The sequence below is a fragment of the Rhizobacter sp. Root404 genome, from assembly GCF_001425865.1.
Taxonomy (GTDB): Bacteria; Pseudomonadota; Gammaproteobacteria; order Burkholderiales; family Burkholderiaceae_C; genus LMDS01.
In genome coordinates, this window is the sequence record NZ_LMDS01000005.1 from 840,382 (window position 1) to 895,583 (window position 55,202).

Genomic DNA, 55,202 nt, shown 5'->3' on the forward strand with positions numbered 1-55,202 from the left:
GCGTGAGGTCCTCCAGCTTCCCCGCAATCAGGCTCTTGACCTCACCCTCGCGCTGCCAGGTGCCGTGCACGAGCAGCAACCGAGACCGCAGCAACTCCTTGCGCTGCGCGTCGCGGAGCGACTTCCAGCAGATGACCTGGACTACCCCGGTCTCATCTTCGAGCGAGATGAAGACCGTCCCGTTGGCCGTGTCCGGCTGCTGCCGCAAGGTCACGATGCCCGCGTAGTGCACCAACTGGCCGCTGCGAGCCGCATCGAGGTCTTCTGCCGTCTTGAGGTGTCGTCCCGCGAGATGCGGCCGCAGCAACCCCATCGGATGCGTCCGCAGCGTGAGGCCGAGCGACACGTAGTCGAAGACCACCTCCTCCCCCTCCGGCGCCGACGGCAGCTCAAGGACCTCTTCATCGAACGGTGCATCCCGCAGCAGCTCCGGCGTCGAGCGCAGCGCGGCCGCGTCCCAGACCTGCTGGCGTCGATGGCCCGACAGCGACATCAGCGCGTCCGCCGCTGCCAGCAGCTTCATCTCGTGCAGCTCCACCTCCGCGCGCCTGGCCATGTCCTCGGCGTTATCAAAGACCCGAACCCGGCGCGCCGCGACGATGCGCTCGGCCGACTCCCACTTAAGTCCGGCAATCATCCGCAGCCCCAGCCGCACGGCCGGCGGATGCGGCAGGTCCTCCAGCGTGCAATCGACGTCGCTCTCCATGACGTCCGGACGACGCACCTCCACGCCATGCCGCTTGGCATCCTGGACCAGCTGCGACGGCGAGTAGAACCCCATCGGCTGCGAGTTCAGTAGTGCCGCCAGGAACTCTGCCGGGTGATGCCGCTTTATCCAGCAGCTCGCGTAGACGAGGAGGGCGAACGACGCCGCGTGGCTCTCCGGGAAGCCGTACTCGCTGAAGCCGTGAATCTGCTTGAAGATGCCTTCGGCGAATTCCTTCTCGTACCCGCGCGATGTCATCCCGTCGACGATTTTCGAGTGGTACTTCTCCAGCCCGCCTTTCCTCTTCCAAGCGGCCATGGCCCGGCGCAGCTGGTCCGCCTCCCCAGGCGTGAAGCCGGCAGCGATGATGGAGATTTGCATGACCTGCTCTTGGAAGACGGGCACGCCCAGCGTCCGACCCAGCGCCTCTTTCAGGTCCTCCTTCGGGTAGGTCACTGGCTCCTTGCCCTGACGCCGATTCAGGTAGGGGTGGACCATCCCGCCCACGATGGGGCCGGGCCGCACGATGGCAACCTCGATGACCAGGTCGTAGAAGCAGCGCGGCTTCATGCGCGGCAGCATCGACATCTGGGCGCGGCTCTCGATTTGGAAGACACCGACCGTGTCGGCCTTGCAGACCATGTCGTAAGTCTGCGGGTCCTCGGCGGGGATGTCCTGCATCTCGAACTGGTAGCCCTTGCGCGCTCCGATGAACTCGAGCGACTTGCGGATGGCGGTGAGCATGCCGAGCGCGAGGCAATCGACCTTCAGCAGGCCCATCACATCGAGGTCGTCCTTGTCCCACTGGATGACGGTGCGGTCCTCCATGGAGGCGTTCTCGATGGGCACCATGCGCGAGAGCGGCCCCTTGGTCAGCACGAAGCCACCGGTATGCTGGCTCAGGTGCCTAGGGAAGCCGAGCAGTTGCTCGGTGAGATGAAGCAGCTGGCGCACCTGCAGGTCGTCGATGGACAGACCGACCTCAGTGAGCCGTTCCGCCTTGACCTCGCGCCCATCCCACCACTGGTGCCCCTTGGCGATGGCGTCGACGGTCTCCAGCGAGTACCCGAGCGCCTTGCCGACATCGCGGATGGCCGACTTCGGGCGGTAGCTGGTCACGACACCGGTGATGGCAGCGCGGTCACGGCCATACTTGCGGTACAGGTACTGAAGCACCTCCTCGCGCCGCTCGTGCTCGAAGTCGATGTCGATGTCGGGCGGCTCCTTGCGCTCCTTGGAGATGAAGCGCTCGAACAGCACCGACATCCGCGCGGGGTCCACTTCGGTCACGCCGATGCAGTAGCAGACGACGCTGTTGGCCGCGCTCCCCCGCCCTTGGCAGAGGATGTGGCGCGAGCGCGCGAAGGCGACGATGTCGGCGACGGTCAGGAAGTAGTGCTCGTACTTCAAATCCTTGATGAGCTCGAGCTCGTGCTCGATTTGAAGCTGGACCTTCGCAGGCATGCCCTGCGGCCAGCGACGGCCCGCACCTTCGTAGGTAATTTGCCGAAGGTACGAGCTCGACGTGTGGCCGGTGGGCACCACCTCGTCCGGATACTGGTACCGCAGGTCCTCGAGCGAGAACACGCAGCGTGCGGCGACGACCAGCGTTTCGGCGAGCAGGTCCTCGGGGAACGTCTGAGCCAGGCGAAGTCGCGTGCGCAGATGCCGCTCGGCGTTCGGCTGCAGGTCCAGGCCGCACTCGGTGAGCGGCTTGCCGATGCGCGTGGCGGTGAGCACATCCTGAAGAGGCTTTCGTGAGCGGACATGGAAGTGCACGTCGCCGGCGGCCACCAGCGGGATGGCGGTGGAGCCGCTGACTTGGCGCAACCGGTGCAGCCACATCTCGTCGTCGAGCACCCGAATCTGTTCGACCCCAAGCCAGCAGCGGCCGATGAAGTGGTCGAGCAGCCACTTGGCCGCGGTCTGCAGTTGCTCGACCTCGGCCATCCGCTGGGGCGACATGATGACCACGCACTCCTCGAGCTCCGAACCGGTGATGTCAGCGATGTCGAGGTCGTACGTGCCCTTCTCGGAGCTGCGCCGCAGCTTGGTAATGAACTGGCACAGATTGCCGTAGCCGAACAGGTTGCAGGCGAGGACGGTGAGCGTGAAGCGCGTGGTGCTGGAGGACGTCGCGACTCCCCAGTCGACCTGGAACTGGGCGCCAACAAGGAGCTTGAAGTCCTGCTCCTTGGCAGCGACGTGGGCACGCACGATGCCGGCCAGGCTGCATTCGTCGGCGACGGCCAGCGCGCTGTAGCCGAGTTGCTTCGCGCGCTCGACGAGTTCTTCAGGTTGGCTGGCACCGCGCAGGAACGTGAAGTTTGAGACGCAGCGCAGTTCTGCGTACTCGGGAATGTTCATGGGGCAGCAGCTCGGGAATTCCGCTTAGAGCTGTATAAATATACAGTATTCGCACGCCCCAGATTGAGCCTTGAACGAACCCCCTAGCGCCGCAGCAGCCTTCGCACCAGCGGCACGGTGCACATCACAGTCACCGAAGCGCCCAGCGCCAGCGGGAGCATGGAACCAGTCTCGCCGGTGGCCCACGCGCCGGCGAACGTGGCGCACAAGCCAGTGAGACAGGTCGAACGAAAAGTGGCCGTGTAGGGTGGGCTTTAGGTAGGCCGCAGCAGTAGTGCTTTTAAGGCGACTGACCACCATTTAGCTATCAGACTGACGTTGTCGCCTGCGTCAGTCGACGCGCTGTAGGTTGCCGGTCTCGGCCAGGTGGTCGATGAGGGCGGTATACGCGAGCGGTGCGGCTAAAAAAGTCGCAGCATACGTACCGCGGCCCGGCTTGTCGCTAGTCCAAGAGGTAGTACTCGCCCTCTGTAAGGGCACCTCGGGAAGCAGTTTTCAAATCTGTCGTCGACGTCGCACGCAGCACGCCACGAATGCCCTTGAACTTGCCAGTTCCTCCAGTGATGACGGACGTCTGAGTAACTCTGATGGTTGGTTTGCCGTCATCGCCGGGAGCCGCGTGCAGCATGATGTTCGCCTCCATAAAAATCTTATCGCCGTTCTCCAGCGTGCTCACAATGTACCCTGCGGTCACCCCGCTGCCGTTGCGCAGGTCCGAGTGCAGGACGGTGTTTGCTTCCTTCACGCGCACGCCGGCGTAAGAGGGAGCAGGGCCGGGGTTGGGGTAGACGGTTTGCAGGGACGAGACTCGCACGATGTGCCCCGGCATATCGCCGACCTCAATGTTGTGCGTCTCCTTGTAGACGCTCGAAATGTCGGGCGGATTCTGGAAGCTGTACTTGAACTTTTCTTGCGCCACCGCGGCGGGAGCAATGGTCACAACGAGGACACTGACAATCGCATTGAGCGCGGAACATAGGAGACGTGTGGAACGTTGCATGGTGTGCTCTCCTTTGTAGTACGTTCGCTATTAACGCGCCGAGAGGACGGCTTCGGAGTCAATAACATCACTACGACATGGCGCGAAGGGCATCTTCCGCCTGGATTTCCATGAAAAGCAACCGCTGCAATACGAGTGACAGGCGTCTCTCCCTAGAACTATGAGTTCTTCGCAGGAAAAGCCCGGCGCTCGCGATTACGCAACCTTGGTCGAACTGCTGGAGTTACACGCTTCCGGGCAGCGAACAGGGATGGCTGGCCGGCAAAGCCCAAGCGATTTGTAGATAGGCCGCGCGGTGCTCCAGGCCATTTCTAGCGCTCGTGCGCCTCTGAAAACGCCGGCGTACGCTGACGGCATGTCCCTGTCGAAGAACTCATCGTCTTCGCTGAAAAAGGTCGGTCCGATGCCGCTGCGGGAAAGCGCGTACCGCTATCTTTTCTACGGCTGGCTCTTCCGCGATGCCGACACTGGCACTGAGCTGGAACGCGCTAGCGCGTTGCGTCACAACCGACACCAGGCCAGGTGGCTGCCCGTCTACCTTCTGCGCTGGAGCGTTATTGGCGGTGTCTTTGTTGGGATGGAGACGCATGCACGCCCGCTGAATTCAGTCCCCGTTTTGTCCGCGGCATTGGCTGTTGGCCTCATCTTTGTAGTCATGTACCTAATATTGACGACTATCTTTTGGGCGTTTTTACGCGGTTCGCGAGGTCAAGCGAGCAACGACTGAGGACCGAGGCCGCGGTCTACCTTAACGACTGTTGAAGGCTGCGTCCTCCGGCGCGCTGGTGAACCGGGATAAGCGCCCTGGTGAAGCGGGCGCGCGCAGCCGCGTGGGGCAACCCGCTCGCTGGCGGCTTTCAACTGCCTGACCAGCGGTCCAGCTCGTCCGCCTTGGCAACCAGCCACCATCAGGTCGATGTCGCGCACCCCCTGGCGTGAAACATCCCTCACGTTTCATCTAGCGAGAACCTGCCTGCTTGACCCGGCGCAATCAACGCCAACTGTAGGTCAGCTTCCCGAGGGCGCCGAGTTCTGATTGGCAAGCCCGATGAGCAGCGCGAGTCCAAGTCCTCCGAGGACTGCGCCTGTGTAGAAGGTTGAGGCCGCGCCGAAACGGTCCCACATGCCACCAGCGAGCACGCTGGCCACCAGCATGGCCAGGCCGCTGACCAGGTTGAACACTCCGTAAGCCGTACCCCTCAGGTCCGCGGGTGCGGTGTCCGCGACCATTGTCGCCAGCAGCCCTTGAGTTATGCCCATATGCACGCCCCACAGGGCGACGCCACCGAACAAGGCGTACCAACTCGTGCTGCTGGCGAGGGTGAGGTCGGCGGCAACCAGAACGGCCATGCCGGCGCCCAGGAGCATGCGGTGACTCATCGCATCTGACAGGGCACCGAACGGATAGGCCGATGCGGCGTAGATGAGATTCATAGCCACCATGACCAGCGGCACCAGCGCCATCGGCACCCCGGCTTGCTGCGCTCGGAGCACGAGAAAGGCTTCACTGAAGCGCGCCAACGTGAAGACCGCGCCCAATGCGACGACCCACCAATACGTCGTCGGGAGTCGCGCAATGTTCTGCCGTTGGATGGGGTTGATTCGCCTCTCCGACTCGCTACGCGGTGGCTCGCGAAGCCCGACCGCCAGTAGCGCGACGCCCATGCACGCTGGCACCGTCGCAACCCAGAAGACTGCCCGGAAGTCGTTGGCCCATGCAAACATCAGAACCACCGCAATGAGCGGTCCCGTGAACGCGCCAACCGTGTCCAGCGACTGACGCAAGCCGAATGCCGCCCCTCTCACATGCGCGGGCGTGATGTCCGCCACCAGCGCGTCGCGTGGTGCCCCGCGAATCCCTTTGCCCACTCTGTCCAACAGGCGAGCGGAGACGATGAGACCGAGGCCACTTGAGAGCGCGAAGAGCGGTTTGCTGACAGCGCCCAGCGCATAGCCCAAGACGGCCAGCCCCTTGCGCTTACCAATGTAGTCGCTGAGCACACCTGAGAACACCTTGACGACAAGTGCCGTCGACTCCGCCAGTCCTTCGATGAGACCAACAGCCAGCACGCTGGTGCCGAGCGTCGAGACCATGAACATTGGCAGCAGGCTGTGAATCATCTCGGATGAGATGTCCATCAACATGCTGACAAATCCAAGAATCCACACTCCGGCTGGAATCTGTCGGAGGGAGCGGGACGAGGTTGGCGAGAACATGCCGCAGATTGTCATCGCGCTCGAGCTTCACCTGCCGCGTCCCTGACCTGACCTAACTGCGAGTGACTTGCCAGCGAACTCCGAGCAGTATCGAACCAAGTCGTCGATTTCCGTCGATTTGTCGAATACGGCCCGCGCGCCCAGCTGGTCGCACCATCGACGAACTTCGGCCGTTGCCGCATTGCTCAGAACAACGAAGTGGACGTCAGGCCGAAGCTTGACTGCCTTCTGAAGAACCATGAGGCCGTTGCCTCGCTTCAAGAAGATGTCCACGACTGCAACATCGCAGTGGTTCCCATCGCGGACCAACCAGTCCAGCGCTTCGGTTTCATCCTCGGCTACATCGACGACGATGACGGGCGCCAACTCTTCCAGAAGTTCGGTCACCTGCGACCGGAGTAGTGGGCTGTCTTCAACCAAGAACGCACTTAACTTTCTAGCGGTCATGTAGTCAGGAGCAACGCCGCATTGACGAGAGATGTCGTCTCAGCGCAATTAAATTGTGCCCCCTGATGGTGCCAAAGCGCCCGAAATCGGGTGTTGTTCCGAATTGGAACGCGGCGCCGTCTGATACGCTTACGGGACGATGCAGAGCCCTATTTCCCGACTTGAGCGTGATTCGCCACCTTCAACGTCCGACATCGAGGCCGAGCGGAAGGAAGCCGTCGCTGAAGCGATTTCTACTGACCTCGCTCCGGCCAGCGCCATAGCGGTCCTCGCCAAGGCTGAGACGCCGCCAGACGCGCTGGATGCGGCCTTGAAGCCTGTTGCAGCAGGAGTGACGGGAGCCGATGACGATACCAAGGTCAGGGTTCAGCTGATGTTCCCGGACGGCTCGTTGCTGCCTGTTGAACTGGACCGAGACGCTGGAGAAGCGCTGGCAGCCGGGCTGACAGAGGCCCTGAGTGAACTGCCGCAGCGGTCCGGGGAAACGAGCGGCGAAGCCCAATAGAGCCTGGCGTTAAAGGGGCGCGCTCGAGCGCCCGAGTCCCCTGCTTAATGGGTCGACTCCAAACACGAATCTCTGGTCGGCCACGAAGGTCAGATGACCGGCGCACTTGTACTTCTTCATCGCGTCGATTACCGGCTGACGATAGGCCGCTGGCCCCGACAAAATCTTCACGGATTCGACCTCACCGTCGACGAAGTGCGCCCGCGCTTTCACGATTGCGGTCTTCCCTGGGCGCGTCAAATCCGGATTCAGGTCCGGTGAGACCATTTCGCAATCTTTACCCTTGAAGCCAGGCGCAGCGTGGGTTATCCCGCGCGAGTTCGAAGGCGCCACGCTCCCGCACCCAACTGTTGCGAGCGAGGTCGCAAAAACGAGAGCCGCCAGGGCCAAACGCCCACCAAGACGCCCCTCGAGTTCAGGCCACTCTTGACATCGACCGAGGGTCGACTGTTCACGAGTCAACATCTGAACCTCCGGACAATGTGCGGCCAGGGGACGCTCAATCGTGCTCGGGGTTGGAGGGCCACGTGAGTTCGCCTCGGATAACTGACTCCACTGCAGAGAATGGTTCGCCTGCGCCAAACCTCTCGAACGCAAGGGTCGCCGCAGCCTTGGCTCGGGTGGAATCACAGCGGGTCTGGAACTTGAACAGACTGGCAAAGCATGTGCACCAGACCAGCTGACGCTGGCTTGCAATCCCGACGTTCACGACCGAGTTCATGGGAATATTTTACCAATTGACGCCTGGGTTGAACGCGAGATTGCGGCTTAAGGAAGCGTCAGCTAGTTCCTACATGATGAGAGTACGAGGTGACTGTTACACCACCGTGAGTACATCGTTTGAGACTGGTCAGCATCTCATCGAATAGCCCTCTTCTCCCGCACGCGATTGGCACGTCACGGACGTAAAAGAAGACTTGGTCAAGCTCCAGGTCTAGGTGAGGTGACTCATGGCAGAAAAAACTGATGACCGCAGAAGGTGGTGCTCGACATTCGCCGCCCTCCTGGTAGACGAGGCGAAAGTCTCGATGTCGGACGCACTTTTCCTGGCGGAGCAGGCTCGCGTGTGCCGTCCAGGCTTGCCGCCATCGTATGCACTGCGACTTGTGATGACGAATCCTCGTTCAGGGCTGATGCGAGTCGCCGCTGGGCGCCGGTGGGCGGCTTCCGCGTGCGCGGTGGAATCCGGAGAGGACGACACCGTCGCCGGTTGGTGAAAGGCGGCCCAAACCGGCACCGAATCAAATGGACTACTCAACCATCAAGTTGATTCATCAGTCTGCGGTCGCTCTGTCTTTGCCGGGCTTCTTTGCGAGAGGAACCGCATCCTTCGCGGGGGCCGCGTGGTTGCAACATCGAATGGCGAAAACCCTTCCGCAAGTTGTCGACACGGTCTTGCTTGTAGCCGCAGTCACTCTCGCTTGGCTGGCTCGTCTGAACCCCGCAGAGGTTCCTTGGCTCCTCGCCAAGCTCATTGGCTTGGTCATGTACATCGCTCTCGGCGTGGTCGCGTTGAAGCCGACCTATGGCCCTGCCACCCGTGCCCTGGCGTTCGCAGGTGCGCTCGCGACAGCCGCGTGGATTGTCTCCGTCGCTATCACGAAGACTCCGCGGGGCCTATTTCCCCTAATGACTGGTTGAGCGCCTGTGTCCGGCATCAGCCGGCGATGAGCGACGTCGGACTCGGCTTTCAACGACTCGGGTGGCTCTCCCTCGCGAATTGGCAGCTGACTGCTCCACGATGCTCAAACGATATACCTAGGAGAGTCGTGATGACACAGTCGGAAGAGCGCACAAGCGAACGCGAACGGATAGACGTGGACATACCTGGCGACGTGGAGAAATGGTCGGAAGCATTTGGTGTCTCCATTCCTCAGCTGATTTCGGCCATTGCCGCAGTAGGAGACCGGCCGACCCGAGTGCAGTCATATTTGCAGGCTCTGGCGTAGAAAACAGTTAGAAGGTGGCCAGGCACGCCCGGGGAATGAGGGCTCAATAGGTGGGGTGCAACACCCCTTCCTGTTTGATTGCGTGGTTACTTATGAGGCCGCGCATGACTTGGGTTTGGCGCATGTTCAGAGGAGAACTGCTCGCCAAGGGTAAACCCGCAAAAGTGCGCTTCTAAGCTCGTGATGCGCTCACAAATCTGCTGGCGAGCAGTGATGCCGTCGGTTAGAGTTTCTTGACCGATTGCGCTAGTGAGGACCAGGTGTGCAAGACCGAGGTAGACATCGCTCTTGACGTAGCGGCCATAGGCCGCATCGCCTGCATACCCGAGCTGCTGAGGGTCGCGTGCAGGACCACGAACATGGGCTTCGCCGGAGTGGCTCGTGTCACGGGAGAGTCCTGGACTGCTTGCGCAGTCGAGGACAACATTGACCTGGGCTTGCGACCCGGTGGACAGCTCGACATTCACACTACTTTGTGCCTCGAAGCGCGCAACCTTCGCGCACCGGTTGTCATTGACCACGCGAGCGTCGACCCGGTCTACGCGACCCACCACACGCCACGCATCTATGGCATCGAGAGCTACATATCGGTGCCCATTGTTCTGGCAGACGACAGTTACTTCGGCAACCTCTTTGCGATTGACCGGTTTCCTGCCCGACCTTCGCGACCCGAAATCGTTTCCATGTTCAAGCTATTTGCCAGCTTAATAGCAATGCATTTGAACGAAGAACGAGCTCGACATGCCCACGCTCAGGCGCTGCTCGATGAAATGGCGACGGGAGAGATGCGCGAGCATTTCATCGCCATGCTGGGTCACGATTTGCGAACGCCGCTCTCGGCCGTTTCTTCAACGGCGCACTTGTTGCGCCGCACGAGCAGCGACCCACAGGTGGTCGAGCTAGCAGAGCGGATTCAATCAAGCTCAACCCGAATGGCCACCCTCATTGACAACGTCCTCGACCTGGCCAAAGGCAAGCTCGGTGGCGGGATAGCGATTCACGCCGCGAATGTCGAAGACCTGGGACAGGCTATTCGTGACGTCGTGTCGGAAGTTCAATGTGCTCACCCTTCGCGGCACATTGAAGCCTCTATAAATATCGACGTTGGCGTTCGGTGCGACCGTAGTCGTATACAGCAACTCGTCTCGAATTTGCTGTCAAACGCAGTGGCCTACGGCGCCAGCGATGCACCAGTGGTACTTTCAGCAGAAGCCGTCGGCGACGAGGTGACCATCACGGTGAGAAACACAGGCGAGCCAATTTCAGTCGAAGACCAAGCAAAGGTCTTTCAGCCGTTCTGGCGCGGCGGCTCAGGAAATGGCGGCGGGTTGGGGCTCGGGCTTTTCATCTGCTCGGAAATCGTCAAGGCTCACGTGGGCTCCCTTGAAGTAACTTCGTCAGCCGAGACGGGCACCATCTTCCGAGCGCGGCTTCCTGGAATTCCTGGGTCGCACGTTCCCGCTACGAACGCTTCTCGTGAGGAAGCCACAGGGTCATAGACCAGAGCCCCATTGGCGTGCAGCGGCTAAGCCGCATCCGCACGAATGCTGCCCCATAACATCGCCACTCCCTCGTCTGAATGTCGCGTCTAGGTATTGCCCTCAACGAGCAGCAAGCGCTACTTCTCCTCCTGCTTTCGTGCAGCGACTGTCCCTCCGATGGCGAGCGCGCGTATTCCCCCACGCACTTGCGTCGCGCATTGATTGCACATACGGCGGTTCTAAGAGGGCTCAGAGCTGCTCCCTCATTACCCCGACCAATTTCGGAGCAGCTAGTCGCGCCGATGGCGGACGTCACCGACTGCATTGCTTCGATGGTTTTGGAAAATCAGGCTCTGGCCGACACCCGCACCACTCTCCTACCTGCGCTGAGTGCGCTGTTCGCAGTGGAACGCACCTTACTTGGCGACGCGACGATTCAGTTGGACGCGGATACGCTCGACCACCTCGGCAATGTTGCCGAATCTGAGTTCGAAGATTCCTACGGTCACGGCGAGTTGGCGGTCGAAAGACGAAACTGGTAGCTCCCTTGGCATTCGCCTGCTTCACAGACATCGGGCCTCCGTGAGGCAGTTGCTTTCAGGACAGGGCCGCGACTGCCATTGCCACCGTAGCAACAGCCATGGCGGCCGTCGCCGCCCACCCAAGAAATCGCCACACGCTTGGCATCTTCATATTTCCCACAATCTTTTCATGGGAGGCCGCCACCATGACTGCAACCATGATGGGGACCGATATGACGGCGTTGATGACAGCCGCCCAGTAGAGGGTGCGAATTGGGTTCAAGCCTGACGCGCTTATGGCCATGCCCACGACCATCGCGCCCGCCAAAATGGCATAGAAGGACGTTGCTGCAGCTGGAGGCTGGTCCAGCCCTTTGCGCACCTTGAGCAGACTTGCTATTGCGTACGCAGCGGACCCGGACAGGACAGGCAAGGCGAGAAGCCCCGTGCCGACGACGCCGGCCGCAAAGAGCAGAAACGCAAACTTTCCAGCGACTGGTTCCAACGCCTTGGCCGCTTCTGAGGTCGTTTCGATGTGACTGACGCCGCTCACATGGAGTGTGGCCGCCGTTGCCACAATCATGAAGAAAGCGATGAGGTTGGAGAAGCCCATACCGACAACGGTATCCACGCGTAGCCGCCTCAGTTGACGTTTGGCTTGCTTCGGCGCAATCCGCAGCGGCTTGTCTGCTTCGACTCTGTTGATTTCCTCGACTTCCTGGGCAGCTTGCCAAAAGAAGAGGTAAGGGCTGATGGTCGTTCCTAATATCGCGACGACCGTCGTGGCGTAGTCCTTTTCCCAGTGCAGCTTCGGCCATACGGTGGCTCGCAGAGCAGTTTCCCAGTGCACGTGAGCTGTGAGTCCCACGCCCACATATGCGAGTAGGGAAAGCGTCAACCACTTGAGGACCGATACGTAGCGCTCGTAGGGAACAAACACCTGCAGCAGGAGAGAGACGATGCCGAACGCGCATGCGAAGACAGTTCGGTTTCCGCCGATGAGCATGTTCGCCGCGTCGCCCATCGCGTTGAGGTCGGCGCCAAGATTGATGACGTTGGCCACGACTAATAGCACCACCAGCGCCGAGACCAACCACCGCGGGCAGATGCGTGCAAAGTTTTCCGTCAGCCCCTTTCCACTGATGCGTCCAATGCGTGCGCTGGCCAGTTGAATGCCGACCATCAGGGGGTACGTGAACAGGACTGTCCACGCAACGTCAAAGCCGTATTGCGCTCCGCCTTGTGAGTACGTAGCGATGCCACTCGGGTCATCATCTGCAGCGCCGGTAATCAGGCCCGGCCCGAGCTTTTTCCACCACGGAGGGTCCGGGACGGGACCTGGTCCAGCGGCGTCTCCTTGGCTTGACGAACGGTTAGGTCTGTCCGGCATTTCGCTGATGCGCAATGGAAGCCACGTACAACGACAAGACCTCAGCATCGACTGGCTTGACGAAGTGATTGTCAATACCCGCGGTAGCGCTTTGCTGCAAGTCGCTCTCCTGTCCGTAGCCCGACAGCGCCACGATACGTACGTCTGCGCCTCCAGGCATCTGCCGCATTTGCCGCGCGACGTCGTGGCCGGTCATCATCGGAAGTCCGATGTCGAGGATGACCAAATCCGGGAAGCCCCCGCGAACTTTCTCCAGCGCAGCTGGCCCGTCATGCGCAATGCTCACTTCGTGGCCATCCAATTCGAGGATGTTTGCGACCACCTGTGCGGCATCGACGTTGTCATCGACCACTAGGACGCGCACGGAAGCGGAGCCGGGCGCGCCTGTGGTTGATACGTTCTCTCCGTTGCTCTGTACTATCGGCAACGTCACGGTCACGGTGGTCCCATGGCCTGTCCCCGCGCTGGCCGCTGCCACGGTGCCTCCATGAAGTTCGACGATGCTCTTCACGAGCGTCAGGCCTATGCCAAGCCCGCCATCAGTGCGGGCCAACGCCCGCTCGCCTTGTACCAATGGGTCGAAGGCACGCCGCAAAAGTTCATCGCCCATGCCGATGCCGTTATCGGTGACCTTAACCGTCGCAAGCCCGTCTCCATCCCGTGCCGAGACGACGACTTCTCCCCCGTCCAGGGTGTACTTGGACGCGTTCGTCAGCAGGCTCACAAACACCTGAGTCAGCCGCGCGCCGTCTCCCAGGACAATCAGTGGTTCGTCAGTGAAACTTGCGGATACCCGGTGATGACGTGATTGGGCGAGCTGACGTGTGGAGGAAATCGAAGCGTTCACGACTTCCACAATGTTCACCTGTTGGCGAGCAATGTGAATACTTCCGCCGGTAATTCGGCTCACGTCCAGGAGGTCATCGACAATGCGCGTCAGGTTCGTCAGTTGCCGGTCAATGATGTCGGTAGACCGCTTAAGTGTCGGCTCGCTACTCACGCGCTGTAAGAGGGTGACAGCATTTCGAATTGGCGCCAGTGGGTTGCGTAATTCGTGCGAAAGCATGGCGATGAACTCGTGGACGCGCTTGCTCTCCGCCTCAAGCGAAACGACACGGTCGTGGTGCGTCAAATCGCGTACAACGAGTACAAAGCCCGTGAGCGCACCCTCTCGGTTGGTTAGCGAGGCGGTAGTCACTTCTGCCGGAAAGGCGCCGGACGCGCCCTTGCGCCGTTGACCGTCGGCGTGGTGGACGCGCGCTGCGGCCGCAGATGCCAGCTCGTTGCGCGGTACGCCTCGCGCAACGTCTGAATCCGTGTACAGGTTACCGACGTGCTTGCCGACGACATCATTCGCGCTCAACTCGAAAACTCGGTCGCATCCGGCGTTCCAGGTGCGCACAAGCCCACCGGCATCGAGCAGGAACATCGCATGGTCACGCACACTCTCTACAAGAAGCCGCTGATTGCGCTCGCTCTCTTCCAGCAGGCGTTCAGACTCGCGGCGTTCTGTTAGGTCGCGTGTCACCTTGGAGAAGCCAATCAGCTCACCATGGTCATCCAGAATGGGAGAGATAACCACGTTGGCCCAAAAGGTGCTGCCGTCCTTCCGTACACGAAAGCCTTCGTCCTCGAAGCGACCGTCCAACGTCGCACGCCTTAACTCTTCGGCTGGCCAACCTCTTGCGACTGCTCCCGCGGGATAGAACATGGAGAAATGACGGCCGATGGCTTCATCAGCTGTGTACCCCTTGATTCGCTCGGCCCCGGAGTTCCACGTAGCTATCGTGCCCTCAGGCGTCAACGCAAAGATGCCGTAGTCGCGAACGGACTCAACGAGTTGTCGAAACAACTCAGTGCCCCTGCCAGCCAAGGCGTCGATTTGCTGTCGAAGCGGTTCAGGCATCACTTAAAACATTCGGTCTTGTCATTTACTCTACGCACGTGACGCGACTTGTATGTAGGATAAAGCCCACAAAATCTCGCAACGGCGAGTAGCCCGGTTGGAGGACGCGTTGAACCTAGATACCTTCATTCTTTCGAGCATGGAAGAAATTCTGTGCGCGTGGGAAGCCTATGCCCGGACCTTGTTGCCGTTGAACGGAACGGACCGGCTTGAGCTCCGTGACCACGCGGAGGAAATCTTGAGAGCCGCCGTTGATGACATGCGGTTGGACCAGTCGCGCGAGGCGCAGTCGACGAAGTCGCTTGGCCAAGGTACCCGAATCTCGACCGAACGAACCGCGGCCGAGGTTCACGCTCTGCTAAGGGCCCGAAGCGGTTTCACGGTCGTGCAGCTGGTGGCAGAATACCGAGCGCTTCGCGCCAGCGTTCTTACGAAGTTTGCCGACGCGGGGTCGGCCGGACCCGAAACGCTCGTCGAGGTCGGTAGGTTCAACGAAGCGATAGACCAAGCCATTGCTGAATCCGTTTCTTACTTTGCGGCGGAAACCGAACGGTGGCGCAATATCTTCCTCGGGGTGCTCGGTCACGACCTTCGTGGCCCACTGAACGCAATTCTGATGTCTGCCTCGCTCATCAGCAGGATTACTCGCGACGAGCCGGTCCTGAAGACGAACCAGAGTGTGGTCAGGAGCGGCGAACGGATGCGCGAACTGCTGGACGACCTCCTCAACTACAGCAAGACATCGCTGGGCGTGGGAATCGAGGTTCATCCGCAGGAGGTTGATGTGGCGTCTGCGTGCAAGGAGGAGCTCTCGCAGCTTTCAAGGGCGCTGCCTGCCTGCGAAATCGCCTATGAAGGGCCGGAGCAACTGCTGGCCACCGTGGACGCCTCCCGTATCAGGCAGGTAGTAAGCAATCTGGTCATCAACGCGTCAAAATATGGCGATGTATCCAAGCCTGTCACGTTGCGGCTGGCTTCCGACGGTGCTGCAACTACCATTTCGGTCGAGAATTTTGGCGCGCGCATCTCGACTGCAACCAGCTCCAAAATGTTCAATCTTGCTCAGCGCGGCGACGACTCTGCGTTGGAGCTGTCTCGCACGAGCTTGGGGCTCGGGCTGTTCATCGTGCAGGAGATTGCCAAGGGGCACGGGGGTTCCGCGACCTCCGAGTACCGCAACGGTCAGAACGTCTTCAGCGTCCGCCTTCCCGCCGCCGCGAGCGTTACGACCGATTAGCGGGGATTGGGCAGTAGACTGGGGCGCCGAAGATTTTTTTAACCCAACGATGTCGCGCCTAGCCGATTGTTTGAACGAGCAACACGCCCTGATTGCCCTTTTGCTGGGCCGGGCTGCGAACCCTTCGGCGGGAGAGCGCGCGTTCTCACCGACGCACCTACGCCGGGCCATCTACGCCCATCTTGCCGTGCTGAAAGTTGTCGCGAGCGGTTTGGAAGGGCAGTTCCCGCCTGAATCGCTTGCCCATGCCAGTTCAACAGTCACAGCTTGCCTCGCGCAATTGCTGCTGACCAAAGACGAGGACCCGGACCAGTACACCGAGCTCTCCGTTCCGCTCCGGGCACTGTTCAGCGTCGAACGGGCAATGATTGCGGCCGCGATGCTGAGTTGGGCGGAAAAGGACTTGATACACGCAGCCTTCGCAGCGGAAGAACAATTCGAAGTGCTCTACGGTCGGGGTGAACTGGCGTCCGAACGAAGCGCATCGCAAATGGGGGCTCTGTGAGCACAGAGATTCGGCGTCTCTCTGACGCCTAGAGACGCCCAAAGCAACGGCTCGTCCGCCCAGGTCAAAAGCGCTGCGGGTCTTCAGGCCGCTTTTGCGAATCTCTGTACCCGGCCTGGACCTCGTCCAGTTCCACCAACACCGCATCGACAGCGGGCATGTCCTGTACCGGCGCAGATAGCAGGTCTTGAAGGCGCCGGCGCAGTTCCGCGTACCTGGTTTGGAGCGCGCCCGGCTCAATCGCGCCCAACTCATCGTATTTCCAAAGGTCCATGTCCATCTCCGGTTCAGGGTTAGGCGTGTTTACGGGCCGCGGACTTCGCTGGAGCCTTCTTCTTGGCGGCCGGCGCGGCTTTGGCTGCCGCCTTTCCGTCTCGTTTGCCAAGGCTCTGTTTCAGGAGCGCGGTGAGGTCTACCACATTGCTGGACTCGTCCGGTCCGACATCTTCCATCGCCTCTACCTTCTCGGTGTCTCCTGACTCGACGCGCTTGGCGACCAGCGCGTGGATTGCCTTGGTGAACTTGTCGGTGTAAGCGTCGGGCTTCCACTTCTCCGTCATGTTGCCGATGAGCTCTTTCGCCATCGACAGCTCGGCCGGCTTGAGATTGCCTTTGCCAGCCGGCGGCAGCTTGATGTCGGTCCATGGGCGGATTTCCTCCTCCCAGCGCAGCGTGTTGAGCATGAGCCCGGGTCCTGACGGAATCAGCGCAGCGAGGTGCTCCTTCGTGTGCATCACCACCCGGGCCACGCCAATGACACCGGCCGCGAGCATCGCCTCGCGCAGCAACGCATAAACCTTCTCGCCCTTGGCAATCGGCTCGAGGTAGTAGGGCGACTCCAGATGGGTGAACGGGATGTCCGTCGCCTGTACAAAGGCTTCAATCTCGATGGTCTGGGTCGTCTTTGGATAGGCCGCCTTGATTTCATCTTCGCTGAGGACTACGTAATCGCCACTCTCCACCTTCACTCCCTTGACGATGTTCTCTTTCGTGATTTCCTTGCCGGTCTTCTTGTTCACGCGCTTGTAGCCCACCGGGTCCATCGTCCGCTTGTCGAGCCAGTCGAAGTCGATGCTGATTTCGGACGAGCCCGGGTACAGCGCGACCGGCACGTGCACGAGTCCGAAGCTGATGGCTCCTTTCCAGATGGCGTGAGGCATGTCGTTTCCCTTGTGTTGGAGAAGAATCAAATCCACGGCCACGACTGGAAGTGCGGCCGCTGCGTGTCGAAACCTGCGCTGCACAGCCTCCTTTGACCAGCCTGCCTCGCTTGTGACAGACGCCAGTCCGCCAAGGACATCAGTTCGGCCGGTGACCATGCCTGCAGGATTGGCGTGGACGCTGCGCCAATGCTTGTACGCACCGGACGGTCTTTGAGGTGGAGCCCTAGACCCGCATGCAACGAATCGGCAATGGGCAGGGCGGCTGTGAGGCCAGCGTGCAGCATGACGCCGAAGCGCCCCTCCGCCAGATATCCAACGGTGCCATCCCTTTGCGCAATGAGGCGGACCATCTTCGCCACAGTTACCAACGCCACCGCCGCTTCGAATCTGTCAGCTGTGACCGCACCGGTAGCAGGCGCCACTTCTAACAACACGAGGGATATTTGGTCCGGTACGCGCAGACACTCGGCCGCTGCCAGCTCGAGTGCGAGCAGAAAACTGCTACGCCTCGGCAGCAGAGTCAGAGGGTCGCATGATGCCAAGGACATCGCAAAGCCTCGCAATCATCGAGCAGGGAATTCGATGTTCGACTTGGCCGCATCCTTTGACTCCCAGCGTGCGTGAACTTTGAACGTAGGACGACAAGACATAAGGCTTCGGGCGAACATGTCTTGCGTCGCTAGGGACACGCGTCGCTATCCAAGAGCCGCTGATAGAGCTGGGCGAATCGCCATGGGTGATGACCGGTCCGGGCAAAAAGCCAGATGAGGTCATAGCGTTCATCCGGCCAGACCTGCGGGACGTCGGCTGGCCCCATTAGCGCGGTTCCTATCGCCGGGATGCCTTGGTGCCGCCAAGCCACCAGCGTCACCCCTTCCAGCTTGGCGAGGTGGGCTGCCAATGCGACCTCGTCGCCAGGCGCGAAGCGACGTTCGATGGGAGTGTCGATACGCCGCGAAAGCGGCGTCAACGTGCTGATGGCACGTCGGCTCAGGTAGTCGCCCGCAGGCGTCGCAGCAACAAGCCAATCCGGCCGCGTCAGTGCGGGGTGACGACCAGAATTCTCGCGAAAGAGTTGCGTCAGCGCGCCCGCACGCTGCCAACCTCGCACGCTCAGTTCATTCGGGTCTTCAGTACCCGACTCCTGCACGCCTATTGCGCCGCCCGGACCTGGCTTTTCTGCGTGACGAATGACGAGGACCGTCTGAGTTGCCATGCATCAGTCCTTTGTCTTGAGCCCCATCGCCTTGCTGGCCTTGGTCAGCGTCTGGCGGCTCTTCCAGTAAGACGCCCAGGGGTCCGCGCTCTGGAACGACAGGTGCTCGCGTGCGGTAGCGACGGTCCATTGGTCGCCGCTCTTCAGCTCCGCCAGGTCGTCCCAACTCACGGGCATGGACACACCCAGCCCGGGACGCGCACGCGCTGAAAACGCCGCGGCGGTCGTGGCACCTCGACCGTTTCGCAGGTAGTCGACGAAGAGCTTGCCGACGCGATTAGACGGACCGCTCTTGGCGACGAAGCGCGAGGGAACGACGCGAGCGAGGTGCTCGACGACTGCCTTCGAGCACTTGTTGACCTGGTCGTAGTCGTGCTTTGGCGCCAGCGGCACAACGACGTGCAGTCCCTTGCCGCCGGACGTCTTCAGCCACGACTCCAGTCCCAGTTCATTCAGGAACCCCCGCACCAGCAGCGCCGCCTCCTGAATATGAGGCCACTTGGTCCCCTCGCCGGGGTCGAGGTCGAAAATCATCCGGTCCGGCGACTCGATATTCCTCTTGGTCGAGTTCCAGGTGTGGAACTCAATGACGTTCATCTGCGCGGCGCCGGCCAGGCCTTGCGCCGTTACCACCTCGAGCAGCGGCGCATGTTTGGGCCACAACTCAGGGTCCATCTCGACGACCCCCGGCATCGACGTCCGCTCTGAATGCTTCTGGAAGAACAGTTCGCCCTTGATGCCGGTAGGTCCGCGCACGAGTGCGCAGGGACGACCTTTCAGGTGAGGCAGCATGAACTCGGCCACCGACTCGTAGTAGCGCACCAGGTCGAGCTTGGTAAGTCCGGTGGACGGGTCAATCACCCGGTCGCCATGGCTGACCTTGATGCCGCCCGCCGCTGCCTTGCCAGCGGGCCGAATCGGGGTCGCGGACTCGGGCGTCTTCGCGGTCTCGCGACGAATCGACTTCGGCGCCTTGTCGGTGCGCAGCGAGATGTAGGCGCCATGTCGAATCTGGCCGTCGGGCGTGATTTCCGCGTACTCAACTTCGGCCACCAGCTTCGGCTCGACCCAGCGTTCGCTGCCGGGTCGGCGCTTCGACCAGCGCCCAGGTTTGCCGGGGCCCGCAGCGAACGGCGTGGCGTCGGTCTCGAGCTTCTGCAGCTTCGTTTTCAGCTCGGCGGCCTCGGCGGAGTTCCAGCCGGTGCCGACACTGCCGACCGAGGTCAGCTTTCCGGCATCGTCGTACACACCCAGCAGCAAGCTGCCCACCTGCGCGGACCCGTCGCTCCGGTCCGTGTACCCGCATACGACGAACTCTTGCCGAAGCTTGCACTTGAGCTTGAGCCAGGTTTCGGTGCGGCGAGAGACATACGGGGCATCGGTGCGCTTGGCGATGACGCCCTCGAGATTCATCTTGCAGGCGGACTGCAATACTGATGCCGGGTCGCCCGGGAAGGCGGCGCTGTAGCGAACGTGGTCGGCGCCCTTGTCGTCGATGAGCGCCTTGAGTAACCGGCGCCGCTCCCCCAGAGCGACGTCGCGTAGGTCGTAGCCTTCGAAGTACGGGACATCGAAGAGGAAATAGTCGATGCCGGCCGAGCTCGTCTTGCGGTCGAACGACTTTTGGAGCCGGTTGAAGTTCGGCGCACCTTTTTCGTCGAGAACCACGATTTCGCCATCCAGCCACGACGACTTGAGGCCCAGTTGCTTGAGCTCGGCCACGAGCCCCGGCATCTTGTCGGCCCAGTCGTGGCCACCGCGGGTCACCAGCGCCACTTCGCCGCCCTCGAACTTGGCCATCAGGCGGTAGCCGTCGAATTTGATTTCGTAGGTCCATTCGCCGGTGGCTGGGACGCCCGTGGCCAGTGTGGCCAGCTGCGGCTGCAGCTTCGTCGGCATCGGGGCTTTGACGGCGCCGGGGACGGCTGAGGGAGCCGACGACTTGGAGGAGCTCTTTGCCGCCTTCTTGGCGGGCGCCTTGGTCTTAGCCTCCGGGGCCGGGGCCGGTGCTGGTGCTGGTTGCTTTACGCGGGTTTTGAGCGGCTTGGCGATGACGCTGTCGGGCAGCGCGCTCACGACATCAAACTCCGACCGCGGACGGCCGTACTCGTCGCCGCGCTTCTTGAACAGCAGCCACTGTTCCTGCTTGGCACCCGCCTTGGTGATGTTCACCAGCTCCCACAGGCCCTCGAGCTTCTGACCGTGCAGCTCGAACATCAGCTTTCCCTCGCCAAGGCCTTTGCGCGCATCGCCTACCGGCTTCCAGCTCCCGTTGTCCCAGACGATGACCGTGCCGGCGCCGTACTGCTTTGGCGGGATGACGCCCTCGAACGACGCGTAGCTCATCGGGTGGTCTTCGGTGCGCACGGCCAGGCGCTTGTCGGCCGGGTCGAGACTCGGACCCTTCGGAACGGCCCAGGACAGCAGCACGCCGTCTAACTCGAGCCGGAAATCGTAGTGGAGGCTGCTGGCGGCGTGCTTCTGGATGACGAACGTCAGGCGCTCGCCGGTCGGCGCCTGCTCCCCGCGCGGCTCGGCGGTTACGTTGAAGTCGCGCTTCGCCCAGTATTTCGCGAGAGGCCCGGTGGGGGCCGAAGGCGGCTTCGTAGCGGCGGTCGTCCGTGAGTTCATACGGCCAGAACGTACCTCTAGCGGTGGTGGCTTGATGACGGCCGTCCGCTTCGACTGCTGTCAGACGACGCCGTGACCAGAATTGCGCACAAAGCAATAGCCCATCCGTAACGTCTAGGTAAGTTGGGGGGCCCTAATACGTGTGGTGTCGGACGCGCCCTGCGGAATCACGCGCTGTTCGCCCCCTGCGCGAGCAACGCTGTGGTCGCAGCATTGCGACTTCATTCAACACATCTGCAGGAGCACGCCATGTCCACCGACAGCATGACACCCGAAGCCAAGGACCGCGCATTCATCGACGCAACTGAAGAGGTCGAATTGAACGACTGGTCCAACCGGTTCGGGGTGACCAAGCAGCAGCTGCGAACCGCCATGGCCGCCGTGGGTGGCCGAGCCACCGATGTAGAAGCCTATCTCGCCTCGCACATCACGATGACCACATAAGGGCGCCACGCGACCATGGTGCAGACATCCCCCTAGGGTGCAAGAGCAGTGGCTAACAGGCTGGGCCTTGCGCTAGATTTCTGCAACGCAGGCGGTATCTCAAGGCGGCTCCAAGCGGATGCGTGGAAAAGCTTGAACGTATCGCGGACAACGCAGCAGTCGAGGACATCCATGCCGCTCTTCCTCTTCGGTCAGCCACAGGGCCAGCACGAGGTGCTTTGGTATCAAACCTCGACCTTCGAGTCGCTCGATAGGAGGCTCGTTCTGAACGTTGGAATAGACCTGTTCAGCAGGTTGCCGGGACTGCGCAGCGCCGGAAATGCCCGGGTGGTTGATGTCGCAAAACTCGCTTTGCCGCGGCACGCGATTCAGGGCAGCCAGTGGCTTCCTCGGCACGGCGTGTTCCCGGCCACGGTCGCGCCCGCTGAGAAAGACCGCTACGCGCTGACGATTCAGTTCTGAGAGCGGTCACGGTGGCTGCTCGGGGCGCTCCCGATTCGGACAAGTACCCGTCGACGCCAGACGGTCGCTACTTCGTGGTCCGCGGCCGCCTTTGGCGTAAGTCCAATCCCGAGCTGCCCGAGGCCGAGCGCAAGCGTCACGTGGACGCGCTGATGCATGCGCGGCGCATGCTGAGAGGGGACGTCGCGCCGGAAGTCAGGACCGCGGCCCGCTTGCTGGTCGATGCGGCCAAGACGGCTCTTGGCGAACGCGGACCGGTGTGGTGGACAGACAGCGCTCCGGACTACAACCGAAAAATGGCCACGTCGACGCCCTATGCCGGGTGGTACCGCGCCGTGACACTTGAGGTCGACCAATCCAACAGGCTCAGCGCGACCCCGGCAGCCCCGTCCCCGCCTTGATTCGACGCAGCAAGTCGACGTGCTCCCGTGCCGCGACCTCAGGCGACACCCGCTCACCCTCGTATGCGAAACTGCGCTGCGCCAGGCGACTGACGAGATTCGCATCGCTATCCGGGTCGGCCCCCAGCCACGCCACTACGAACCGATTGCACCATGCGGTTTTTTCCCGCATGACGGGGTATTGGCAAAGCTCGCTCCCGAGCCTGATGGCACCCTGAGTTGCGCGACGTATTGGAACGGTGCACGTTGGCGTTTTGTCTTGAGGTTGCCCCGTTGTCCCGACTTGCCGACACCTTACGAGAGCAGCAGGCGCTTCTTGTTCTGCTGCTGGAGCGCGCACCTCCCGCCGCTCCTGGCGAGCGCACGTTCTCGCCAACGCATATCCGCCGCGCGGCCTATGCGCACCTGAGCGTATTGCGCAATGTTGTTGCACTGGCGCTCGGTAGTCGGTTCGGAATGGAACAGCTTGTATTCGCCAGCGCGGTGCTGACAGCGACTCTCGCGCACGTGCTCCTATCCGGCGAAGAGCAAGACCTCTACGCCCGACTGCTGCCTTTGCTGACCGCGCTGTTCGAAGCAGAGCAGGCGCTCATCACGGCGACCACGCTCAGCCTGGATGAAGCGCAGTTGGACCGTTTGGGCTATGCCGCAGAGGAGTTGTTCGAAGTGCACTAAGGGCGCGGCGAACTCTCGTCGGAGCGCGGTCTGTCGCAGATGGGAGAGCTGTAGGCAACGCGCGGCTCAGTGACGCGCCGTGTTCTCCGTGGGATGGCTGTCGGGTCGGTTCGTTACTGAAGCGGAGCGCTCGAATGCAGCGTCGATGGCGGCCTCGGGTGGAGTGTCAGTCCACGCGCAACCTTGGGCTACGGCCGTCGCAATTACGACGGCGTCCCATGCCGAGATTTCCTGGTTGCGACTGAGCAGGCGCAGCGTGGCGCGCCGAATCCAGTCCGTCTTGCTGGCCGTGTACTCGCCGACTCCCTTCATGGAGCCTCCTGGTCACCGTCCGGAGGCGTGAGTCTGCCGCAGCAATATGACGCCGGCAAGTAGAAAGGCCCCGGTGCGGGCGGGGCTCGAGCCGCTTATCGACCGCTGGCGATAACGGCGGCAGCGATAGCGGCAGCGGCGGTCAGCAGCACGTAGAGCGTTTTGCGGCTGGGCAGCTTCAGCGGAGCCGTCGGGAGCTGCCGGGTGTCCGGGCGAAACAGCTCTCCATGGTCTTGCTCCCGCGGGTCGGTGGAGTCTGATTTCGGCAGGTCACTCATGGGCTCTTTCGTCATTCGGCGGCTTGTCCATCATCGCTCAGCTCTGCGATTTCGCACGCGACTGTGCATCAGCGTTGCTGGTCGCGTGGCTGCCCTTCAGGTGCATCTCCACGTCCGCGGCGCTGTCGCCAACGGCCTTCACGGCGTCGCGAATCTGGTCGGGCGTCGCGTCGAACTTCTTGGCCCAGTCCTGAAGCTCGTACTCCTCTTTGACGTTGATGCGGGTGCGGTCCTGTCCGCCGGCCATGGACTTGTTGTCAGACATGCTGGTCTCCTTCTTGGATGGAGGTCTCAGTATCGGCGTCAGCCTCAGCGGGTCTGCCAGCCAGTGACGTGCGCGAATGCGGGTGAGCACCTACATGACCGACCGGGTCAGGCGAACATCCCGTGCAGGAACCAAGCGGCCTCATCGTCGGCAAGGCGCGTCTGGAACACCCACAACACGCCGGCGTGCTCGCTGAGCGCCACCCAGTAATCGCGGGCGACGTTGCGCGTCTCCGCCTGGCCGTCCACCACGGTCCGGTCCCACCAGCCGCCCTCCACCCGGTGCGGGCCGGCAAGCAGCAGCAGGACGCCCTGGTACATCGGTCGGTCGCCGCGGGTGGCCAGGCGCAGCGGCTCCGGCAGGATGAAGGTAGGCTGCGAAACGTCGACCGTGCGCGCGAGCTTTTTGGCCCGGCCCTGAGGCGCCGGCTGCCAGTGGCACATCCATTCGACCCGGTGGTCCTCGGTCACCACCGGCCGCAGCACGCGCTCCGGGCCCAACCGCGCAGCGATGCGCTCGAGCACCAGCGCGAGGCTCTCGCCCGCCTGCTGGGGTTCCGGAAACAGCGTGAGCTCCTTGTCCTCCAGCGAATGGACCTCGGACGCCAGCAGCTCGAGGTCGCCCACCGGCGCGAGCAGTTCCACCTTGCTAAGGTGCTCGGCCAGCAACCGCGTCAGGTGCTCGATGTCGCGCGTCGGCGCGGCCGTGCGCACCACCAGCTCGCCACCATCGCCCGCCGACTTCGACCGCATCGCGTCATGACACCAACGCAACGTGAACGCCGTGACCCCGCAGTGCCTTGCCGCCAGCCAGCCCGCCATCTGCACCAAGAGGCGCCGCGCGCCGAAGAGGATTGCCGGCGCATGCTCGATGCGCGACGGCAGCTCGGATTTCATGTGGAAGTCGTCAGGCAGCTCCACCCAGTCGTGCGCCTCAGGCAGCAGGCCGTACGCCTGGTCGAGGGCGCCGAGCAATTCCGCCCCGAAACGCCGGCTCATGCCGCCCCGCGGCAGCGCCCGCACATCGCCCAACGTCTTGCACCCCAGGCGCGCAAGCGTTGCCTGATGCGTCGACACGCGGGTCAGCATGTCCAGCGGCAATCGGTCCAGCACCTGCTCCAGTGGCTTGGAGAACCCGTTCGACGTGCCCGACCTCGCCACCGCGACGGCGGCCAGGCTGGTCGGGGCCCAGGCGAGCTGGCGAACGCCCAGGTCGGCAGACTCTTCGCGAACTCGTTCCACCAGTTTCTTCTTGCCACCGAAGAGACGCACGCTGGCCTCGAGCTCCATCACGACGGCAGGCGACTCGGAGAGCGGCTCGATGACTGCAACGCGGGGTGTGAATTGGAGGCACCACGTCGCGAGTCCCGAGGTGGCCTCAGTGCGCCGCGACTCGTCGGACGGACGCTTGTCGGGGAGCAGGGCTGCCCACAACACGGGGAACCTCGGTGTCGCGCAGTTCGCGTGCGGCGAGCAACAAGCTCGGCTTCATCAACCGCGGCGTAAGAATTGAATCGAGCCCGCCGGGTATCGACGGCAGCAGAATGTCAGACTCGTGCGTCGGCCCCTTGCGCTTGAGCAGGTGAACCTGCAGCTCCCAGTCGACGCCAAGACGGACCTGGACGCGCAGCGGCGCCGCCGAAGGCTCGAACTCGGCCGCGGCGGGACGGCAGAGGAAGACCGGGCCATCGCATGCACCCGCGCAGACCTGGAGCCGGCGAATCTGTTCCTGGCGCGCCTGGGGAAGCCAGGACACGAGCAGGCCCGCTGAGTTCGACTTCACGAGTTGTTCGGTGACCCACAGGCGCTCCGACGGCGTTTCGGCCTGAATCCAGACCAAGTGGCGTTCGTCCAGCCCCGCGAAGCGCAAGCCAGGCAGGTGCGGGTGCTTGGGCGGCCCAACGATGACGACCTGAAGTCCGCTAGCCACCACTTTCCGAATCGACGGTGCCAGCAGTCGCCACTCGGTCACCGTGGGCTGAGGCTGAAGGATTTCAGTCAGGGAGTGGCAAGGCCAGCCGGCGCCCGGCAGCTCGGCATCGAGCGCTGGGAAGCCGCTGGACAGGACCGTGGTGACCGACGAGCCCAGCTCGGCGCCGCGCCAGACGGCGGAGCTCAGCTCCGGCGGCAGCTCGAGCGCCTGTCCGGGCGTGCGGCGGCCGCGGTGACATCGAGCGCTTGGAAGGGGTGCCGGGACCGGCTCATCTTCGTCGCCGGTCCATCGCAACACGGCCGCCATTAAGGGACTCCTAGTACTGTATGGGCGTACAGTATGCACGACCGGCCGGCGGCGCGACAGCGTCACGTTGGCTCGCTCTGACCGATGCGATGAACGATGGCCAAACTACTAAAAGACCCAGTTGCCCCAGGTGACGGCGCAGTCGTCGGCGCCGCTCCGGGTGCGGGCGAAGAAGTTTTGGTGTCTGAACTTCCGCTCGAGCTCGAACCAGAGCCTGCTCCGGAGCCGCTTGGACCGCCCGGGCGCCCGAAGATTCTTGTCGGGACCGCGTCATGACTGACCCGGGACTTATCAAGTGTGGTCGCTTCTACCCCAAGGGCTGCAACTCAGCCGAAGCGCGGCTCCGTTACTACGCGACCCGGTTTCCGATGGTCGAGGTCAACAGCAGTTACTACGCGCTACCGAGCAGCAGCAATGCCGAACTCTGGGCCGAGCGAACGCCGCCGGACTTCAACTTCAACATCATGACGGCCGTTTTGTTGTCGCCCGAGACGAACGAGTCAGCGGCTGCCCCCATGACCTGCCTGCGCATCATCCATGACCACGAGCCGAATCGGTTCGCTGCTTCGTCATAAGGCACGCCCTTGTTTTGCTCGGGCAGAACGGGGTTGCCCACCCACAACATGCCGTGCTGCATGCTGAAGATGAACTTCGACAGAAGCGTCGACTGCTTGTCGCTGATGGGAGTGACGACACCGTGAATCCCGCAGCCACCTTGCCTTTGAGCCTCTGCGTTCTCCACAGGCCGCCGGTGGCGCCCATGAAGGACTTGAACGGACCTACTTCGTGGTCCGCGGCCGCCTTTGGCGAAAGTTCAATCCCGAGCTGCCGCAGGCCGAGCGCAGGCGTCACGTGGACGCGCTGATGCATGCACGGCGCATGCTGAGAGGAAACGTCCCGCCGGTGGTCCGGTCTATGGCCAGTCTGCTGGTCGATGAGGCAAAGACAGCGCTTGGCAAACGCGGAAATGTATGGTGGACCGATGATGCGCCGGACTACAACCGAAAAATGGCCACGTGCACGTTCTTTGCCGGGCGGTACCGCGCCGTGACAGTCGATGTCGACCAGCCCACCAAGCTCAGCGCGAACGCGGCGGCCTCGTCGTCGCTTTGATGCGACGCAGCAAGTCGAGGTGCTCCCGTGCCGCGAGCGCAGGCGGCATCTGTTCACCCTCATGCGCGAAACTGCGCTGCGCCAGACGACGGACGAAGTTGGCGTCGCCGCCCGGGTCCGCCAGCAGCCACGCCCCGACGAACCGGTGGCACCAGGAGTCTTCTTCGCGCATGGCGCCATATGGGCAAAGCGCGCTCCCGGGCTGGCGGCAAACCCGAAGTTGCGTGCCACGCTGAAGCTGTGCACGCTGACGTTTTCACTTGTCCGATTTAAAGGTTCCCGACTTGCCGACACCTTGCGAGCGCAGCAAGCTGGACATGCAGCCTAGCGGCGCCATTAACGAAAGGCAAATGTGCGCATATATGCACCTGTGCAGAGTCGTCGGGCTTTGCGGTCCAGTTGCTCGCGAGTTCGACAGCTCGTAGATTCCGCGAAGACCAGCAGGAGACGTCGGCATGCGAAGAACGAGCGGTATGGGACATACGCAGCGGCTCCCCGAACTGGGCGGACCGACGGTGGCGACCGTGGCCATGCTGCTCAACCGCTACGCGCACGAGTTCACGGTCATCAAGGGCGGCTGTGAGGCCGAGCTCGGGAGAATCAACCACTACCTAGTTGGCGCGCGTTTGCCTGCACTTCGCCGCGAACTCATCGACGGCTCCCATCAGCTGCTGCCTAAGGAGCACCCGATTGGCTCCAAGACGCCGGCAGGATGGCAAGCCCACTTGGCCAAGAGACGCAGCCGCAGAACCCGGACCTACGACCTGATACGGGCTATCGGCGCCACTCGCTGCGCTGATTTGTCCACCCGTCAGTTGCGTGAGCTGAGCACAACGATGAAGGCAGAAGGCTTGACTCCAAGCACGGTGCAGAAGGAACTGGCGGTACTCAAAGCAGCGTTCAACGTGGCCATTCGCGAGTGGCATTGGGACGGATTCCGCAACCCCGCGGTCGGCATTGCACTCGGGCAGTCGCAGCATCGCTTCGTGCGCCTGACACCAGAGCAAGAAAGCCGCCTCGTTGATGCCTTGACCGAATGCGACAACCCGCAGTTCTGGCCAATGGTTGAGCTTGCGCTGGTGAGCACGATGAGACGCGGTTCACTGTTGAAGCTCGAATGGGACAAGCTCAGCCTAGAAACCCGAGAGGTGCACGTTTGGGCGAAGGGGAGCAACGTCACGCTGCCCCTGTCGCAGCGAGCCGTGCAACTGCTCCGAGCAGTGCCGAGAAACGACACGCCGTTCGTCTTCTCCATGAGCAAGAACGCAGTAAAGCTGGCGTGGGAGGGAGTGCGAGCGAAGGCGGGCCTCAAGTGGCTGCGTTTCGCGGACTTGCGCCATCTGGGAGCGACCTTCTATGCGCGAGCAGGTCTGAACGCACACGAACTGCGTTTGGTACTGGGTCACAAGACGACGAAGATGGCCGAGGTGTACGTGAACCTCGTGAATACCGACGTCATCGAAGCGCTTGACAGGGCCGAAACCAAAATGCCGGTCACGCGAAGCCTACCGACAGGGGGCGTGCGCGTACGCCGTGAAACATGCACCATCATTGCCGAGCGTCGAACAGCCAGGTTGAATGGCGAGCCCAGACTGCCGGCAAACGTCGTCCGCTTGTTCCCACGTGAATGAAGATTCGCCTGCGGAATGGAAATACAAAAGGCCATGCGACAGCGCTTTCGTTCGGGCATATCTGAACTCAGATGCGACTCCTGTGAGTGCTGAGCCGATAGCCTCGAGCAAGGAGCAAGCGTGGACCGTCGTGCTTGAGGATTCGATACGCGTTCTCCGCAAAGGAGTGACGGCTTCGGAGTTGAAAACTCTGCAGCGCCTGCTGGCAGTCCTTGTTGACCATGTCGACAATCTGATTCTGCAGAAGTCGGTGAGCCCGGCTGAGTGGGCTCGCGCCATGCAGGAGGACGCTGTTGCGGAGGTCGTCCTCCGCGAGGTCCATTCGCGACGCTCTCGACCCATGACTACGGCGAAATCGATTCGCGAAGGCAAAAAGTTCATGGCGCGTGCAAAGGAAGCCGAGGCCGCCAGAACATCAGTGCTCATCGAGACCGGCGAACTCATCACCTCTGGAGAGCTGCAACGCCGCCTTCAGGTGAACCGGCAAGCCGTGAGCCGCGCACTGAAAGAGTTAAGGCTGTTTGCCGTATCAAGCCCGACCGGCGAGAGCTTTTACCCAGCTTTCTGCACGGAGGCGACGCTGGACCGCCGCTCCTTGGGGCGGGTGTCAAAAGCGCTTGGCGCGTTACCGCCGTTAGCCAAGTTCGACTTCTTCCATCAGAAGTCCCGCCGACTGCAGGAATCGGCGCTCGATGCCTTGCGCAAGGGGCGGTTGGCCGAGGTACTGGCGGTCGCCGCTGAGTATGCGGAACGATAAGAATTGGGGCACCGCACCTGGCGCGACGATGGACTGGAAAGCCTTTCCGCGATTGCTTGATGCCGGGGTGTGCGCCAGCCCAAACTCAGTCGAGCGGTCTTCCGAACCAATGCGGACAAGCGTCGTGAGCCAACGCCAGGTCTCCTCGGTCGGGGAAGTGTCGCAGCAATGTGCGGGCTTCCTCGCGGACGTGTTCGGGCACGTCTGGAGTGGCTGACCGGTCGATGAGCCGGCGGAATTCTCGGGTGCCTAGGACCGCGTTCGTTCGTTCACGTGGCAGAGTCATATGAGAGGCGTGAGTGTCGGTGAATAGCAAACCGTGTGGAAGCTTTTGCGGGTTGACTCGCAGTTCAGCGTTCGCCTTGGTCCGAAGGCGGCATCGCCTTACCTAGCTTTGCCGGTCTCGTTCTGAGGCCAGTTGGACAACGCGCGCAACCGCTGCTCGCACACGCGCAACGAAACCAAATTGAACGGGGGCTCCCAGCCAAACGTTGGCAGCGACCCTCCGACGACCTGCGCAATTGCCCATGCGAAACGCCTTGCATCGAAGGAGAAGTCTGCGGCCAGACCCAAGGACACCGCGTGGCCGTCGTCAGCTTGCGGCACGTCGACAACTCGCTCACGGATGCGACTAAGCAACTCGCTGACGCTGCGCGGATAAATTGCCATGCTGCCGTCCGTTAGGCTGAGCGACGTCAGCAGTCTCATACCGACCAGCTCGTCGGCAACACCAGGCCAGCCGAGCAGGGCATCGGCCTCTTGAAAGGTCGGCATGGCGCACACGACACGATGCAACTCGAGGACCATATCCATGTCGTAGCCGTCGTCGCTCGGTTTACAAGCGTCGATGTTTTCAGCAGCCAGCAGTTCGTTCAGCGAAACCAACTTCAAGTTCAAATGCTCGGCAAGCTCCGGCAGGTTCAAGATGCGCGGCATGCGACTGCCGAAGGTCTCTCCTGCTGTGGGGTAAAGGGGCTTGTCGGTACCCCAGCACAACATCGCGCTGACGTCCTGGGTCAGGTTGACGTCGCTACAGGCTTCGCGCAACAGGCGCACTCGCTCGTCGCGAACAAGCCACGAGGCGTATGGCCAACGCGCCAACGCGAGGGAGCGCAAGGCGTCGGCGTCCAGTCGACCATCGACAACGGCGGAGCCCAACCGCCGCAAGGCCTGGACCCGGCGTGCAAGGGGGAGAGTCTCCAGACCCTTCTTAAGGCCGTACTCCGTGCTTTCGCCGAAGGCCGGTAGCAGCATCAAGCGAAGCAGGCCCGATAGCTCCTGCGGCTCGAGGGGAATCGTGTATGCGGCCGTTCCAAAGGCGCACGTGCGCGGCTCCTGTACCAGGCGCGCCGCCATTACGACTACCTCTTCGACCGCCGAGGGGGCCGCTGCATCGAGCGCAGCGGCGCAGGCGAGGCACCGGCTCAGCTGAGTTCTGTTGAATCCCAGGGCCACGCTGCAGGCCGGGCAGCGGTCCAGCAGCCGAACGGCATGCCGGGTGCACACAGGTGCTTGGACGAACTCCCAGTCGACGCGTGCAAATCCGGCGTCACGCAAGCAGGGTCCACAGATAGCCTGAACTCGTCGAGAACGGCTGTGCTCCGGCCATTCGTAGGCGCCGTGCAAGACTCGGACTTCTGTGCCGCCGTCGATTGCGGAGCTCAGCGTCGTGACTCGAAAGTGGTCAAGTGCTCCGGCGGGCGAGCGCGTCACACGCTCCAACGTCTGCAGGGCAGCGGTGCTTTGCGCAAGGTCATGAATCGAAGTGACCGGTGAGCCTCCACACTCTGCCAGGAGCCGAAACAGGTCCGCCATGCGCGGGACGACGTTCTCGGCGCAATGCCACTGGACGAAACTGGCCAGGCTCTCGGCAGGAAGCAGCGCGCGACGAATGACGAACGAAGGGAAGGTCGGGTTACTGGAATGGAGCATGTCGTACGAAAGCGCTGCGGTCAGGTAACGTCTGATTTGGTCAGCCGCGCGTTCAGCTGCGCGGCCAGCGACGTCACTGTGTCGATGGGAAGCGAAAAGGGGTCGTGCTTGTCGTGCCGAAGCCGGCGCGGCGCGACGGCGCGCCACGCGGCGCTGAAATGCACAGGCCCGACGGACGCGGCGCCGGCAATGGCGCCGTTGGCGCATGCCCGACGCACCAAGCTGACCAAGCGGCCGAACGAACCTTGGCCACCGAGATAGAGGCGCTTGAGCATGTCACGGGAAGCCAGCGCGTACCCCGGCGCGCAGACGAGTACGGCGTCCATCGCCTCGAGCACCTCGCGCAGGTCGAGTAGGTCGTCGTTCAAGTCGAGCCGCAGGTCCTCGAGATACTCGCGTTGCTCGAAGCGCATCGGCAGGCCGTCGCTGCCGTCAAGGAAGGCATCGACAGAGAGTGGGCCCATGGCGATGATGGGTTTCGGATAGGCCGATACGACGGTCTTCAGGGTAGAGGCCATGGCGACGCGCTTGTTTCCGCTTTTTCCTTCGAACGCGTGGTGCAGTTCGTCTAGCCCCAGGCCCAGGGCGTCACTGCGGGCCGCTGCCAACTTCTTGAACCGCTCTTCGAGTTGCCCGCGCGTCCCCGATTGCGACACCGGGTCACCGTGCGCTGCGAGCAGCATCTGCAGTAGGTCTCGGGGAGTCGTTTCCGACGACAGCGTCACGATGGGCAGCGGACTGGGCTGTTCCGGCGAGCGCTGCAACTGCCGCCGCAGCGCACCCTCGAAGTGACGCAGCGTGGTTGTCTTCCCGGCACCGCTGTCTCCCAGCAAAGCGAAGCCTTGATGACTACACGCATGCCGTGAGGCCATGAACAGGCCCTCCATGGCCTTCAGGGCTGCGCCATGGCGCCGTGTCTTGACATAGACCGCGTTCAGTCGCGCATAAGCACACTTGAGCGGACCGTCGGGCAGGTCGGGCCGCAGGTCAAGTTCGGCAACGCTCACGGTTTGTCTCCGGTCAGCAGAGAGCGCAGACGCCAATCGCTTTGGGCCGCAGTCGCGGTAGCCTGCGCGAGCGCCACCCTACCGGATGGCCTCGACGCTGAACAACGTTGACGCCATGGCAGAGCAGCGTTCGCGGTACTCACTGCGTGCTCTCCGCAAACACCTTGCTGAGCATGCTGTCCAGGTCGCCGGCTGCTTCGGGCGTCGGTCCCGTTGCGGCGGGTACTTCGTCTTCAAGTTCGACAGCCTGAGACTGCCGCAGCAGTTCGGCTTCCATGCGACGCAAGGTCTTCTTTCCTTCGCGCGCCGCGAGCTGGTAGGTGGCCATCAACTTGGCCTCCGCCAGTGCCAGCGACCGCCTGTCGTCAGGACTGAAATTCATCGTCCGGGCCTGCTGGCGCGCGGCGAGGTGGTACGACAGCGTGCGCGGCCAGACGAACTCATCGACGCAATCAACCGAGATGATTTCCTCGGTGACAGGCCGCAGCACTTTGATGGTCTTCAAGTTCAGCGGGTTTACCTTGAAGGTCAGCCGCGTGCCTTGAGGAACGCGGTTCCACAGTTGCCCCAGCGCGGTGTTCTGATACTGCAGCCCCGCGAACGTCAGGCCGGTCTGGCGCACGGTCGCGACGCGAGTCAGCGCGCAGGCGGCATCGAACTCGTCCATCGACAGGGGAAGCCGGACCGGCCATTCCGCGATGCCACGCAGGTAGCGACGCGTCGGCGTACCGTCCTTCGTGCGACGAGGAGACTGGTTGTGCACCGTGCGGATGTACTGTTCGAGCAGCAGTTCGAAGGTTTCAATCGTGAACGTCGCGTCGTCGCGGCCGCTGTAGTTCAGGTCGCTCGTCGGTTTGCCCAATGTCGTGCCAGGAAGCCAGTGGATGAATCGCGTGTTCAGGGTCCGACCGAACCGCTCGATAACGCCCTTGTACCAAGGCGAGCGTGCCGGTGTGAACAGCAAGTCGATACCCAGCGCCGTGCAGCAATCCTGAACGCCGTGCGAGGTCAGGTCCAGACCATTGTCGACCACCAACTGGTCCATGATTCCGCAGGCGGGCCAGGGCACCGCATCAAGCTCTTCGCGAAGGCGGGTCTCAATGGTTTCCGCCTTCATTTGTGTCCCACAGGTAGCCACAGGAAGTCGACCGGGACGACCTCGGCGTCATAGCAGCCTCCGGCGCGGACGCGATGCCATCGGGTGCTGTCGGCCGGCTGACCGCCGAAAGTGTAGAAAGAGTTCAGAGGATGCTGGTGCATAGGTGTGCTTCGCGGGGTGAGGATGCCGCTCATGCAGCGGCTCGGCCGGCGCGATGGCGCCGGCAGGGTCATAGGTAAAGGGCAGGCTTAGTTCGGCTACTTGGGCAGGATGGCGTGCCGAAGCGCCGCCAGCACTGACGCCGCCGACGGCGGCGCGTACGTCAGGTGGTAGCCGACCACCATGCCCGAGTAGTGGTCGACTGCCAGCGTCAACCAGGGGCGGCCCATCGGCGCGCCGGTTCGACTGCAAACCAAATGCACATCACACAGGAAATGGTCGAGTTCGACACGCTGCAATGGACGCGTGGTGACAACACCGGCGGCGCGCGGCTTGCGTTTGGCGTTGGCGACAACCGCTCCATGGCGGGCGCGCATCAGCTGATAACGGTCGACTGTCAAGGCGATACGGCGAACCGTCTCACGACCGACCCGGAAAGGTTTGAATTCAAACGACACGGCTGAACCCCTTCGAAGTGGGCTTGGCTGGTTGCTGTGGCAGCCGCGCGAGGAATTCCTCTACGGGGTGTTCGTCGCCCTCTTTGCTGATGAACGTGTGATATCCGAGTTCTTTGGCGACGTGCGCCAGTGCCTCATTCATCACGCCGTTCAAGGTCGCGTGCTTGGTGCGACCCAACAAGTCTTCAATCTGTTGGCGCAAAAGCTCTTGTGCCTTGAGTTCGATGCGGGGCTTCCGTTGACGGATGGCGCCCGCGTCCTGCAGGAACACTCCGGTGTCATAGTTCGACAGCACCAGTCGCCGTACCCATCGGTAAACCGAGTGGGACGAAGGCGGACGGCTGTCATTGATTCGCGCGGCGACTTCTTCGATGGCAGTCCGAAGCCGAGCGCTGAGCGGGCCGACCGGATAGAGATGGACGCTGGCCCTGGCGTACGCGGCGCGGCGTGCGACACAAAGGCTTTGGTCGCGAGACAGCCGCCTCAACGTGGGCTGACGTGTCGGTGTGTGCTTGACCTGGGTATCCGCAGCCACGGACAGTCGTCCGTTCATGCGCATCAGAGCCAGTTCAGATGCACTGAAGTCGACTTTTGCATCGGACAGCGGATTGCGCAGGCGGACCTGACCCGTTCGCTCGTCGAACGAGTGGACGACCATCTGGATGCCGTTGATAACGTACTCCGAGTCGACCGAAAACGAGAGGGGCGGGGACTTCATGACGGCAGCCTCCAGACCGGCGTCGCGTCGCATAGGCGGGCACTCTCGAGGTCGACGCCGAGTTCCTGGTCCCAAAGCATCCGATACAAACTACCAAGGTCTGCAGTGCCGACCCGTTCTCGAAGCTCCCCCAGACCGGTCCCCTCACCGTCGCCGACAGCGGCCAGGACCCTCTCGCGCAGAGCCTGGCTGCGGGCCCACGCCGAATAGCGCTTCAGCGTGCGCAGGTTGTCCATGCGAAAGCCGCGCCGCAGCTGGTCGGATTCGACGATATCGAATTCGTACCCCGAGTTAGTCAACTGCGTTCGGGCGGCGTCGAGCTTCCGGACCATATCCAGCTCCGGTGGCGACTCGGAGTGCTTGAACTCGCGAAAACCGATGACGCCGCTGTGACGCACGTATCTCACGTCCGGGGTGTATTTGCGCGCAACGCCGTCCACGACCAGTTCGAGCGTGACGGGCTGGACCTGGAAACTCATGATGCCTTTGTCGTATTCCAAGTCAACGAGCCCATCGGCTTCCACCGACGACTCGGTCGGAGCGATTCCCAAGGCCTTTGCTGAGGCCACGACCTCCAAAACCCTTAACCGTCCGGCGTTGGTGACCACTCTGGTCGCCGTCCTTCTCTTTGCCATTCGCATACTCCTATCGAAATATTGGACTTGCGAATCATCGGCCATTCCGCAGGGTTGGCAAGGCAACTTGATATTGCCAACTTCGGTTTCCGGACGAGCGTCACGATTATCTTTGAAATGCATCGCAAGTGCCTGTCGTGCATGACATATGTACGCCAACCTCAGCGCAAAATGCAGTACACTACGCGTAGAAGTTGTGGGTATTAAATACTATAGCAACCGTAATCCGGTTCCCAATAAAAAGTCGGCTTGGTAAAAGAACTTCGTGTTTTTATGATTTAGCCGTCCTGCTTGCCAAGCTAAAGAATAGCTACTAAAGGGACCGGTCGATATTTAGAAATCGTTAGAAGCTGGATAAGACCAACCCTTTCGGCTAACCACGGGTGTTCTATATCAATCGGTAGTTCCTTAAAAATCTCCTTTTGGGTGAGTGTGCTTTTAGCTGACTTTTGCTGGGCCACGCCGAGCCAATCAAGTTCCGAACAGACCAACGCCATATCAGGGCCGTAGGGGACGACAGTCGTCAAGGTGCAGGGGCGCACGCCACCATCACATCTGTGATGTATCGCTGTAACGTCTGTTATCGCTGTCCCGCAGAGGGTTCCAGCGCTACGACAAGAGACGGGAGGTAAGAGCGCGCAGCGTGGAACAAAGAGGTTCGCGCTTCGTTGTTTTGCCGAAAGTGACGGTGCGACAACGGCTTAGGCAGCTAGAAGCGTGTGGTGCCGTCGGATGGCCGTTCGCAGGTAAAGATTCGAGGCTTAGGCTAAAGCCCGACGCAGGCCGCAGCCCAGCATTCGCTCGAATGCGATAACGCAGTTTTCTTGGTTCGGCTGTCTTCTGTGCTCGGCGTCGACCTGAACGAGGCGGTCAAACACAAGCTTGATTCGAACGCTCAAAAGTACCCGTCCGGGGACTCCACGCCGAAGCGAACATGAGACGCTCCCTCACCGTGGTGATGGACCACAGTAGTCCTTAGCCGCTCACCAGGCACAGCAGAACAATGAGGGCGAGCGTTGTCTAAGAGCCTTTCTCAATTGCGAAGTCCGGCCTCAGTACAGGCCGCACTCGACGAGTTCGTCAAGCTCGGAAGGTCTGCCTTCCTTGAACGCTATCAGTTCGGGAAGTCTCGCGACTACCTGGTGCGTGACCCACGGTCTGGGGAGCTGTGTGACTCCAAGGCGATTGTCGGGGCCGCCTACGGGGTTCAGTTCCCAGAAGAGGGCCCGCTGAAGCCAGAAGACTTCTCTGGCGGGGAAGCTACCGTCGTTCCGAAGCTGCAAGGCTTAGGCTTCGAGGTGGTTCGCATCGGCGAAGATTGGTCCGCCGAGGAGGTTCAAGCCACGGTCGCCTCGTACTTCGAGATGCTGCGCCTGGAAACGCTGCAATCCACCTATAAGAAGACCGAGTTCAATGCGGCGCTGCGTCAGCAGCTGAAGAGCCGCAGCAAGGCCTCCGTCGAGCTCAAGCACCAGAACATCAGCGCGGTGCTCCACAGCATGGAGCTGCCCTTCATTTCGGGCTACAAGCCTCGAAGCAATGTTCAGCTGCTGCTTCGGAAGGCTGTTCAGCAGTTCGTGCTGGGCCACTCGGACATGGTTCGGCAAGTCGTCGATGCCATGGAGGAGGTGAAAACGCCTGGGGAGAAGACGTTCAAAGCAGTGGTCGTGCAACCCCCGCCGGTTGAGCTTATAGCCAAGGTGGAGAGTGGTGCGCCACGTGTGAGGCTTCCCCGCAAGGTGGACTTCGCGGCCCGGGATGAATCGAACCGCAAGCTGGGACGAGCCGGTGAGCAGTGGGCCATTGAGTTCGAACACCAGCGTCTCGCAGACGCTGGTGTTCCTGAACTCCTCCAGCGTCTCGACTGGGTGTCTGACCGGCTAGGCGACGGCGCAGGGTACGACATCCTTTCCTACGATGCGCCAGGGGAACCGAGGTACATCGAGGTCAAGACAACCAACGGCGCCCACGCCTCGTCGTTCGTCATCAGCCGAAATGAGTTGGACTTCTCCCAGGAGGCTGGAGACGCCTTCTTCCTGTACCGCCTCTTTCAGTTTCGCCAATCACCATCGCTGTACATGCTTCGGGGTGACGTCTCCAAGCAATTGCACATCGAGCCAATCGACTACAGAGCGTCATTCAGGCGCGTGATTGGCTGACGCCCATGACCGAAAGACCCTGTCTCTTTTGCACCTTGCCTCGTAAGCGCGTCCTCGGCGAGAACGCGCACGCCGTGTGGATTCGCGACGGATTCCCCGTGTCCCCAGGACACAGCTTAGTCATCCCAAAGCGCCACATAGGTTCCTACTTCGACACTTCGGAGGCAGAGCGCACGGCTATGCATGCGCTCCTAGTCGAGGCAAAGCGCGCGGTTGATGCCGAACTCGGGCCGCAGGGGTACAACATCGGCGTCAACGATAGCCTGGCGGCCGGTCAGACGGTGCCGCACCTGCACATCCACCTCATTCCGCGGTATGCCGGCGACGTCGCAGACCCCAGAGGCGGCGTCCGCTGGGTGATTCCGGGCAAGGCGGACTACTGGTCCGGGCAGCAGTCGTGACGCACGCGCCACCGCCTTCCGCCGACACGCAGCTGTCTTTTCTTTCCAGGGTGCAGCGCCTGTTCAACGAAGGCGACTTCACGGCCACGTACAAATGCGCCATGCTCATCGCGTTGGCGGACCTCGCCGTTGAGCTTGGAAAAGATGATGGCGATGAGCTCTCGCTGACCGTCCGGCAGATTGCAGAGCGGTTCGTGCAGCTGTACTGGCGGCAGGCCACTCCGTACGGCATCGGCCGACCCGGGGCTGAGCCCGCGGTGCTCAGCCAAAACCTCGGCACTCAGGCAGCGGTCGTCGCTGAAATCGCCGACTTCAGGGCAACGTGCGGCGTCATGTCTCCGCAGGCTGCGCGCTCGCATCCCAAATACGGGGCGCTGGTCAGCAGCGTGGGCGCAACCGTGTCGGCACAGCCGCTGGCGCGCTTGCAGAACTTCGGCGGCATCACGGACAAGTTCTTGTACGAGCGCTCAGCAAAAGGCGCTATCAGGCTGAAGCCCGGGGTCGCTTTCTGCCTGCGGCGATTCCACTCGCTGATTCAGCAACTGGCGCGTACGCGCTGGATTGGCCATGTCAAGGCCAACACAAGAAACCACGGCGTCCTGGGCGACGTTGATGACCTCGAGGACTTCCTGTTCGCAACGCCACGGCAGTCGCTGCTTCTCTTGGGGGCCGGGCTGCGTAAGATTGACGGAGCGAAGTGCTTCTACTGCGGAGACGTCCTTGCTGCCTGCGACGTCGACCACTTCATGCCATTCTCGCTGTACTCACGGGACTTGGCGCACAACTTCGTTCTTGCGCACGCCAAATGCAATCGCAGCAAGTCCGACTCGCTTGCCGCCAGACCTCATCTGGAGAACTGGCTTGAGCGCCTCCTGCGACACAAGGACAACATCTCCGAACTTGGCCAGAAGGTGGGCATCGTCGTCGACTCGGCGGTGTGCCACCAAGTGGCAGGATGGGGGTACTCGAGCGCCAAGGCCGGAGGTGGACACGCCTGGGTGCACGAAAGGCAGTACGAGCTCATCGACGACGGCTACACGGGGCTTCTGGGGGCGGGACGAACCTCGTCGGAGATTTGAACGGCGCGCCGAAACGTCGCGCCGCGCTCGCGCCGCATGCGACGTAGCCAAGGAACGCGCGGCTACGGCTCTGGCACCAACACTAACTCCGCCACCTCGACCTCCATTTGCCTTAGTGGTCAGGATGCGCTTCGGCCCGCGCAAATGCTTTTCACGCAGCCAGTGTATTGGCTGGGTGAGCCTTCCTGGGCTCGTCGGCGGCTTGAACAGGGTGCGCCTGAGTACGCCGGCAAGTGTCGCGAACTGTTTACCCCCGAAGTCGGGGAGAGGGCGCACAAAGGCCAGATTCTCCCTATCCGAAACGACTCGATACATGTATCGTAGGCCGCTATACAGGATTGACCGTTCCATGTCCGCAGAAAAGACCGTCGCCGTCAGCTTCCGGGTCTCCCCTCGCTTCAAGCTTTTGCTTGAAACGGCAGCGGCCCGTGAACACCGGTCGCAGACGAACATGCTCGAGACGCTTTTGTTCACCTACTGCGAAAAAAAGGGGCTGGACATTGAACCTGACCAACCTTCCAAGAAGAAAACGCCCGCCAAATGACCGCCAGCCTACTGAACCTGCTCGGGCACATTCATCCGGTACTCCGAAATCACTCGGGATTGCCGCTACTGGTCTTCGTTCTCGTTTGGCGGTTTACCGCTTTCTTCATGGATGACAAATGGGACTGGTAGGGCGGTTTTGGAATTGGCTTACGGCTTCTACACGCGCTTCTCTCAACAAGGGGCATCCTGACCTAAATCCGATAGATGTCGACCAACTAGCCAAAGACCTGCGACTCGCGGAGGAAGGCAAGCGCCTCGGGGAGGCAGGCTTGCCGGCGCCAGATGCGAAAGCGCTTTCCGGCCCTGAGGCCGCGGCGGTGCAACGTGTCGAAAAGGCTCGCCAAGACTACGTCGACTGGGCGGTCCGGCGTTTCGGCATTCTTAGCGGTGACATTAGCAAACTCAACGTAGCGCAAGCGGTCAATCGCGCCCGACAAGCAGACAAGGAATTCGAGAGGAGGGCAAGCACACTGCTTTCCGAACAAGAGGGTGCGCTTCGCAGTCTGGGCGACACGGCAATGCGTCGAAAGAGCGAGCTCGACGCGTTCCAAGCCAAGCATAGGCTGACAAGAGAGGCCAACTACCCGTCGGGAACAGGAAAGTTCCTTCGGGTGGGCCTTCTGTTCGTGCTAATCGTTCTGGAAGGTGCTTGCAACGCCACGTTTTTCGCTCAAGGTCTGACAACCGGGCTTCTTGGGGGATTCGTTTGGGCCGGCATCCTCGCGGCCTTGAACGTTACCGTTGCCTACCTGCTCGGTCTCTTCGGTGTCCGATACCTGAATCATCGGCACTTCGGCTGGAAGCTGCTAGGAGTGTTGTGCTCTGTCGCCGCGCTGGCTGCGATGATGGCGATAGGCCTTGGCATCGCCCACTACCGCGACGCCTTGACAAGCGAGGCTTTGGACCCTGCCAAATCAGCCTCCCAAGCCTACATGGCGAGTCCCGTTCAGCTTGCCGACATATCTTCTTGGTCGCTTTTTGGCATCAGCATCTTCTTCGCCGTCATCGCACTTTTTGACGGTTTGTTCTTCGATGACCATTACCCCGGCTATGGAGTAATTTCTCGGCGGACTCAAGAGGCCATCGACGACCACGAGGAGGAAATGGGCACGATGCGCACGCAACTTGAAGAGTTGAAGGAAGAGGAGTTGAAGTCGCTCGACAGGGTGCTTCAGGAATCGCAAGCCGCCGTCGCCGTCTTCGAGTCGCGCATAGAAGACAAGCGGAGCGCCAGTTCTAGGCTATCCAACGCGCTCCGGGACGCCGACAACTCGTTGGATGCCTTGCTGAAGAAGTTCCGAACGGAGAACCAACTTCATCGCACAGGCTTGGCTCGCCCGCCTTACTTCGACACTATGCCTGAGCTTCTCAAACTGAACGTTCCCGACTTTGACACGACCGCGGACGAAGACGCCCTGGCCAAACAGCGCGAGCTCGTTAATCAGCTTCTTGCAGAAGTCCAGCAAGTGCGGGCAAGCATCCAGGCTTCCTTTAGCCAGCAGTTTGACCGACTCAAACCCCTTGGCACGCACTTCCCGCGGAAGGGAGATGCGTGATGGCGACGCTCGGCAAGCGCGCGAAACAGCGCCGGCTCAAGAACATCGTTCTTGGGACGCTAGCTTTCGCGTTCGTGGGAGTTGTTGTGGCCGGCGGCGCCTACTACACGCTGACGAGGCCTCCAGGCCTTGACAAGGCGTCGCTCTGCCCAGCAAGCGGTCCAAAAGGTCACTACGTCCTACTGGTCGACAAGACAGACCCATTGACGTTCACGCAGAAGGAAGCGTTCACCGTCACGCTGAGAGAACTCGTCGAAAGGCGCATTCCGCAGGGCTACTTGTTGTCGGTGTTCGTCCTGGGAGAGGATTTCAAAGAAAACGCAAAGCCGTTGGTGGAGTTGTGCAATCCAGGAACCGGGGAAGACAAGAGCGAACTGACGGACAACCTGCGACGGTTGAAGAAGCAGTACCAAACGGGGTTCCTTGAGCCTCTGCTCAAGCAGTCCGAATCATTACTTGCGTCTCAGCCCGCGAAGTACTCACCCATCTTCGAGATGATGCAGCTAGTGGCCGTCAACGGCTTCAGAGCGCACGACGTCAAGGGCGAACGACGACTCGTCGTGATGTCGGACATGCTGCAGAACACTCCGCAGTACAGCATGTACAAGGGACCGGTGGACTATCCGTCCTTCGCGTCTTCGACATACGGGCAAAAGGCCCAACTCGAGATGCGTGGCGTTGAAGTGGAAATCCACTACCTGATGAACGCCCCTCAACTTCAGACCAAGCGAAACCTGAAGTTCTGGGAAGACTACTTTGCAAAAGCGGGCGCACGTATCGTCGCTGTCCGACCTTTGGAAGGTTGACAATGGCCCGCATCCTCGACATTCGCGTTCAGAAGCTATTTCTGGTCGTACTCGTTCTCAAGGTCCTTTCCTCGGGCATGGGCTGGTACTTCGGGCGTCCGTGGGACCTGGGTTTTGCCGTTCCGCTTGCTCTGATGTCTGCGTACATCCTCATCGGGCTAAAGCGGAACGACAAAGACGTCACAGACGAGAAGTTTGCCGACACCTGCTACTACCTCGGCTTCATCTTCACCATCACGTCCATCATTTTCAGCCTGTTCGACCTACCGAACATTGGCACGAAGATTCAAGATATCGCCGTGCGCTTCGGCGCTGCGATGGTCAGCACGGTGCTTGGTCTTGCGGTTCGTGTCTACCTCGTGAGTTTCAAGCGGGATGTCGCCGACGCCATCCACGATGCCGAAGAAGCCGTCATCGAGGCATCGCAGAAATTCCGTGAGCAGTTGGTCATTGCATTGGAGAAGTTGCGCGACTTTCAGGCCGACGTTTCCCTCGCCTCAAAGGCCACTGTCGAACGCGTCAACATGGAGGTCGAGGCCCTGTCGAAGAACCACGCCGACAAGCTCACCGATTTCTTCGGCGAGCTCACCAATCGAAACCAGGAGGCGTTCACCGGGGCACTGGCTGAGGTGCGCGGAGCCAGTGTTCGCCTATCCAACTCCGTCGATGGGTACTCCAAGGGCATGCAGACCAACCTCGCGAGCATTGAGCAGCGTGTAGGCGCTTTCACGGACGCAGTGACCGACCGTCTGAGAACCACCACATTCCCGGACGAATACTTTTCCAAGAACTTGGCGGGACCCCTCAGCCAGCTTCAGGGCGCGGCGGCCGAGATTTCCGGGACAGTCGTGCGTGCGTCAACTGAGGTCGGAGAATCGACCGTCGTTCTCGCCGGGGCGCTGAAGAAGTTTCGCGCCAAGGCGGCAGCGGCGGAGGAGTCGCTCGACACCGTGCTCAGGCTGACCGAGCAGCAGCAAGCCGTTCTTGCTTCTTCCCAGGGCCAGCTCACAACGCTTGAGCAGCTCAACACAACCCTCGCTGGCTTCGACGGCCTCTTCGCGAAGACACTTGATGGGCTCAACGCCAGCAACGATGCATCCGCGGGCCTTGCAAGCCGACTGACTGTGGTCACTACCGAAGGTACCGAAGCTCGACGGGCGCTCGACAAGTCGCTTGCCGAGGTCGTCTCGAAGCTTGGCGCGAACGCGCACGCAACGGAGACTCTGGGCACGCAGATGGGCGCTACAGCGCAGGCCTCGAAGCAGATTGCAGCCCAGCTTGCGGAAAGTGCAAGCACTCACGCTACTGTGGCGGGCAAGTTGGCTGCCAACTCGGCGGCCTCAGCGCTTGTCGCAGGCAAGCTTGACGGCATTGCGACCGCGGACGTCGAGGCGGCGAAGACGCTTACGGCGCTGGGCAAGAACGCAGCTGCAGCCATCGAACGAGTCGATGCAGCCGTCGAGCAACTACACAGCATGGTTCAACAGCTGGCGTCCCTTGATTCCACTCTTCGAGCCCAGGGTTCGGACCTTAGAGAGGTAGCGGGGCGGATACAGGATGCCAGAGCTAGCTCAGCGCTCGATGGGCCGGCGCCGTACGTCGCGCCACCCCTGAGGGAGACTGCGACCGGCGGTATGGCACCAGCGCACGCCAACGGGCACCTGAGCGCCAGCAAGCTTTTCACTGCGCTCGGCGAGGCCCCGTCACCAGACTCGGCCGCGCTCAGCCCCGCCCCTCTTGCCCTCGAACCTCCGCCGGCGCCGAACGGCATTGGCTTGGTTGGCCCGGCGGCGCAGACGCCCAGTGGCACTTAAGGGCAGGGCGTGGCGCAACGTAACGACCAAGTCTTTCAGCTATCGCTCACGGAAATCGCGTTCACGATAGCGTTCATCTTGCTCTTGCTGCTGGGGTATCTCGTGTTCAGCGAGGAAGCAAAGCGCAAGGATGCGGAAGCCGAGCTCGCCAAAGTGCAGACAGCGGAGCGTGCCACCAAGGGACTTGACGCCGCGAAGGTCGCCCTCAAGGCGGCTCTTCAAGGGACCGGCGTCGGCAGCCCTGACGAGGTCATCACGAAGCTCATCGCGGTGGAGGACGTTAGCGCCGAGAGAGACCGACTGAAGCTGCGAGTGGAAGACCTCGATGCGAAACTGACTGCCCTTGCGGAGCTGAGCAAGCGCTTGGAGGAAGTCCAACCTGCCGCCCAACCAGGTGTCATGCGCGAGGAGGTCACCTCAGCGCTGGCGCTGCAGGACCAGATTCGGAAGTCGCTCGATGAAGCCGAGGACCCAGCGCCATCGACCGCACCCGGAGCGTCTCAGCCTCAAGGGAAGCCGGCAGGCGCGGCAGGGGCCGCATCGAGTAGTACGAAGCAAGCCCCCGATGCCAAGCCGTCGGCGCCGGCGGCTTCGGTTCCTAAGTCATCTTCGGCTGCCTCCACGTTTGCTGCCCAGCCTCGTCCCGACCCCAATACACGACGTCCGCACCGCGACGCTGATGCTTTGACCAAAGTTCAGCAGGCAATCGCGGCCACGGCTGCGCTTAAGCGGCAACTGAAGGAACAGTTGAACAAGGAGCTGCGGCGAGGCGAGGAGGCCAAGACCGTTCACGATGTTGTGGCCGCAGCCAAGAGCTATCGTGAGCTTGCCCCGGATGGCACAAATCCGGAACTTGTTCGCAAGGAGAACGCCAACCTGCGGGGGCAGGTCGCGTTCTTGAAGAACCGGCTGGACGCTCGTGGCGGCAGGGACTATCCACCTTGCTGGGCCGATGAGACAGGGAAAGTGGAGTTCCTGTTTGCCGTCGAGGTGAAGCCAGACCAGGTCGTGGTTTCTCCGGCGTGGCCCCCCAGGCGTGAGGCGGCGGGCCGGGCGCTGCCTGGCATGGCAGAGGTCCTCGGCGGCTCGCACTCGAACCAGGATTTTGTCAGCCGTATCCAGGGCATCTTCAATTGGAGCAAGAGCCAAGACCCCGAATGTCGGCACTATGTTCAGCTTAAGAGTTCCATTTCCGATGCCGTGCAGTCTGACCGCGCTCGACTGATGGTAGAGAACTACTTCTACAAGACTGAGGCGCGACGGTGATGTCCTTTGATGGCCGACCGAGGGCGGTAATAGGCGCAACAACGGACGCGGTCCGGCCCTGCCTCTGGCGAGTGCTGCTCAGCGGCATCGCGTTCCTGCTGTTTTCGCTCTCCACCGGGTCGTTCGCGAATACCTTGACTGGCCTCGTCGTGGGCATCGCAGATGGGGACACGCTTACGCTGCTCGACGCTGCACACGTGCAGCACAAGATTCGGCTCGCCGGCATCGACGCCCCGGAGAAGAAGCAAGCGTTCGGCAACCGGTCAAAGCAGGGCCTGTCGAGCATGGTCTTCGGCAGGCAAGTATCTGTTGCTTGGAATAAGGTGGACCGCTATGGACGCATCATCGGCAAAGTCATCATTGGCAATGAAGACGCGTGCCTCGCGCAGGTTCGAGCTGGCCTGGCTTGGCACTACAAGACGTACGAGAACGAGCAGAGTTATGTAGACAGGGAGCGCTACGCCCGAGCCGAACTTGAAGCCAGGGCGAGTAAGCGTGGTCTGTGGGCAGAACAGACTCCTCTACCTCCGTGGGAATATCGTCGGGAGCGGAGGCGAGCACACTAGGAAATGAGACTCGCGGTCGCATCCAGATGTGTCTCTTCGCAAAGTTCGGGGGGAGGTCACTCACCGTGTCTCAGTCAGCCGGACTTATCTATTCATTCTTCTACCCGGCCTCTATCTGCAGTCGCCGTGTTCGTATGTTCGGCGGCCGGAAGGCGAAGTCCGTGCAGCTCGCAGTGCTGTAGCACGAGGTACTCGAGCATGTTAGATAGCGTGCGGTGCTCCTGGGCCGCGGCCAGCCGAAGCAGCTCCTTGACGTCCTTGGACATCCTCAGGTTGATTGCTGTGGTCTTGCGCACGCTCATGTAGCGCCCCATCGGTACGATGTCTTTACATCGCACACAATGTATCGAACAATGGGACACAAGTAAATTCGCGCTCGAGTTCTTTGGCGTAGCAGGCCATGTTGGTAAGGTCGCGGCCCGCAGGCCGCCGAGAAAGATTGTCCGATGGGGTCAGTTGCCGAATGGGTTGGAATAGCATTTAGTACGTGCCCGGGCGCGGAGTTGGTTGTTCTGGCAACAGCTAAGGCTCCGTCGCGCGAAGGAGTGGGGCGTGTTTAGCACCAAGTTTGGACCGTTTAACGGGTCCACTTGGGAAAGCCTGTGTCAGCAGGTGTTCAAGCGGAAGTACCAGGTCGAGTGCTATCAGCAGATGCAGGCGTCCCCTGGAGACTTCGGCATAGAGGGCTACACCTCGAGCACAGGGTGGGCATTCCAGTGCTATTGCCCTGAGAAGCACTACGAGCGTACCGAGCTGTACGAAAAGCAGCGCGACAAGATTACCGCTGACCTTCGGAAGCTGAAGGACTATGAGGTGGAGCTCCAGGCCCGACTGGGAAGCACGAAGATTTCTAGGTGGGTGTTCGTTACCCCAGAGGTCGACCGGAACGCGCTCTTGGCACATGCGAAAACCAAGGAATCTGAGGTGCGAGGGTGGAACCTGCCCATCCTAGCCGCTGACTTCACCGTGTTACTCCACGATGGTGACCACTATCTGGTCGAAATCAACGAAGTCCGCACAGCCGCTGGGGAAGCGTTGGTATTCGATGATGCTGCGCCGGCCCTTGCGGCTTTGACAGGTGAGCAGGAACAGTACGAACAAAACGTCCATCGGAAGTCAGGTCTCCGCCTCGCCGATAGGGCGCAGAGGCCGGACTTTCAGACTCGCGTTCAACAACTCAGCCAGCGCACAATTGAGCAGTTCCTAGAGGCTGATGGTTACTTCCGCCGCATCGCATCGGCTTCACCGGTGACACACATGCGCCTTGTTCGACTCATCAACGAGTACGAACAATACGTCATCGAGACCTCGGCAATCTGGTCGGGCACTGCAGAGGAACTGACAGCAAAGATTCGAGATGGCTTGGCGACGCTGGTGTCCGATGAACTCGCGCCTGAGTTTGACAAGGCGAACGCCCTGAAAGTAGCACGGTATATGACGGCCCGTTGGTTGGCCGTTTGCGAGCTGGACTATGGCTGAAGTCGAAGAGCCAAGTCGACTGCGATTCGAGCGGCAGCCATCCCCGGTTCTAGCTGAGCACAGGCCCATGTACAAGATTGGGCAGGTGCTGCTCACCCTGTCGCTTGCATCGCGCGGACGAAGGTCGAGCCTCCCGCGGCTGCAGCTGTTCAACTGGGCGACGAAGTCGGCCAAGCGCCAACAGCAACTGGTCCTGGACGTCGGCGAGAAGGTTTTGCAGGTTCCCGCTTGGGGCTTCGACCCGGCTTTAGCTATCGCGGTACGACTTGCCATCGCAGAGGGCCTGGTCGCCGAGAACTCTACTGGCTACGAAATCACGGAGTCCGGCGAGTTCTTCGTCAACGAAATCTTGAAGGACCCCGACATGTTCGGGCGCGAACGTTCATTTTTGTCTGCCGTCGGGAAAGGACTGACAGAGGGAATGGTCGAAGCAACCGCAAGCGGCTGGGAGGCAAAGTGATTATTCGCGGCGTATGGCTCAGGGCGACAACCAACGAAGGGGAATTCGGGTTCCGTTTCAACTTCGGCCGAACGCTGACTATCGTGCGAGCCAAGAACTCGAGCGGCAAGAGCACGCTGTTCAATAGCTTGCTCTACGGACTCGGCATGGAAGAGCTAATTGGAGGCAAGAACGAAAAGGTCCTTCCTTACGCTGTCAAAGAGCACATCGAGTACGACGGGCGTCGAGTCCTGGTCACGGCATCCGAGGTACTTCTTGAAATCGAGAGCCGCTCTGGCGAAGTGGTCACGCTTCGCCGCGTCATACGGGACGCTGTGAGGGACCCAAAGTTAATCGAGGTGTTCGCAGGTGCGCATGTGACTCACGACAGGGACTTTGGCGAAGCCCGGCCCACGTACGTGCACGATGGCGGCGGTGCCAAGCGCCCGGAGGGTTTTCATCGATTTCTCGAGACGTTCTTGGACCTAAACCTACCGAGAGTTCCGACGACTAACGGAGGGGAGACCAAGCTCTATCTGCAGGCAGTTTTCGCAGCCTTGGCCGTCGAGCAGAAGCGTGGCTGGACCGACTACATTGCCAATGTCCCCTTCTATGGCATTCGGGATGCGCGGACCAAGGTAGTCGAATTCCTTCTTGGCTTAGATGTGTTCGAGACAAACGCCGAGCGCAATCGGCTCAACGCTGAATCAATCGAAATTGATGCTGACTGGCGCAAGGTGTTTGACGAATTGCGACGAGAGGCCAACGCGCTCGGAGCCGTGGTCGACGGCGCATCAGCAAGTCCGTCTGCTCTCTTTAAGGAGCGGGAAGCCAGCGTCAGAAAGCTGGTCGGAATTTCTTCGGTTCCGTTGCCTGAACACATCAGCCAGTTGCGCGCCGAGCATGCCGCCTTGCAGAAGCAGGCCGAGCTGTATCACAAGGCCTCAGGCGCTGAAGCGATGGGGAGCGTCACCGCTGCAATGGACGAGCTACAAAGGCTCAGCCTGCTGCATGAACGAGCGACGGCTCGTTATTCTGAGCAGCGCGTATCGCTGGCGGAGTACGAGAAGCTGCTCGCCGAGTCCAACGAAGACCTAGAACGTAACAAGACGGCTGCGAAGCTCCGAGACCTCGGTGCAAAGCACGATGTAGCGACCGCAGTCGGCAAGTGTCCAACGTGCAACCAGCCTGTCGACGACACCCTGCTCGCCGGTGCTGTATCAGGTCCGCAAATGGACTTGGCAATGAACATTGCCTACTTGGACAGCCAAAGGCGCATGCTCATTCGGCAGATTGCTGGCCTGAAGGCTGGTTTGCAGACGGCGGAGGTCCGAGTTGCCGAGTTAGCCGACCGCATCGCCAGTAAGCGCGACCTACTCACTGCGATGCGCGGAGACGTGACCTCGGGTGCTTCAGAGTCGAAGGCAATCGTTCGCCGCCAAGTACAAATTGAAGTCGAAGGGGAGGCGCTCGAGAAGCTCCAGGCTAAGGCTACGGAGCTATGCGCGAGACTCGGGCAACTTGCGATACGAATCAGCGCCAATCAGACGGCAAGGAGGGGTATGCCCAAGGAGGCCTATGGCGCGGCAGACATCGAGCGCATCAATCGCTTTCAGCTGAACTTCAGGGCGAACGCTGGGTCGTTCGGCTACGAAAGTGCTCCGATTCGAGAGGTCGAAATCGGCAAAGACACGCTGGTTCCGTGTCTAGCCCAAATGGAACTGCGCGAGATTCGCACCGACATTAAATCGGACTCAAGCGCCAGCGATTTTGTGCGTCTAATCTGGAGCTACCTGCTTGCGTTGCATCAGACCTCGGCTACGCCCTCGTCCCCGGGAATTCATCCTGGATTGTTGATGTTCGATGAGCCGGGTCAGCACTCCATGGCAGTGGATAGTCAGCATGCGCTACTCAAGCAATTGGCCAGTGAGACAAGCCTCCAAAGCATCGTGGCGGCATCGTTCGACGAGGCAGAGGAAGTGTTCAGGCAGGCGACCCAGGGCATCCAGTTCACCCTTATCGAATGGGATGGCAAACTGATGCGACCCGCGAATTCCCCGGCCAGTTAAGGCAGGCTCCAGCCAACTCGTCGACTCGTCCTTGACGACGGGGTCTGAATCTCACTGTTGTGGCATCGCACGAGCGGAGCTCGGACCCGGGCGAGCATCGCACGCTGCTACTAAGGTGCAAGCTGACACTGCTTCGGGGCACCAACACTTAGACAAGTGGCCCGCACTTTGCCTGAAGCATTTCGAGCGCCTCCCGGCGCCACAGCCTTTGCGCAGCTCGGTTCCGAGGTAAGGGGTGCCGATAGGCCCATTCCCCGTTGTCATGGAGCAACCCTAGAGCGACAGACGGGTTCAAACCCAGCAAGGCACTTTTCGCAAGTCCTCGGAGTGCCGGGTTGACGCCCCAAGCCAGTACAACCGGCGCCCCCGATTTGCGGGTCAGACCTGCTTCGAGGTCCGCTCTTCTGTTCCTCGAAAAGATGGAATGGCCATCTTGCTCCTCTTGCTTCTCAAAGGCCCTAAACCGTTTGTAGAACAATGCGCTTTTTCGTTCGCGCAAGTCGGACAGATTCAGGACCTTTATAAAAGACCAATCCAGAACGCCCATAAGCCGCATCAGCTGGTACTGCGTTATGTCTGGCTTGGTGGCCACTATTGCCGCTCGACGCAATTCCACAGGTTCGACCTCTACCACGGGTTCGGACGAGCCCGGGTTCATCATGATGAACACAGCATCGCATTCCAATGCGACATCCGGTCTACGGCGCCGGATTTCGAGAAGGTCGCGACACAAGTAGCGGGAGAATCTGCCTTCGATAGCGTAAAACCTTCCACTCACATCGAAGTAGGGCCCCAGCTCTCTTTGACCCATGTCTAGGAAGCTTTCAGTCATCTGCATTGTGGTTGAGGTCAAGCTGAGTCTCGCCGGTCAACCCCTTGGGCACCCAACGCGGGCACAGCGGGGCCGAGCGGCTAGTAGGTTCCGAAGGGTGTCAATGAGAAGCCGATTTGCCTAGCAACAAGGCTGGGCGGGTCTCAAAAAAAGCAAACCGGGCAAAGGAGGCCCGGTTCAGACCGCCTAGGCTCTCAATCTACTTTCATAAACTGCATCACCTGCGCATAACTGCATAACGGCAGGCGCGTCATGCGACTTAAACAGACAATCACGAACTGGCGGTCACAAGCGTCCGCGGACGTTGCAAGAATTCCTGGAGACCTTGCAAGAATTCCGTGTGGTTGACAGCCGCGCGAGATTTCCATCGAAGCAAGCGCAGCCGGAAGTAGGGGAGCTGCCAGCGCCAAGCTCGGGCCGCTTTCTCCAAGCCGCTGAAAGTTGGCTCAGCCAGACCGTAGAAGTGCGTGACCATGACGTCGCGCGGCCAGATAGTCGCAAGGGCAATCTGCTTCGGAGTCGTGAACTGCGTTCCATTCCATTCCAGCGCTTATGTACGGCTGACCATTGGGTGGAACCTCGAGCACGACTGCTTTATCCGTGGCGCTAGAACGCGGCACTTGGGGCGGCGCGCCTCGCTGTAGCAGCCAAGTTAACTCGACAGTCTTCTGTTGTTCTGTGTGGAGCAAGGATAGCGGCGGTATGGACTGAGCCGGCGGGGCTAGTTGCTCGGTTCTATACGCAGCGTTGGCCAACATCCCGCGACCGGGCCGTTGGCAGTCTTAGCTCGGAGCCGTTGGCAAGCATGGCTAGGCACGTTGGCAGCTTAGTCATGTTTCGACAGCAGCGCGGACAGCGACGCGCGCCGTCTCAGTTAGTTTACATAATATACATTGTCGATCAATCTTCGATGGGATCGGCAATGTCCTCGAGCGTCTCGCCGTAGAACGGCGGCGCACCGTCCTCCTGCTGCGCGACCAGCGGCTTGTCCAGCGGGCGGCAGATGCGGCTGTGCAGGCGCGCGAGCCGGTCCGAGCTGGCCACGGCGGCGAAAACGGCCTCGGGGTCCATCATCAGGGCGAACGGGTTGGCGGCGACAGTCTGGGCAGTGGTCATGGCAGTCCTTCCGGTGATCGGATGCCTTGCACTCTAGGCGTCAGACTCGTATCGCCCCAGTGGGCGGCGCCCCAAACGGACTGTCTCGTTTCTTCTTACTTCGGCCGTCAGCGCGGCGCTGCCTGCTCGAGGCGCTTGATCACCGGTTCGCGTCCCGACAGTTTCGCGAAATCGGCGGCGCGCATCCCGCGGTCGTTGCGGCGTGATGCATCGGCACCGCGTTCCAGCAGCAACCTGACGCTGTCTTCGGTGCCGTATTGCGCGGCCATCATCAACGGCGTGGTGCCGTTCGGGGACGGCGCGTTGATCTCGGCGCCGCGCTCGAGCAGCAACTGCACGAGACGGGTTTCTGGCCCGGTCGCGGCGTAATGCAATGGTGCCCAGCCCGACTGGTTCACTTTGGCGCCGCGTTCGAGCAGCTGCTGCGCGGCCGGGACATCGCCCTTGAGCGCGGCCATCATCAGCGGCGATTCGCCCGCCTGGTTCAGCGCGTTGATGTCGACATCGCGACGGTCCAGCAAGGCCTTCAGCGCTTTCGGCGAGCGTTCCTGGAGCGCCATCGTCAGGCCGGGCTGGCCCTTAGGATCGCGGGTGTTGGGGTCGAACCCGCGGTCCAGCAGGCCGCTGAGCAGGCTCGCGTTGTCGTTCTTGATCGCCACGAAGAAGTCTTCGTACGATCCGGCGTGCGCCGAAGAAAATGACAGAGCGACAAATAGATAGACAATTTTCTTAAAGTGATTCATGAAGTCAGGGCGAGGGGGTGGCGAGCGGCGGCAGCTTGAACAGCCGCTCGAAGTTGGCACTGGTGGTGGCTGCGACGGCTTCCACCGGCAGGCCCTTCAATGCCGCGATCTGTTGCGCGACGTAGGGCACGTACGCCGGGCTGTTGGTCTTGCCGCGGTACGGCACGGGGGCGAGATAGGGACTGTCCGTTTCGATCAGACAGCGGTCCAGCGGCACGAAGGCAGCCACATCGCGCAGGGCCTGCGCCGTCTTGAAGGTCAGGATGCCCGAGAACGAGATGTAGAAACCCAGGTCCAGCGCAGCGCGCGCCACCGCGTCGGTCTCGGTGAAGCAATGGAACACGCCGCCGGGGCCGCGGTCCGCCTGGGCGCCCTCCTCGCGCAGGATCGCCAGCGTGTCGTCGGACGCGCTGCGTGTGTGCACGACCAGCGGCAAGCCGGTGGCGCGGGCCGCGCGGATGTGCACGCGGAAGCGCTCGCGCTGCCATTCCATGTCGGCGATGCTGCGTCCATTGAGCCGGTAGTAGTCGAGCCCGGTCTCACCGATCGCGACGACCTTGGGCCGCTGCGCCCGCACCAGCAGGTCATCGAGCGACGGCTCCGCGACGCCCTCGTTGTCCGGATGGACGCCCGCACTGCACCAGAAGTTGTCGTACGCCGTGGCGAGCGCCTGCACCTCGTCGAATTCCTCCAGCGTGGTGCAGATGCACAGCGCGCGGTCGACCTGCGCGCTCGCCATGTCGGCACGGATCTCGCCCAGGCGTGCGGCGAGTTCCGGAAAGCTCAGGTGACAGTGGGAATCGACGTACATGCGCGGGGATGGAGAGCAGGCGGCGAACTCAGTCGGCGCGCGGCGCGCCAACCGTTGCATCGCCTCAAATCGTTTGCGTCGGCTTCGCGGACGAGATCGAGGTGCCCAGCACTTCCTCGATCTTCAGCTTCAGGCCGCGCGTCTTCTCGTCGGCCGGGAAGCGCACGCCGACGCCCTGCGTGCGTCCACCCGAGGCGTTCGCCGGCGTGATCCAGCCGACCTTGCCGGCGACCGGATAGCGCTGCGGATCGTCGGGCAGCGAGAGCAGCAGGTAGATGTCCTCGCCCAGCCGGTATTCCCGGGTCGTCGGCACGAACAGCCCGCCATCGGTGAAGACCGGCATGTAGGCGGCATACAGCGCGCCCTTCTCGCGGAACACGAGCTGGATGACGCTTGGCCGCGCGGATGCGGGCGCCGGCGCGAGGGCGGAGGGAACGGTGCGTGGCGGCGTCGGTTCGCTCATGGCGCCGAGTGTACCGAAGTGCCGACCGCCAGCGACTGCCGGCCCTGCTCCACGAGCGATTCGGCGAGCAGGCCGGCGTTCCAGGGATGCTCGGCGTGACGCGCGACGCGGTTCAACTCGCGCATCCACGCGTGCAGCGCGGCGGGCTCGGCGCCGCGGCGCAGTGACGCGACCGGGAAGTAGCGCGGCGCCGCGCCGACGCACAGGCTCAGGGTGTCGTGACAGATCTTCTGCAGTGCATCGATCGTGCGAGGCAGCGGCCAGCTCGCGAAGGCACCCGACATGCCTTGTGCGACGGCCATCGGGGCGCGCAACCAGCTGGCGGCGTCGATGCCCTGCTGCACCCAGTCGAGCGCCTCCTGCGGCTGCCCGCCGGTCGCGGCCAGCATCACGTCCGCGTCGGCCACGCCCTGCCCAGCCAGCCAGGCACCGGCCTGCGCGGCCGGCGGCAGTCCCAGCACCAGGCTGCGACAGCGGCTGCGGATGGTCGGCAACAACGCGTCCGGCGCCGCGCAGCTCAGGATGAAGCGCGCCGCGCCCGGGGGCTCCTCGAGCGTCTTGAGCAGTGTGTTGGCCGAGACGTGGTTGATGCGTTCGGCCGGGTGCAGCACCACCACCTTGGCGCGACCGCGCGCCGTGGTCGTCTGCGCGAAGTTGACGGCCAGCCGGACCGCATCGACCTTGATCTCGCGGCTGGGCTGCGCCTTCTTGGTCGCGCGTTCCGCGCCGTCGTCGTCCGCGCCGTTCGACCAGCCCAGCGGCTCTCGCAGCGCCTCGGGCAGCAGGACCAGCAGGTCGGGGTGCGAATGCGATTGCACCAGGCGGCAGCTTGCGCAGACGCCGCAGGGCGGCTCGGACGAAGGGCGATCGGCGCGCTCGCACAACCAGGCCTGTGCGATCGTCAGCGCGAGCTCGAACTGGCCCACGCCCTGCGGCCCGTGCAACAGCAGCGCATGCGCCTGCGGCCCCTGCAGTGCGCGTTGCAGCAAGGGGCCCAGCCAGGGCAGCGGCAACGCGCCGTCCGGGCCTACCACCCGCGTGACTCCAGCACCGATTCGATCTGCGCCCAGACCGCGTCGCGCGACGACGAGGCGTCGATGCGGGCGAAGCGCTGCGGGTCGGCGGCGGCGCGCGCCGCGTAGCCGCCGCGCACGCGCTCGAAGAAGTCGAGGTCGCGCTGCTCGAAGCGATCGGCCTCGCGGGCCTGCGCGCGGCGCTGCGCGGCAATCTCC

At 61.7% G+C, this 55,202-nt stretch carries 61 protein-coding genes (2 of these 61 only partly in view); 29 read left to right on the plus strand and 32 right to left on the minus strand.

Translation table 11 applies throughout. From position 1 onward, the window contains the following. On the minus strand, positions 1 to 3,073 hold the 5' portion of the coding sequence (locus tag ASC76_RS17985) for an error-prone DNA polymerase (protein WP_056469456.1). It extends 44 nt beyond the left edge of the window; the window shows 3,073 of its 3,117 coding nt (coding positions 1-3,073); the start codon lies at positions 3,071 to 3,073; its stop codon lies beyond the left edge, outside the window. 442 nt (positions 3,074 to 3,515) lie between these two features. After that, positions 3,516 to 4,073: a hypothetical protein gene (locus ASC76_RS17990; RefSeq protein ID WP_157615792.1), complete on the minus strand. Its 558-nt coding sequence runs from the start codon at positions 4,071 to 4,073 to the stop codon at positions 3,516 to 3,518. Between the two features lie 355 nt (positions 4,074 to 4,428). Between ASC76_RS17990 and ASC76_RS17995 the strand changes: the two genes are divergently transcribed. Then, positions 4,429 to 4,800 carry a hypothetical protein gene (locus ASC76_RS17995; protein ID WP_157615794.1) on the plus strand — a complete coding sequence of 124 codons (372 nt, stop codon included), beginning with the start codon at positions 4,429 to 4,431 and terminating at the stop codon, positions 4,798 to 4,800. A gap of 281 nt (positions 4,801 to 5,081) precedes the next feature. Here ASC76_RS17995 and ASC76_RS18000 read toward each other — a convergent pair whose 3' ends face one another. Together ASC76_RS18000 and ASC76_RS24820 are read right to left on the minus strand one after the other, a co-directional pair. Then, a complete protein-coding gene (locus ASC76_RS18000) occupies positions 5,082 to 6,290 on the minus strand; it encodes an MFS transporter (RefSeq protein WP_056471065.1) in 1,209 nt (402 codons plus the stop codon). Positions 6,291 to 6,317: 27 nt separating this feature from the next. After that, complete coding sequence (locus tag ASC76_RS24820) at positions 6,318 to 6,737, minus strand: response regulator (RefSeq protein ID WP_082549261.1); 420 nt, start codon at positions 6,735 to 6,737, stop codon at positions 6,318 to 6,320. Positions 6,738 to 6,876: 139 nt separating this feature from the next. On the opposite strand from ASC76_RS24820, the gene ASC76_RS25470 reads away from it, so the two are divergent. The 5 genes from ASC76_RS25470 (at position 6,877) to ASC76_RS18020 (ending at position 11,214) form a co-directional block, all read left to right on the plus strand. After that, complete coding sequence (locus ASC76_RS25470; protein ID WP_157615796.1) at positions 6,877 to 7,242, plus strand: hypothetical protein; 366 nt, start codon at positions 6,877 to 6,879, stop codon at positions 7,240 to 7,242. Between the two features lie 1,245 nt (positions 7,243 to 8,487). Further along, complete coding sequence (locus ASC76_RS18015; protein ID WP_056469470.1) at positions 8,488 to 8,883, plus strand: SirB2 family protein; 396 nt, start codon at positions 8,488 to 8,490, stop codon at positions 8,881 to 8,883. Between the two features lie 131 nt (positions 8,884 to 9,014). Continuing rightward, positions 9,015 to 9,191 carry a DUF3606 domain-containing protein gene (locus ASC76_RS26655; protein ID WP_162247140.1) on the plus strand — a complete coding sequence of 59 codons (177 nt, stop codon included), beginning with the start codon at positions 9,015 to 9,017 and terminating at the stop codon, positions 9,189 to 9,191. Between the two features lie 260 nt (positions 9,192 to 9,451). Further along, positions 9,452 to 10,690: an ATP-binding protein gene (locus ASC76_RS24830; protein ID WP_371262147.1), complete on the plus strand. Its 1,239-nt coding sequence runs from the start codon at positions 9,452 to 9,454 to the stop codon at positions 10,688 to 10,690. 284 nt (positions 10,691 to 10,974) lie between these two features. Further along, a complete protein-coding gene (locus ASC76_RS18020) occupies positions 10,975 to 11,214 on the plus strand; it encodes a hypothetical protein (protein WP_056469472.1) in 240 nt (79 codons plus the stop codon). A gap of 55 nt (positions 11,215 to 11,269) precedes the next feature. Here the strand turns inward: ASC76_RS18020 and ASC76_RS18025 are convergent, their stop codons facing one another. Together ASC76_RS18025 and ASC76_RS18030 are read right to left on the minus strand one after the other, a co-directional pair. Then, positions 11,270 to 12,631, minus strand: a complete 1,362-nt coding sequence (locus tag ASC76_RS18025; protein WP_371262148.1) for an NRAMP family divalent metal transporter — start codon at positions 12,629 to 12,631, stop codon at positions 11,270 to 11,272. Next, positions 12,567 to 14,489, minus strand: coding sequence for a PAS domain S-box protein (locus tag ASC76_RS18030; protein ID WP_082549264.1), 1,923 nt, complete (start codon positions 14,487 to 14,489; stop codon positions 12,567 to 12,569). Before ASC76_RS18030 ends, ASC76_RS18025 begins: the two co-directional genes overlap by 65 nt. A 109-nt stretch (positions 14,490 to 14,598) precedes the next feature. Between ASC76_RS18030 and ASC76_RS18035 the strand changes: the two genes are divergently transcribed. Together ASC76_RS18035 and ASC76_RS25475 are read left to right on the plus strand one after the other, a co-directional pair. Beyond that, on the plus strand, positions 14,599 to 15,726 hold the full coding sequence (locus ASC76_RS18035) for a sensor histidine kinase (RefSeq protein ID WP_157615798.1): 1,128 nt from the start codon (positions 14,599 to 14,601) through the stop codon (positions 15,724 to 15,726). A gap of 49 nt (positions 15,727 to 15,775) precedes the next feature. Then, positions 15,776 to 16,231: a hypothetical protein gene (locus ASC76_RS25475; RefSeq protein ID WP_162247141.1), complete on the plus strand. Its 456-nt coding sequence runs from the start codon at positions 15,776 to 15,778 to the stop codon at positions 16,229 to 16,231. Between the two features lie 64 nt (positions 16,232 to 16,295). On the opposite strand, the gene ASC76_RS18045 is transcribed toward ASC76_RS25475, so the two are convergent. From ASC76_RS18045 to ligD, 5 genes are all read right to left on the minus strand, one after another. Then, entirely contained in the window at positions 16,296 to 16,505 is a 210-nt protein-coding gene (locus tag ASC76_RS18045) for a hypothetical protein (protein ID WP_157615801.1), read from the minus strand. 19 nt (positions 16,506 to 16,524) lie between these two features. After that, positions 16,525 to 17,391 carry a Ku protein gene (locus ASC76_RS18050; protein WP_056469486.1) on the minus strand — a complete coding sequence of 289 codons (867 nt, stop codon included), beginning with the start codon at positions 17,389 to 17,391 and terminating at the stop codon, positions 16,525 to 16,527. Between the two features lie 26 nt (positions 17,392 to 17,417). Then, the gene (locus ASC76_RS26660; protein WP_056469489.1) at positions 17,418 to 17,942 is read right to left on the minus strand and encodes a diguanylate cyclase domain-containing protein; all 525 of its coding nucleotides are present in this window, start codon (positions 17,940 to 17,942) and stop codon (positions 17,418 to 17,420) included. A gap of 131 nt (positions 17,943 to 18,073) precedes the next feature. Next, positions 18,074 to 18,610, minus strand: coding sequence for a hypothetical protein (locus ASC76_RS25480; RefSeq protein WP_157615803.1), 537 nt, complete (start codon positions 18,608 to 18,610; stop codon positions 18,074 to 18,076). 3 nt (positions 18,611 to 18,613) lie between these two features. Beyond that, positions 18,614 to 21,241 carry a DNA ligase D gene (ligD, locus tag ASC76_RS18060; protein ID WP_056469492.1) on the minus strand — a complete coding sequence of 876 codons (2,628 nt, stop codon included), beginning with the start codon at positions 21,239 to 21,241 and terminating at the stop codon, positions 18,614 to 18,616. Positions 21,242 to 21,490: 249 nt separating this feature from the next. On the opposite strand from ligD, the gene ASC76_RS18065 reads away from it, so the two are divergent. The 4 genes from ASC76_RS18065 to ASC76_RS25485 all read left to right on the plus strand — a co-directional run bounded on the left by ASC76_RS18065 (position 21,491) and on the right by ASC76_RS25485 (position 23,223). Continuing rightward, entirely contained in the window at positions 21,491 to 21,685 is a 195-nt protein-coding gene (locus ASC76_RS18065) for a DUF3606 domain-containing protein (RefSeq protein ID WP_235580505.1), read from the plus strand. Between the two features lie 171 nt (positions 21,686 to 21,856). Then, positions 21,857 to 22,147: a hypothetical protein gene (locus ASC76_RS18070; RefSeq protein ID WP_056469495.1), complete on the plus strand. Its 291-nt coding sequence runs from the start codon at positions 21,857 to 21,859 to the stop codon at positions 22,145 to 22,147. Positions 22,148 to 22,221: 74 nt separating this feature from the next. After that, on the plus strand, positions 22,222 to 22,548 hold the full coding sequence (locus tag ASC76_RS24835; RefSeq protein ID WP_235580506.1) for a hypothetical protein: 327 nt from the start codon (positions 22,222 to 22,224) through the stop codon (positions 22,546 to 22,548). Between the two features lie 273 nt (positions 22,549 to 22,821). Then, positions 22,822 to 23,223, plus strand: a complete 402-nt coding sequence (locus ASC76_RS25485) for a hypothetical protein (RefSeq protein ID WP_157615805.1) — start codon at positions 22,822 to 22,824, stop codon at positions 23,221 to 23,223. A 66-nt stretch (positions 23,224 to 23,289) separates the two neighbouring features. Here the strand turns inward: ASC76_RS25485 and ASC76_RS25490 are convergent, their stop codons facing one another. The 5 genes from ASC76_RS25490 to imuA form a co-directional block, all read right to left on the minus strand. After that, complete coding sequence (locus ASC76_RS25490) at positions 23,290 to 23,535, minus strand: hypothetical protein (protein WP_157615807.1); 246 nt, start codon at positions 23,533 to 23,535, stop codon at positions 23,290 to 23,292. 95 nt (positions 23,536 to 23,630) lie between these two features. Beyond that, positions 23,631 to 23,813 (minus strand): hypothetical protein, encoded by a 183-nt coding sequence (locus ASC76_RS18080; RefSeq protein WP_157615809.1) that lies wholly within the window; start codon positions 23,811 to 23,813, stop codon positions 23,631 to 23,633. 37 nt (positions 23,814 to 23,850) lie between these two features. After that, the gene (locus tag ASC76_RS18085; RefSeq protein ID WP_056469504.1) at positions 23,851 to 24,078 is read right to left on the minus strand and encodes a DUF3606 domain-containing protein; all 228 of its coding nucleotides are present in this window, start codon (positions 24,076 to 24,078) and stop codon (positions 23,851 to 23,853) included. A gap of 107 nt (positions 24,079 to 24,185) precedes the next feature. Further along, on the minus strand, positions 24,186 to 25,514 hold the full coding sequence (locus ASC76_RS18090) for a DNA polymerase Y family protein (protein ID WP_371262149.1): 1,329 nt from the start codon (positions 25,512 to 25,514) through the stop codon (positions 24,186 to 24,188). Then, positions 25,456 to 26,316, minus strand: a complete 861-nt coding sequence (imuA, locus tag ASC76_RS18095) for a translesion DNA synthesis-associated protein ImuA (protein ID WP_056469507.1) — start codon at positions 26,314 to 26,316, stop codon at positions 25,456 to 25,458. Before imuA ends, ASC76_RS18090 begins: the two co-directional genes overlap by 59 nt. Before the next feature lie 368 nt (positions 26,317 to 26,684). On the opposite strand from imuA, the gene ASC76_RS26665 reads away from it, so the two are divergent. Together ASC76_RS26665 and ASC76_RS24845 are read left to right on the plus strand one after the other, a co-directional pair. Then, positions 26,685 to 26,891 carry a DUF72 domain-containing protein gene (locus ASC76_RS26665; protein ID WP_371262160.1) on the plus strand — a complete coding sequence of 69 codons (207 nt, stop codon included), beginning with the start codon at positions 26,685 to 26,687 and terminating at the stop codon, positions 26,889 to 26,891. A 211-nt stretch (positions 26,892 to 27,102) separates the two neighbouring features. After that, entirely contained in the window at positions 27,103 to 27,429 is a 327-nt protein-coding gene (locus tag ASC76_RS24845) for a hypothetical protein (RefSeq protein ID WP_200947195.1), read from the plus strand. On the opposite strand, the gene ASC76_RS25495 is transcribed toward ASC76_RS24845, so the two are convergent. Next, positions 27,395 to 27,601 (minus strand): hypothetical protein, encoded by a 207-nt coding sequence (locus ASC76_RS25495; RefSeq protein WP_056469510.1) that lies wholly within the window; start codon positions 27,599 to 27,601, stop codon positions 27,395 to 27,397. The two genes, ASC76_RS24845 and ASC76_RS25495, sit on opposite strands and share 35 nt — an antisense overlap. 283 nt (positions 27,602 to 27,884) lie before the next feature. Between ASC76_RS25495 and xerC the strand changes: the two genes are divergently transcribed. Then, a complete protein-coding gene (xerC, locus tag ASC76_RS18110; RefSeq protein ID WP_082549268.1) occupies positions 27,885 to 29,060 on the plus strand; it encodes a tyrosine recombinase XerC in 1,176 nt (391 codons plus the stop codon). Then, positions 29,053 to 29,817, plus strand: a complete 765-nt coding sequence (locus ASC76_RS18115) for a hypothetical protein (protein WP_157615811.1) — start codon at positions 29,053 to 29,055, stop codon at positions 29,815 to 29,817. The genes xerC and ASC76_RS18115 overlap by 8 nt, the downstream gene beginning before the upstream one ends. A gap of 85 nt (positions 29,818 to 29,902) precedes the next feature. Here the strand turns inward: ASC76_RS18115 and ASC76_RS26670 are convergent, their stop codons facing one another. The 5 genes from ASC76_RS26670 to ASC76_RS26390 form a co-directional block, all read right to left on the minus strand. Then, positions 29,903 to 30,103: a BPSL0761 family protein gene (locus ASC76_RS26670; RefSeq protein WP_082549269.1), complete on the minus strand. Its 201-nt coding sequence runs from the start codon at positions 30,101 to 30,103 to the stop codon at positions 29,903 to 29,905. A 98-nt stretch (positions 30,104 to 30,201) separates the two neighbouring features. Next, positions 30,202 to 31,749, minus strand: coding sequence for a TniQ family protein (locus ASC76_RS24855; RefSeq protein WP_162247142.1), 1,548 nt, complete (start codon positions 31,747 to 31,749; stop codon positions 30,202 to 30,204). A gap of 20 nt (positions 31,750 to 31,769) precedes the next feature. Then, positions 31,770 to 32,756, minus strand: a complete 987-nt coding sequence (locus ASC76_RS18125; RefSeq protein ID WP_082549271.1) for an ATP-binding protein — start codon at positions 32,754 to 32,756, stop codon at positions 31,770 to 31,772. Positions 32,757 to 32,895: 139 nt separating this feature from the next. Further along, entirely contained in the window at positions 32,896 to 33,873 is a 978-nt protein-coding gene (locus tag ASC76_RS18130; RefSeq protein ID WP_082549272.1) for a DDE-type integrase/transposase/recombinase, read from the minus strand. Between the two features lie 239 nt (positions 33,874 to 34,112). Then, on the minus strand, positions 34,113 to 34,244 hold the full coding sequence (locus ASC76_RS26390; RefSeq protein WP_162247143.1) for a transposase family protein: 132 nt from the start codon (positions 34,242 to 34,244) through the stop codon (positions 34,113 to 34,115). A gap of 27 nt (positions 34,245 to 34,271) precedes the next feature. Between ASC76_RS26390 and ASC76_RS25775 the strand changes: the two genes are divergently transcribed. Next, positions 34,272 to 34,478, plus strand: a complete 207-nt coding sequence (locus tag ASC76_RS25775; RefSeq protein ID WP_056469535.1) for a hypothetical protein — start codon at positions 34,272 to 34,274, stop codon at positions 34,476 to 34,478. On the opposite strand, the gene ASC76_RS18140 is transcribed toward ASC76_RS25775, so the two are convergent. After that, positions 34,462 to 35,190, minus strand: a complete 729-nt coding sequence (locus ASC76_RS18140; RefSeq protein WP_157615815.1) for a hypothetical protein — start codon at positions 35,188 to 35,190, stop codon at positions 34,462 to 34,464. The two genes, ASC76_RS25775 and ASC76_RS18140, sit on opposite strands and share 17 nt — an antisense overlap. Continuing rightward, positions 35,187 to 35,798, minus strand: a complete 612-nt coding sequence (locus tag ASC76_RS18145) for a TnsA endonuclease N-terminal domain-containing protein (protein WP_157615817.1) — start codon at positions 35,796 to 35,798, stop codon at positions 35,187 to 35,189. Before ASC76_RS18145 ends, ASC76_RS18140 begins: the two co-directional genes overlap by 4 nt. A gap of 1,043 nt (positions 35,799 to 36,841) precedes the next feature. Here ASC76_RS18145 and ASC76_RS18150 point away from each other — a divergent pair. The 9 genes from ASC76_RS18150 (at position 36,842) to ASC76_RS18195 (ending at position 46,018) form a co-directional block, all read left to right on the plus strand. Continuing rightward, a complete protein-coding gene (locus ASC76_RS18150) occupies positions 36,842 to 37,984 on the plus strand; it encodes a DUF3883 domain-containing protein (protein ID WP_056469544.1) in 1,143 nt (380 codons plus the stop codon). A gap of 5 nt (positions 37,985 to 37,989) precedes the next feature. After that, the gene (locus ASC76_RS18155; protein WP_056469547.1) at positions 37,990 to 38,385 is read left to right on the plus strand and encodes an HIT family protein; all 396 of its coding nucleotides are present in this window, start codon (positions 37,990 to 37,992) and stop codon (positions 38,383 to 38,385) included. A gap of 101 nt (positions 38,386 to 38,486) precedes the next feature. Beyond that, a complete protein-coding gene (locus ASC76_RS18160) occupies positions 38,487 to 39,464 on the plus strand; it encodes an HNH endonuclease (protein ID WP_235580508.1) in 978 nt (325 codons plus the stop codon). 349 nt (positions 39,465 to 39,813) lie between these two features. Further along, the gene (locus tag ASC76_RS18165) at positions 39,814 to 40,008 is read left to right on the plus strand and encodes a hypothetical protein (RefSeq protein WP_056469554.1); all 195 of its coding nucleotides are present in this window, start codon (positions 39,814 to 39,816) and stop codon (positions 40,006 to 40,008) included. 118 nt (positions 40,009 to 40,126) lie between these two features. Next, a complete protein-coding gene (locus tag ASC76_RS18175; RefSeq protein WP_157615819.1) occupies positions 40,127 to 41,566 on the plus strand; it encodes a hypothetical protein in 1,440 nt (479 codons plus the stop codon). Further along, positions 41,566 to 42,372: a hypothetical protein gene (locus ASC76_RS18180; protein WP_056469563.1), complete on the plus strand. Its 807-nt coding sequence runs from the start codon at positions 41,566 to 41,568 to the stop codon at positions 42,370 to 42,372. Before ASC76_RS18175 ends, ASC76_RS18180 begins: the two co-directional genes overlap by 1 nt. Positions 42,373 to 42,374: 2 nt before the next feature. Next, positions 42,375 to 44,186, plus strand: a complete 1,812-nt coding sequence (locus ASC76_RS18185) for a hypothetical protein (protein ID WP_056469566.1) — start codon at positions 42,375 to 42,377, stop codon at positions 44,184 to 44,186. 9 nt (positions 44,187 to 44,195) lie between these two features. Next, on the plus strand, positions 44,196 to 45,452 hold the full coding sequence (locus ASC76_RS18190) for a hypothetical protein (RefSeq protein ID WP_056469569.1): 1,257 nt from the start codon (positions 44,196 to 44,198) through the stop codon (positions 45,450 to 45,452). Positions 45,453 to 45,523: 71 nt separating this feature from the next. Further along, the gene (locus ASC76_RS18195; protein WP_235580509.1) at positions 45,524 to 46,018 is read left to right on the plus strand and encodes a thermonuclease family protein; all 495 of its coding nucleotides are present in this window, start codon (positions 45,524 to 45,526) and stop codon (positions 46,016 to 46,018) included. 92 nt (positions 46,019 to 46,110) lie between these two features. Here ASC76_RS18195 and ASC76_RS18200 read toward each other — a convergent pair whose 3' ends face one another. Beyond that, positions 46,111 to 46,320 (minus strand): DUF1778 domain-containing protein, encoded by a 210-nt coding sequence (locus tag ASC76_RS18200; RefSeq protein ID WP_056471084.1) that lies wholly within the window; start codon positions 46,318 to 46,320, stop codon positions 46,111 to 46,113. Positions 46,321 to 46,570: 250 nt separating this feature from the next. Here ASC76_RS18200 and ASC76_RS18205 point away from each other — a divergent pair, with 250 nt between their 5' ends. From ASC76_RS18205 to ASC76_RS18215, 3 genes are all read left to right on the plus strand, one after another. Beyond that, the gene (locus tag ASC76_RS18205; protein ID WP_056471088.1) at positions 46,571 to 47,497 is read left to right on the plus strand and encodes a hypothetical protein; all 927 of its coding nucleotides are present in this window, start codon (positions 46,571 to 46,573) and stop codon (positions 47,495 to 47,497) included. A 67-nt stretch (positions 47,498 to 47,564) separates the two neighbouring features. Beyond that, positions 47,565 to 47,957 carry a hypothetical protein gene (locus ASC76_RS18210; RefSeq protein ID WP_200947174.1) on the plus strand — a complete coding sequence of 131 codons (393 nt, stop codon included), beginning with the start codon at positions 47,565 to 47,567 and terminating at the stop codon, positions 47,955 to 47,957. Then, entirely contained in the window at positions 47,954 to 50,005 is a 2,052-nt protein-coding gene (locus ASC76_RS18215) for a hypothetical protein (RefSeq protein WP_056469574.1), read from the plus strand. The genes ASC76_RS18210 and ASC76_RS18215 overlap by 4 nt, the downstream gene beginning before the upstream one ends. 148 nt (positions 50,006 to 50,153) lie before the next feature. Here ASC76_RS18215 and ASC76_RS25780 read toward each other — a convergent pair whose 3' ends face one another. From ASC76_RS25780 to tmk, 7 genes are all read right to left on the minus strand, one after another. After that, positions 50,154 to 50,837: a DUF1643 domain-containing protein gene (locus tag ASC76_RS25780; protein WP_162247144.1), complete on the minus strand. Its 684-nt coding sequence runs from the start codon at positions 50,835 to 50,837 to the stop codon at positions 50,154 to 50,156. Between the two features lie 900 nt (positions 50,838 to 51,737). Continuing rightward, positions 51,738 to 51,953 (minus strand): hypothetical protein, encoded by a 216-nt coding sequence (locus tag ASC76_RS18220; RefSeq protein ID WP_056469577.1) that lies wholly within the window; start codon positions 51,951 to 51,953, stop codon positions 51,738 to 51,740. A 107-nt stretch (positions 51,954 to 52,060) separates the two neighbouring features. Continuing rightward, the gene (locus ASC76_RS18225) at positions 52,061 to 52,612 is read right to left on the minus strand and encodes an ankyrin repeat domain-containing protein (protein ID WP_235580510.1); all 552 of its coding nucleotides are present in this window, start codon (positions 52,610 to 52,612) and stop codon (positions 52,061 to 52,063) included. 88 nt (positions 52,613 to 52,700) lie between these two features. Continuing rightward, positions 52,701 to 53,507, minus strand: a complete 807-nt coding sequence (locus ASC76_RS18230) for a TatD family hydrolase (RefSeq protein ID WP_056469584.1) — start codon at positions 53,505 to 53,507, stop codon at positions 52,701 to 52,703. Between the two features lie 64 nt (positions 53,508 to 53,571). After that, on the minus strand, positions 53,572 to 53,970 hold the full coding sequence (locus ASC76_RS18235) for a PilZ domain-containing protein (RefSeq protein WP_056469587.1): 399 nt from the start codon (positions 53,968 to 53,970) through the stop codon (positions 53,572 to 53,574). Then, complete coding sequence (gene holB, locus ASC76_RS18240; RefSeq protein ID WP_157615821.1) at positions 53,967 to 54,983, minus strand: DNA polymerase III subunit delta'; 1,017 nt, start codon at positions 54,981 to 54,983, stop codon at positions 53,967 to 53,969. Before holB ends, ASC76_RS18235 begins: the two co-directional genes overlap by 4 nt. Positions 54,984 to 54,997: 14 nt before the next feature. Next, positions 54,998 to 55,202 carry the final stretch of a dTMP kinase gene (tmk, locus tag ASC76_RS25925; RefSeq protein WP_056469596.1) on the minus strand. It continues 410 nt past the right edge of the window, so only the last 205 of its 615 coding nucleotides appear in the window; its start codon lies off the right edge, out of view; its stop codon occupies positions 54,998 to 55,000.

Bases quoted from the DNA above. Each gene is read 5' to 3' on its own strand.
- ASC76_RS17990 (WP_157615792.1), bottom strand. From the start codon at position 4,073: ATGCAACGTTCCACACGTCTCCTATGTTCCGCGCTCAATGCGATTGTC.
- ASC76_RS17995 (WP_157615794.1), top strand. From the start codon at position 4,429: ATGTCCCTGTCGAAGAACTCATCGTCTTCGCTGAAAAAGGTCGGTCCG.
- ASC76_RS18000 (WP_056471065.1), bottom strand. From the start codon at position 6,290: ATGTTCTCGCCAACCTCGTCCCGCTCCCTCCGACAGATTCCAGCCGGA.
- ASC76_RS24820 (WP_082549261.1), bottom strand. From the start codon at position 6,737: ATGACCGCTAGAAAGTTAAGTGCGTTCTTGGTTGAAGACAGCCCACTA.
- ASC76_RS25470 (WP_157615796.1), top strand. From the start codon at position 6,877: ATGCAGAGCCCTATTTCCCGACTTGAGCGTGATTCGCCACCTTCAACG.
- ASC76_RS18015 (WP_056469470.1), top strand. From the start codon at position 8,488: ATGGACTACTCAACCATCAAGTTGATTCATCAGTCTGCGGTCGCTCTG.
- ASC76_RS26655 (WP_162247140.1), top strand. From the start codon at position 9,015: ATGACACAGTCGGAAGAGCGCACAAGCGAACGCGAACGGATAGACGTG.
- ASC76_RS18020 (WP_056469472.1), top strand. From the start codon at position 10,975: ATGGCGGACGTCACCGACTGCATTGCTTCGATGGTTTTGGAAAATCAG.
- ASC76_RS18025 (WP_371262148.1), bottom strand. From the start codon at position 12,631: ATGCTGAGGTCTTGTCGTTGTACGTGGCTTCCATTGCGCATCAGCGAA.
- ASC76_RS18030 (WP_082549264.1), bottom strand. From the start codon at position 14,489: ATGCCTGAACCGCTTCGACAGCAAATCGACGCCTTGGCTGGCAGGGGC.
- ASC76_RS25475 (WP_162247141.1), top strand. From the start codon at position 15,776: ATGTCGCGCCTAGCCGATTGTTTGAACGAGCAACACGCCCTGATTGCC.
- ASC76_RS18045 (WP_157615801.1), bottom strand. From the start codon at position 16,505: ATGGACCTTTGGAAATACGATGAGTTGGGCGCGATTGAGCCGGGCGCG.
- ASC76_RS18050 (WP_056469486.1), bottom strand. From the start codon at position 17,391: ATGCCTCACGCCATCTGGAAAGGAGCCATCAGCTTCGGACTCGTGCAC.
- ASC76_RS26660 (WP_056469489.1), bottom strand. From the start codon at position 17,942: ATGTCCTTGGCATCATGCGACCCTCTGACTCTGCTGCCGAGGCGTAGC.
- ASC76_RS25480 (WP_157615803.1), bottom strand. From the start codon at position 18,610: ATGGCAACTCAGACGGTCCTCGTCATTCGTCACGCAGAAAAGCCAGGT.
- ligD (WP_056469492.1), bottom strand. From the start codon at position 21,241: ATGAACTCACGGACGACCGCCGCTACGAAGCCGCCTTCGGCCCCCACC.
- ASC76_RS18065 (WP_235580505.1), top strand. From the start codon at position 21,491: ATGTCCACCGACAGCATGACACCCGAAGCCAAGGACCGCGCATTCATC.
- ASC76_RS18070 (WP_056469495.1), top strand. From the start codon at position 21,857: ATGCCGCTCTTCCTCTTCGGTCAGCCACAGGGCCAGCACGAGGTGCTT.
- ASC76_RS25490 (WP_157615807.1), bottom strand. From the start codon at position 23,535: ATGAAGGGAGTCGGCGAGTACACGGCCAGCAAGACGGACTGGATTCGG.
- ASC76_RS18080 (WP_157615809.1), bottom strand. From the start codon at position 23,813: ATGAGTGACCTGCCGAAATCAGACTCCACCGACCCGCGGGAGCAAGAC.
- ASC76_RS18085 (WP_056469504.1), bottom strand. From the start codon at position 24,078: ATGTCTGACAACAAGTCCATGGCCGGCGGACAGGACCGCACCCGCATC.
- imuA (WP_056469507.1), bottom strand. From the start codon at position 26,316: ATGGCGGCCGTGTTGCGATGGACCGGCGACGAAGATGAGCCGGTCCCG.
- ASC76_RS26665 (WP_371262160.1), top strand. From the start codon at position 26,685: ATGGTCGAGGTCAACAGCAGTTACTACGCGCTACCGAGCAGCAGCAAT.
- ASC76_RS25495 (WP_056469510.1), bottom strand. From the start codon at position 27,601: ATGCGCGAAGAAGACTCCTGGTGCCACCGGTTCGTCGGGGCGTGGCTG.
- xerC (WP_082549268.1), top strand. From the start codon at position 27,885: ATGCGAAGAACGAGCGGTATGGGACATACGCAGCGGCTCCCCGAACTG.
- ASC76_RS26670 (WP_082549269.1), bottom strand. From the start codon at position 30,103: ATGACTCTGCCACGTGAACGAACGAACGCGGTCCTAGGCACCCGAGAA.
- ASC76_RS24855 (WP_162247142.1), bottom strand. From the start codon at position 31,749: ATGCTCCATTCCAGTAACCCGACCTTCCCTTCGTTCGTCATTCGTCGC.
- ASC76_RS18130 (WP_082549272.1), bottom strand. From the start codon at position 33,873: ATGAAGGCGGAAACCATTGAGACCCGCCTTCGCGAAGAGCTTGATGCG.
- ASC76_RS26390 (WP_162247143.1), bottom strand. From the start codon at position 34,244: ATGGGCCGCCCCTGGTTGACGCTGGCAGTCGACCACTACTCGGGCATG.
- ASC76_RS25775 (WP_056469535.1), top strand. From the start codon at position 34,272: ATGCACATCACACAGGAAATGGTCGAGTTCGACACGCTGCAATGGACG.
- ASC76_RS18140 (WP_157615815.1), bottom strand. From the start codon at position 35,190: ATGAAGTCCCCGCCCCTCTCGTTTTCGGTCGACTCGGAGTACGTTATC.
- ASC76_RS18155 (WP_056469547.1), top strand. From the start codon at position 37,990: ATGACCGAAAGACCCTGTCTCTTTTGCACCTTGCCTCGTAAGCGCGTC.
- ASC76_RS18160 (WP_235580508.1), top strand. From the start codon at position 38,487: ATGCTCATCGCGTTGGCGGACCTCGCCGTTGAGCTTGGAAAAGATGAT.
- ASC76_RS18165 (WP_056469554.1), top strand. From the start codon at position 39,814: ATGTCCGCAGAAAAGACCGTCGCCGTCAGCTTCCGGGTCTCCCCTCGC.
- ASC76_RS18175 (WP_157615819.1), top strand. From the start codon at position 40,127: ATGGGACTGGTAGGGCGGTTTTGGAATTGGCTTACGGCTTCTACACGC.
- ASC76_RS18180 (WP_056469563.1), top strand. From the start codon at position 41,566: ATGGCGACGCTCGGCAAGCGCGCGAAACAGCGCCGGCTCAAGAACATC.
- ASC76_RS18185 (WP_056469566.1), top strand. From the start codon at position 42,375: ATGGCCCGCATCCTCGACATTCGCGTTCAGAAGCTATTTCTGGTCGTA.
- ASC76_RS18200 (WP_056471084.1), bottom strand. From the start codon at position 46,320: ATGAGCGTGCGCAAGACCACAGCAATCAACCTGAGGATGTCCAAGGAC.
- ASC76_RS18210 (WP_200947174.1), top strand. From the start codon at position 47,565: ATGTACAAGATTGGGCAGGTGCTGCTCACCCTGTCGCTTGCATCGCGC.
- ASC76_RS25780 (WP_162247144.1), bottom strand. From the start codon at position 50,837: ATGACTGAAAGCTTCCTAGACATGGGTCAAAGAGAGCTGGGGCCCTAC.
- ASC76_RS18220 (WP_056469577.1), bottom strand. From the start codon at position 51,953: ATGACCACTGCCCAGACTGTCGCCGCCAACCCGTTCGCCCTGATGATG.
- ASC76_RS18230 (WP_056469584.1), bottom strand. From the start codon at position 53,507: ATGTACGTCGATTCCCACTGTCACCTGAGCTTTCCGGAACTCGCCGCA.
- ASC76_RS18235 (WP_056469587.1), bottom strand. From the start codon at position 53,970: ATGAGCGAACCGACGCCGCCACGCACCGTTCCCTCCGCCCTCGCGCCG.